Genomic DNA, 42,328 nt, shown 5'->3' with positions numbered 1-42,328 from the left:
AGATATAATCTTGTAAATAAATCGAGAACAGCCATAGCTTCACCGTCTGGTGTTACTATGGCCGTTCTTTATGGCCGTTTTTTTACAGCCCCTTTTTCATGTCAAAATTTATTAATTCCATCTCCATTTTAATAATGTATTATTTGGTCCTTTTATTCTTAAATCCTTTTGCTTTACTTTCCATAAGATTTCTTAGATTAGAAAATTTTGTTTTTTCTTCAGGGCTCATTTTTGCCGTTAGGATATCAAATATTAAGGTTGTTTCATCAGGAGTAAAACCGAGATTCTGTGATTTTAATTTCATATTTGCGCTCATTATCATGGGTAATGTTTTTTCCAGAGGTTTTCCCTCAGTTTCATTAATTAATTCAATCATTACTGCTAATTTTCTGGAATCCAGATTCTTTAACGCTGGATTATCAAGCCAAGATAAATCTTTCATATATACACTCCAATCTATTAGGTAGTTGAGTCAGGCATGGTACTAAGAATCGTATTAAGAGTTTCAAAAGTAGATTGCTGTTCTGGAGAAAGCATAGAGGAAAGGATATCCATCATACTGGAGTCATCACCAAATCCAAAAGCACTGGCAAATGGATTGCCTTCTGTATTATCACTATTATTATTAAAGCCCATGCTGGATATGGTTTTGTATGTATTATACAAATTTTTGGCATTAATAATATTAAGAATTATGTCGATCAATTCACGCTCCCGATCTGTACATAATTCTCGTATACTGTTTAACATTCCTTCCATATCCCCTTTTCCTTCATCTAAATCCAAAGTGGAAAGTTCAAAAGCTTGACTTTTTATTGTATCCATCAATTCAGTCGCTTTTACCATGATTTGCAATGTAGGCAATGATTTTACATCTGCATAGGGAAGGGCCGCCTTTAGAATGTCCATTGTATGTTTTACTATATTCATGTTTGGGGAAGGCATAGATGTACTTTCCAGTCGTATTGATTCTTCATTATAATCACAATCTATATTAGGTTCACGACAGTTTGTCTCGCTATTTTGACCTCTCATATTTACTCCATTCTCAGTTTATCTTTTACATTATATTCGTAAAAGATTAAAAAATGACATATTATACTCATTAAGGTTTGTAAAGGTACAATATATCTGAAACAAGCACATAAAGCCCATCATTACATATTATTATAATGTATCAATAATTATGATCGAAATATGAAGTGAAAGGAGTTTTATTTTTATGGGAAGTATGAGACAGGGATATGACCGTAATCGAGGAAATACGTGCGATTATTGTGCTCCTTCTGATAGAGAGAGACGTCAGGAAAAAACCAGATATCCTGTTGAACAAATGGCATTGGCGATGGCATATGTTCCATGGCAGGAGTGGAGATGTGTTTATGATGCCAATGAGGGGTTAAAGGCAGGTACTATTTTTGAAGAGCTTGATCTTGAATTCTATGGATCTACATGTGGATTGAGAAGGGGTGAAAGAGGATGAATGAACGTGAGAAATTATTACATTATATCACAGCAGTAAGTTTTGCGATTGATGATTGTGTACTTTATCTGGACACTCATCCATATGACAAGGAAGCATTAGAATATTATTCTGTTCACAAGGAGCTTCGTAAAAAAGCATTGAAACAATATACTGAGAATTTTGGACCATTGTTAAATGACAATGTTGACGTATCATGTGGTAAATGGACCTGGATTGATCAACCATGGCCATGGGAAGGAGGATGCTAGTTTATGTGGAATTATGAGAAAAGATTACAATATCCTGTAAAAATTTCGACTCCAAACGCAAAGGCAGCTAAAGTTATTATTACTCAATTTGGTGGCCCTGATGGAGAATTGGCAGCATCCATGAGATATTTATCTCAGAGATATACCATGCCTTATAACGAAGTAGTAGGAGTTCTTACAGATATTGGAACAGAAGAATTGGCACACATGGAAATCGTATGTGCAATTGTTCACCAACTTACGAAGGGTTTAAGTATTGATGAAATAAAAGCAGCAGGATTTGATACTTACTTTGTAGATCATACTCTTGCATTATGGCCACAGGCAGCAAGCGGAACACCATTCTCATCAACATTTTTCCAATCTAAAGGAGATCCTATCACAGATCTTTGTGAAGATATGGCAGCAGAGCAAAAAGCAAGAACCACATATGATAATATTTTAAGATTAGTAAATGACCCTGAAATTTGTGATCCTATAAGATGGCTCCGTAAAAGAGAAATTGTCCATTTCCAAAGATTCGGTGAAGCATTAAGAATTGTTCAGGACAAATTAGATTCTAAGAATTTCTATGCTTTCAATCCGGAATTTGACAAGTGTAAGATGAAATAGTGAATTTATAAATAATTATAAACAGAGTAAAGGACAGATTACCAGGAAAGCCAGGTAGTCTGTCCCCATGAGAGAAACATATCGTTAATTCATATCACGAATCATTTTATAGATTCCCAAAAAGGGTTCAAAGTATATGATATAATTATTGAATTTCGTACATATACCATACTTTGATTTATAACATTTTAGTGCATCTGTTAAAAATTCTTCTGTAATATTCAAGAAATCAGCCATCATATATATGGAAGTACATCCGGCTTCATAAGCATTGACAATACCATGTAAACCAATCTGCCTGTCATATGCCCATAACCTGGCTTTTAGCTCCTGCTTAAGGTTTTTAATATCCTGAAGATTAATTATATCGCCTGCTGTAGTATAATAGTGGCCAAGTTCTTCCGCAAGAACACAGGATTTTTCACTTAATGTAGGAATATCTTTTTTTATAGCGATTTTATTCCCTTTAATCCTTCCTTTATTGCCTAATAGAGGCTTTTCTTTCACAACCAATCCATTCATCAATGATTCGTCAAGTAATTCATCATATGTCATTTATAACAACCCCTTAAGTTATTCATTTGATCTGTAAAGATACTAGAAATTATCATCATTCATTATATCTTCATCGTGAGCTCTTTCTTCGTCCGTTGCATCTTCGATCTCATGTGCTGCGTTTAATTCCTGGGCGAAACTGGTCGTATAAAAATTACTTTCTACCCGATTCCCTTCATTTACTAATCTATTCAGGCTAAAATCTATAAAAGAGAATACATTATTAACAAATTCATTATAACTGGATTCTTTAATTTCAAATCGCCCGCTTTTCCCTTCAAAAAGAACAGTAGTATCTCGGTCATTATTCTTCGCAAAATTTTCTTCTATAGAATACCCAAAAGATCTTATTATGTGACGCAGGACGTCATTAAACGAGATTTTTGCATCTAAAATATCTAAATTATATCCTATTTTCTTAATATCCGCTTTTATTTCATCCCATCCCAGGAGATAAGATGGAGTAGTACCTAATTTTGCTGCGATCATTTCAATTTTATCAAATGGGATATTCATTACGATATTATTCTCGTATTTATAGATTGTCTGCTTCGTGGAATTCATGGATTTTGCCAGTTCTTCCTGTGTAATGTGCTGATTCTCTCTTAATTCTTTAATTCGATTACCAATTGTCATGGTATCACCTCCAAGTAACTTTATTATATCACTAACAAAAAAAATGTCAACAAAAAGTATCTTGACAAGTTACAATATAATGCTATAATCAAAGTAACTTATTAAGTTACTAAACGGGAAAGGAGTTTAAATGAACTTAAAATTGGGACAGGTAAGTAAAAATAATTATATCTGGGAAAAATATAATAATAGTCAATGTTAATTTAATTTGTTAAATAAGATGGTAATTGGAGGTCAAGAATGAAAAATCATGAAAATAATATACCGTCACCTGAACAGGTAAGACTGATATTTAAAGACACTTATAATTTCTATGTAAAATATAAGAAATATTTGAATAATGATGAATGGATGGAATTAGTCAGGGAAATACATGAAATATATCAAGCTCATCCATTTGAACTATGTAAAATAATCTTAGTTGAATTATTAGATATATTTGAGGAGAGCTATAAGGTTAAATACGAAGGTTCGATAGATAAATAATCTATTTATGTTAAGGAAAGTAAAGAAAATATATTTTTACAAGATTGGCTGAGGGGAGTGATAATATAATGACAGAAAAAGACAGGATTGACGGGAAGAAAGAATATTTAAATGCCTATAAAGGGATACACAAAAAGCTAATATCTCTGGAAGAGCAGTTAGAATCTTTGAGGATAACAAAAGAATCGGCCAGGACTCAGATTTTATCCGATATGCCCAAAAGTAAAACACATACTGATTTATCAGATTATATAGTTAAAATTGATGATATGATATCCAGAATTGATAAACTTAAAAAAGAATGTATGGATAAAAAGCTGGATATTGAAACACATATTTTTGAAATGCCGGATGGTGTTGAAGCAGAAATTATATATAAAAGATATTTAGAATTTAAAACCTGGGAGCAGATATGTACTGAAATAGGATATAGTTGGCGGCAGACCCATAGATTACATAATAAAGCACTGAATAATTTTCAAATATAAAAGGAGGATGGCATAGTATGGCACTTAACTTTATGATATCATTCAAAATGGAAGTTGATAAATAAAACCTGCTAAATAATTTTAAAAAGAAAAATAATAATAACCGGTTAAGAGGGACCTGAAGAACAGGTCCTTTTTAATATATATCCTAATAAGAAAGAGGTATGAATTATGTGTAAAATAAGAGCCAGAACTTAAACTTATTGAGACTTAACAAAGAAAATCTATAGAAAGGTTGGTGATATATTGTCTGATAGTGATTTCTCTTTAAATAATCTGAAAAAATTTCAGGATAACCTTCTAAAAGCAAAAAGCATGTACCCGGACATTGCACAAGAAAAGTTAGAAGAAGCAGCCCTAAAGTTTAAAAACAGGGTAGCTGCTTTGACTAAAGAAGCAGTTAAGGCAGATGCAGATAATTTAGTAAAGGGATTTAAGTTAGAGAAAGTTCAAAAAAATGGCAGTAGCTTGGATTTGCAATTTGTCAGTACTCATCCGGAATTTCAAAAGATTGAAAATGGCTATAATCAAGTATTAGCAAATGGTAAGACTGGATGGGTGCCAGGAAAGCAGATTTTAGGGCGGGCAACAGAAGAATTCCAAAAAAGTATAGGAAATGAAATGAATGGATTAGTAGATGCTTTAACCAGGAGGTGTGGTTTGGTTTAATGAATGGAGCAGATATCTATAATGCAGTAAGCACACTTTTATATAGTAAGTATCCAACATATAAGGTCTATGGTCATGAAGTTGTGGAAGGTTATGAGAAACCTTCTTTTTTTATTGATTTGCTGCCAAAGAAAAATCTAAATGAGAGTATTAATTTCAAAACGAAAGCTTATAAAATTTTGATCACATATTTTCCGGAAGATCTAAATGAAATTGATAACTTAACAAAAGCAGATGAAATAATAGAGCTGTTTGGATACAAATTAGTTGTGAGTGGCAACAAAATTCCAGTTACGGACAGTAATTATGAGTTTGTAGGAGAAAATACAAATACATTGCAAGTTGTCATAGAAATTGAGTATTTAGAATCAAATAACAGGACAAATTCCAGCGTAATCGCAAATGAATTAATATTAAAAGAAAAGGGGTAATATGTATGGGAATGCCAAGTGTTAACATTAGTTTTAGTGAAAAAGCAGCACAGATTATTAAAAGAGGAGAACGTGGAATTGTAGCGCTTATTCTTAAAGAAGCAGATGTTCCGGCGACGAATCCGGTTACAATTTTAAATGTTTCAGATATACCGGATACATTGTCTGCATTTAATCAGGAACAGATTAAATTAGCATTAATGGGATATATGAATTCACCTAAAAAAGTAATTGCATATGTGGTAACAGAGGATTATACTCCTGGGTTAAATTATTTTGAATTAAATCGTTTTGACTATTTAGCGATTCCTACAGTTCAAACGGATGAAAAGACAAGTGACATTGTAACCTGGGTAAAAGTTCAAAGAGAAGCCGGGAAAAAAGTAAAAGCAGTATTACCGGATACCACAGGTGATCATGAAGGAATTATCAACTATACGACAGCGGAAGTGATGAATGGTGCCAATACATATACAACAGAACAATATTGTTCCCGTATTGCCGGATTGATTACAGGAACACCATTAACGATCAGTTGTACCTATGCTCCATTAAGTGAGTTAACAAACTGTACAAAGCTTAAAAAGTCTGAAATGGATGGAGCAATTGATGCAGGTAAATTTATTGTATACCACGATGGTGAAAAAGTGAAAGTAGCACGTGGTGTAAACAGTTTGACAACAACAAGTGCAGATAAAGGAAATCAATTTAAAAAGATTAAGATCGTGGAAGCCATGGATATGATCTACGATGATATTACCAAAACAGCACAGGACAGTTATCTTGGTAAATATTTAAATACCTATGATAATAAAGTATTACTTATGAGTGCAATTGGAGGATACTTCGAGCAATTAATTCTGGATGGTATTTTATCAACTGCCAATATTGGAATTGATATTGAAACACAAAGAGCTTACCTTAAGTCAAAGGGCGTTGCTACAGATGATATGTCTGATGATGAAATCAGGGTATATGATACTGATGATAAAGTATTTCTTAAGGCAACTGTTAAGATATTAGATGCAATTGAAGAAATCAGTTTACCAATTAATATATAAGAAAGGGAGTATGAGATATGGGATATAAACCAGAGCAAGTAATTAACGGAACATGGGGAGAATTATGGGTAGATAGCGAATATATTTCTGAAGTAACCTCTTTAAATGCAAAAGTAACACCAAAGACGGAGACGATCAGCCAATCCCGCCAATTAGTAGATGGTACTAAAATCACAGGCTTAGAATGCAAAGGAGAAATCAAATTAAATAAGGTATCTTCAAGATTTATTGCATTACAAAGTGATAATCTGAAAAAAGGTATTCAGACAGAAGTTACTATCATCTCCAAATTAGAAGACCCTAGTGCCCTTGGATGTGAAAGAGTAAAATTAATCGGTTGTGTATTTACAGAAATGACACTAGCCGATTGGGAACTTAAGAAAAACGGGGATGAAACCATTCCATTCACCTTTAGGGATTGGGAAGCAATCGACTTAATATAGGAGGTCAATATGAATTTAGTAGATAAATTATTGGCACTGGATGCCAATGAAGTAAAACAAAAAGAAACAGCTGCTGTTGAGGTGAAAAGGCTTTCCAAATTATTAGGAGAGCCTTTTATGGTTAAGGTGCAAGCCATAAGTGGACAAAGATTTCAGGAACTATCTGCAGATATTCTTGATAAAAAGGGAAACGTTGATTTCTCAAAAGTATATAAACAAAATACATTAGTGGTTTTGGAAGGTATTGTAGAACCCAATCTAAAAGATGAAGGACTGCAAAAGCATTTTGGCGCATCTACACCGAAAGAATTAGCTGAGATTTTATTTCAGGGCGGGGTAATGGCGAACCTTGCTAATACCATCAGCGTCATAAGCGGATTCAGTGATGATACGGATGAAGAAATAAAAAACTAATGAATACCGATGGGGAAGTACAATTAATGTACTTCCTTTTTCGGTATAAGAACTGGGAGCCCCAAAAGTATAAACAACTTGGATATGGGTCAAAAAAAATCGTACGGCAGTTCATGTATCAGCAATTAGAAGACATGGCAAAAGAGTACGATGCGCTGGGAGGTGGAAATAATGGCTAATAATGTTGCAGTATCGTTTTCATTGATAGATAACTTTACCGGACCTATGAATGATGCAATCCAATCAATGATGAAGAGCTCTAAAAATATACAAAGCCTGGTAAAAGATGTTTTGAAGGGGAATAAAGTGTTTGAAGACGCAGGTAAAATTGTAGAAGATGCTTTAAATAGTCCTTTTGCTAAAACAGGAAAAGAAGTATATGATCTTGCAACAATTTACAACGATGCAGCTAATGATATTAAAAGCGGATTTATGGATAAAATCGGTAAATTTAATACAATTGCCAGTTTCATCAAAAATATTAAAGAATTATCAGGGACAATGAAAGGCACAGCAAAGGCTGCTGATGGCCTTGGTAATATTAATCAAATTAATACTATTATAATAAATGTTAGCAATACTATATTTAATGCCACAGGTAAGGTTGATAATTTTAATAAAGCAGGTAAAAATTTATCAAATACAGGAAAAGGTATAAGTAAATTAGGAGGCGTATTTACTAAATTAGGAAGTACATTCGGTAATTTTGGTAAAATAGGTAAAGTTGCCCTTATGGGATTGAAAAGTCCTGCTTTTATCGCAATTGCAATTATTGCAGTTCTTGCTACTATCGTTTTTGTCATAATTAAAAATTGGGGCACAATAAAACCGTTTTTAAACAATATTGCCAACTTTTTTAAACAGAAATTTAATAGTATAAAATTAGTCGTTTTAGTATTTGTTAATGAATTTAAAAAAGCCAAAAATAGCATAGCAGGTGTCATAAATGTATTAGGACCAATTATATATAACATTATAAAAATTTTTAACCCAGTTTTAGTATATATAATATCTATTTTTGTAAAGAGAATTAGAAATAGCTTTTTGATTATTAAAGCAGTTTTTAGTGCAGTTATTAGAGGTATAAGAGGATCTATTTCTGGTCTATTATCGTTATTCAATGGAATTATAATTTTAATATCAGGTGGATTTACTAATAACTGGTATAAAGTTTGGGATGGTGTCAGATTAATATTTAAAGGCGTATTTGAAAGCTTTTCATCTCTGGCCAAGATACCAATTAATGCGGTAATTCAATTAATAAATTTAGCAATTAGTGGAATTAATAAATTAGGTATTAAATTACCAGATTGGTTGGGGGGGAAATCATTCTCAATTAATATCCCAACAATTCCTATGCTGGCAAAAGGAACGAATTACTGGCAAGGCGGTCCTGCCATGATTCATGATCGGGGAGCTGAGATCGTGGATCTTCCAAGAGGCAGCAGAGTTTATCCACATGATAAAAGTATCCAGATGGCCAGGGCAGAGGGAACAAAAGGAAAAGGTAATGTTGCAATCACAATTGCCAAGCTTGCAGATAAGATTGAGGTTCGAAGCGATAAAGATATTGATGATATTGTGAATAAAGTTGCTAATAAATTTGAAAAGATCCTTAATAATACTGGAGAGGTGGTGTTAGCTTAATGGAGATTTGGTTACAGCAAGATAATGAAAGTTTAAGACTGCCTGTACTGCCTTCCGGTTTTGAAGTTCAGAATGTGCAGCAGAATTCAACAGTTAATGTTACATCAAAGGGAGAGATAAATATCATTGGAAAGAGAGGGTTAAAAACACTTTCTCTTTCTTCTTTTTTCCCTAATCGGGAATATGGATTTGTACAATATACAGGTTTTCCTGGTCCATATGAATGTATTGAATTAATTAAGTCCTGGATGAACAACCCTGTAAAAATTTCGATTACAGATGCAAATATTAATATGCCAATGACTATAGAATCTTTTACTCATTCAGAACAGGATAGCACAGGAGATGTATATTATACTTTAGAGTTAAAAGAATATAGAAAACCTGAAATAGTTGCGGAGCAAAAAGTAAATGCTGATAAAAAGAGTACAAAGTTAACGGTTAATGATACCAAAAGAATAACGAAAACAGTTAAAACAACCACCTACATTGTAAAGAAAGGTGATACTCTATACAGCATTGCAAAAAGGCTGACAGGAAATGGTTCAAATTGTTATGCAATTGCAAATCAAAATAATATAGCCAATCCGAATCTGATACAGGCAGGTCAAAAGTTGGTGATTAAGGCATGAAAATAAAATGGGTGAAACAATCGGATGGAAGTGTGAATGATATCACAGATTTTGTCTCAACGATAAACTGGGGAGGGTCAGCCGGACAGGCATCAAGAACATTGGATATATCAGTTCTTAATTCACCTTTCGATAAAAACATTTCAGATCCAAATATCAATCTGGGAGACAGGATCAGGCTATATTATGATGATAGCAGATTACTTATTGATATCATGGTGTATAACCGGGAGAGAAATAATGAAACCGGAACGATTACATATAGCGGATACGATGATCTTAATCATTTACTAAGGAGCAATGGTTCTTATAACTTTAAAAATGTTACACCTGAAATGATTACGAAGAAAATATGCAATGAATTAAAAATTGAAACAGGTACCATTGCAGCCACCAACGTAAATATAAAAAGTATGCTCATCGACAGTTCAAGCTATTATGACATTATTTTAAAAGCCTATACAAAAGCACATAAGATGAATGGTAAAAAGTATATGCCGATTATGTCTGGCCGGAAGTTATATGTAATTGAAAAAGGGGAGATTATTAAAGATTTTATTCTTAGTGATGAAGTTAATATTTTAAGTTCCAGTTACACAGAATCTCTTGACTCTATGGTAAATCAGATCAAAATATATGATGACAAAGGGAAACAGATCGGTGAAGTAAAAAATGATGATTGGGTGAAACAATTTGGGATCTTTCAGGATATTTATACAAAAGAGGACGGAGAGAATGGAACAAAAGCTGCTAAAAATATGCTGGTTGGTATCGACAAAACTGCAAGTTTACAAGCGATTGGAAATATCAGCTGCATCAGTGGATTTGGCATTGCAATTTATGATTCATTGACTGGACTGAAAGGTACATTTTGGATTGAACAGGATTCCCATAGTTTCGAAAATGGAAATCATACCATGAATTTAGATCTGACCTTTAAAAATATCATGGAGGTAAAGGAGTAATGAAGTATGAATGGATATGAAAAATTAATTAAGATCATGAGAAATACGGGCAGCACTTCTAATAATGTTTTCCTTGTTACTATGGAAAGTTCGAATTCATGTTATCTAAATAATCTTAAATTAGAGAAAGATGATTTATTTATTTCACAACATTTAGTAACAGGGTGGTATATAGATCCAGAAACTTTTATAAAGCCTCTGGAAAAAGGAGATATGGTTATTTTAATGAAATTAGATGAAACAAAATATGTAGTTATTGGAAGGGTGGTATAAATGAGTTTTCCTTTCGAAACAGATGGTCAGGTGTCGGCGGAAGAAGTGATAAAAGTCCCTAAAGAATATGGTATCAACTTAGATACAGGGAAATTTACAGGTAAGATTGTAGAGGGTGTTGAAGCCATAAAGATTTGGATCTATAACGCTCTTAAAACCAGTCGATACAAATATAATATATTTTCCTGGGATTATGGCAGCGAAATAGAGGATTTGATCGGACACGCCTATACACAGGAGTATTTAGAAATGGAAGCAAAACGTATGGTGGAAGATTGCTTAATGATGAATCAATATATAACTGGTATTTCAGACTTTAATGTAAAATCAGAATACGACAAATTATCCATTTCATTTACTGCAAATACACTCTTTGGGGAGGTGAGAATAGATGTTTGAAGACAGAACATATGAGAACTTGTTAGAGGAAGCATTGGGTATGATTACAGAAGACATTGATAAACAGGAAGGCAGTCTGATCATGAGAGCGATTGCTCCTTGTGTCTATAAGATTGCTGAAACTTATGTTCAATTGGATAATTTTATTGATCTGGTATCCGGGGATACTGCAGTTGGTGAATATCTTGATCGTGTTGTAGCTGATTATGGAATTACCCGTAAAGAGGCGACTCATGCAATCAGAAAAATAGTAACCAATGGAGAAATTCCAGTTGGTTCGAGATGGAGTTTCAATGATACCATTTATGTGGTCGAAGAATTATTAGATACCAATACATATAGTGCAGCTTGTGAACAGCATGGTGAAATTGGAAATACATATAGTGGTCCATTAGAAGCCATTGAAAATGTAAATGGTGTTACGGCAACTCTGACAGATATTATTGCAAGTGGTGCAGATGAAGAATCAGATCATAATCTGCGTGAACGGTTCTTTAATTATCTGAGAAGACCTAGTACAAGTGGAAATACATTTAATTACCGTGAGTGGGCATTATTAGTTCCAGGTGTTGGTGATGCAAAAGTATTTCCACTATGGAATGGGAATGGTACAGTAAAAATATTGATCGTAGATAGTAATATGGAAATTGATCAGACTTTGGAGACAGCAGTTTATGATTATATTGAGAAGGTACGTCCAATAGGAGCAAATGTTACAGTAGACAGCCCGGGCGAAAAAGTAATTGGAATTACTGCCAATATAGTTTTGGATGGAACACAGACCTATGAGGATACAGTAGCTGCATTTACATCAGCATTAGCAGATTATTTTAGAGAGTTAGTATTCGAGACTTACAGTGTAAGTTTCGCAAAGATTGGAAGTATCCTGTTATCAACTCCGGGAGTGAAAGACTATAATTCATTATTAATAGATGGAGGAACAGCTAACATTACCATAGGAGAAACAGACATGCCAATTTTAGGTGCTATTACATTAGCGGAGGTGGTATAGATGAATTTAATGGAATTACTGCCTCCGGTCTATGATGATAATAATACAATGGAAGAATTACAAGGAATCCTTAGCAATAAAATCAACCATGTTGCGGCTGACTTTAATGAAACCATTGACCAATGCTTTGTCAGTACGGCAACAGATCTGTTAAGCAGATACGAAAAAATTTATGGACTTACGGTAGATGTGACCAAGTCAAAAGAATTTCGGCGAGAACGAATCATAGCAAGGGCAAGAGGAACCGGTACAGTCACGAAGCAGATGATAAAAGAGGTTGCAACGTCCTATTCCAATGGCGAGGTTGAGATAATTGAAAACCCATCTGACTATAGTTTTCGTGTAAAGTTTGTGGGTACAAAAGGGCTGCCTCCTAATATGGCTGATTTGAAATTAACCATTGAGGAAATTAAGCCCGCTCACTTATCTTTTACATTTGAATATGTGTATAATACTTGGAAAGATGTAGCTAACATGACATGGAATGAAGCAAATGCTTATACATGGGAACAATTAAGATCGAGGTGATGAAATGGCAAAATATACAAAAAATTATAATTTAGAAAAGCAACAGAATAATGAATACATAAGTATTGACGGACTGAATAATAACTTTGATAAGATTGATAAAGTATTAGGGAATACCGGAAAGTTTGAATCAGCAGGGGGAACAGCTACAGCCATTATTTTATCGGATGTCATTTTGGAAGATGGAGCTGGCAAAACCTTTAAAGTAATATCAGGGAATGGAGGAGCATCAACTACTATAAATGGTAAGAAGTTATACAAACCAGGAACAACCGCTGCCCCTACTCTTATTGCAGGTAAAGCAGTTACAATTTGGTATGATGAAGCTGGTGACTGTTTTTTTATCAAAGCTAGTGCAGAGGGAAATGCAACCGCTGACCATGTACTAGCGGGAAAGACATTCAGCAACGATAATGATACAGGATTGATAGGTAATATACCAATACTTACAGGAATAAGAACACCATCAGGCATTGCCAAATGGGCAGATGGAGCCTTAGCTGTATATCCAGAAAAAGGATATCAAAAGGGAGGAGCTGGAGATGGAGAAATAAAAGTTACTACCGATAAGTTGCAAAGTGCAGAACCAGCCTTAATATCGTCAAATATAAAAAGTGGTGTATCCATCTATGGTGTAGCAGGTTCAATGGCTACTCCTGGGTTTTACAATTTTCCATTGTCAATACAAGAATCTCAACCTACTGCTGTTAAAAATGGTCATATTTGGGTTAAGAGTTCGGCTACATTTAGTAAGATTCAAATAGTAGATGCATTTACCGCAGGGGTAGCAGATGGGACACTTATGTTTGTAGTAGGTGATACAACACTTAGAAAAGAAAGTATTTCACACTCTATTAAAACTACGGATAATAAGTCAGTAATAGTCTCTACATCAGAAATAGATGATTCATCTGCAGACTGGTTAGTCAGTAATATATCTGGAGATATTTCAACGAGTGTAATGTTAAGAAGACCTATGGTATATTCTAAGCTTGGTGGGTTACTAGATGTTGAAACAGCACATATGTGGGATGGGAATTCATGGAAATTAATATCACAAAAAGGTTCATACTTAGCTATAGCTAAAGGTGGCAGCGGTCCTGGATATGGATTATCAATATGTAATGTTTCTAGTGATACCTATGTTAGAAATGTCACAACACTTGCCCAAGGTTCTACCTATAGTTCTAATACGACTTATTCAAGTGATGGTAGATATCTTGCACACTACAATATAGTCTTTCAAAGAATTGGAGACGTATACTCTTCTTTCTGGGATGTACCATCTTCTGTTAATTTAGGAGGTTTAACCTATAATTCTGTTAGCATAACGACTATATCAGGAGATGGTAATACTGTAGCTTCACTGTATAGGAATAATGGTAATAACGATTATGTAATTATTATTTTCAAGAACAATGGTAATACTTTTGTACAGTTAACATATTTTAGCATTGGTTATACTAATTCGATATTTAGTATTTCTATGAATTATGCGGGAACAATGATTGTATATAGCGCAGCTGCAAGTGGCTCTAGCCAAGGGAGTATATACGCATATTACAAAAATACTGATGGGAGTTATAGTCACAATGGTTCTGTTAAGTATGGTGTGGGATATCCTTTTATAGTAAAATTTAATAAAAACTATAGCAGAATAGTCTCTCTTACCGGATTACCATCGCGTTATAATTTAAGTGTATATACATTTAATGAATCAAATAGAACAGTAACTCTAGAAAGAGAAACAACTCATAACGCAGATATTACCAGTACTATATACCCTTGTGGTGTGGCAATTTCCAATACAGGTTTTATTCTTACTACAGGATATCCTAATTCACCTTATTATTTTCTTTATAATTATATACAAGGAAGACCATATTCAATTTCAGGATTACTTGGTAAGAACTCATCACATTCCGCAGTATTTGATTTTAATTCTGATGGGACAAGACTTGCTATTTCAGTTGCAACAGGAGATGTATATATTTACGCAGTATCAGTGAACGAATCAACTTTTACAATGAATTTCACACTAATTAAATCTTTAGGGTTTCCTACCAATAGTGATACATACGCAATTCAATATTTCCCTTAATGAAAGGAGGAAATTTAAATGTTTTATTACAAATATAATGATAAATATGTCATCGTTAAAAAAAGTACTCTTCCTATAGAGGGGGATAATGTAGCTATTTCCAAAGAAGATTTTGATCTTGGCTTGTATGATGTAATTGTAGGATTTCTTGATGAAAATAATGAAATACTTAGGCATACAAAAACTCTTAGGAATGTCGATGAGGTAGCTAGAAAACTGAATAATATTGAAGAAAAAATTAATCCTTCAATAAATTATGAAATGTGTACATTGGAAGAACTAAAAACTTATCAGATAGCTAAAAGCAAAGAAAATTTGGAGGTTTATCTGAAAGAGAATCCAATTGTTTCTTCCTGTCACGGAAATACTGAGAAACAGTATACTATTACAAAAGAAAAACAATCTCTGCTTACTCAGATGATTCTTATGTGTCAAATAGCTATTATATCAGAAACAGATTATCAGCCATCTTGGAATGTTCAAGGTGAACCATGTACCTACGACTGGACTTTACAGGAACTGCAACAATTGGCATTCGAAATAGAGTCTGTAGTCCGATTGGTTGTAAATAAACAACAAAGCATGGAAGCGAAAATCAACGCGGCCACATCCAAGGATGATGTAATGGCTGTAAATATTACATTTTAGGAGGAGTCTTTGAAGCAAATGCATAAGACTCTATTTTTATATATAATTTCAGGGTTTCTCCTTTCTTTACCGAGTATACTGTTGGATGATTATATCCCATACTGGCTTTTAAAAGAGGAGAAGCCACACTATAAAATTTTATAAAATGTGAGGTGACATATGGATGAAGAATTAATCAAGCATAGACTAGATGTTCATGATACGAGACTCAACGATCATTCCAAAAGATTAGACCGGCTTGAAATCACACAGGCAGAAGCCAATACTATGATCAAAAATCTATGTGAGAAAATCGAAAATCAAACCAAAGCAATCTATTGGTTAATAGGACTTGGAGCAACTAGTTTGCTGGGGTTCTTTTTTTATGCAGTTCAACAGAATATTTTTTAGAGAAATGAGGAATTATTATGGAATTAAATTTTTTACAAGACTACATTGTCTTAGTAGTTTTGGGAATCTGTTTATGTGTTGGGTATGCAATGAAACAGTTAGATTTTATTAAGAATAAATACATACCTGCAATAATGCTTTGCCTTGGCACGGTTGTTAATATTATTGTTAATATTCCAAATATGAATGCAACTGTTATTTTAGGTGGTATGGTAAGTGGGTTGGCATCTACCGGACTATATGAAGCTATGAGGAATCTTATTGATTCTAATGGTAAGAAAGATGGTAATGCAAATGTCTAAAGTAACAGATCAGTGCAGGGATATAAAAGAGTTAAATATATTGGTTCAGGTATTACTGAATCTTGCTCTGGCTGATATAAGAAAGCAAGGTGTCAACCCATTAATCGTTGAAACTTACCGATCCCAGGAAAGGCAGAATTATTTATACTGTCAGGGAAGGACCATATCAGAAGTGACTGCGAAAGGAATCAATACCACCTTTGCAACTGCTTACTGTTGTCCCAGGGCTTCAAAGAAGACATGGACTTTAAACAGTGTACATAAATCAAGGAAAGCAGTGGACATTGTACCTCAACGTATGGTTGATGGGAGAATGACGGCTATTTGGAATGCGAAAGATAAAGAAACCCAGATTATCATTCAGACAATGGAGAAGTACGGATTTGAAGCAGGGGCCAATTGGAGTTGTAATCCGGATAGTCCCCATTTTCAAATTAAGGGGGATTTTACAACTTCCTTTATGCAAAATCGTAATAATAAATATATTACAAAAGCAATACAGAAAGCTCTTAACAAGAAATTAAATATAAAATTAAACGTTGATGGAATATGGGGGATAAAGACCAGGGAGGCTGTTAATAAATTTAGAGCCAAACAGGACTATCCTTTTCAAAACAACGGGAAATTAGCTAAAAAAGCTTTAAAAGATTTATTTGTATAAAAAGAAAACCCTGATCAGAATTCATTGGTCAGGGTTTTCTTTGATATTAATAAATAATTTTTACTCCGGATAAATCAGTCTTTCTTCAGCAATATCATATAACACTTCACTTAAATATCTATTTGCCAGATATTTTGCCATCCCAAGGTTCATGTCAAGGTAATTACCACAGTTAATCGCAGCAGCACCAGGGATTTCTCCTTCATAATCTCTAATAAATTCATACAATTCTATCATCAAAGGAACGATGTCCTTTGATTCGTAATCTCCGTTCAAAAGAAGATAAAATCCTGTTCTGCATCCCATTGGCCCAAAGTAAACAATATTAGAACCATAAGTTTCATGATTTCTTAAAAATGTTGCTGCCAAATGTTCAATTGCATGCATTTCTGCGGTATTCATTACAGGTTCAAAATTAGGTCTGGTCATTCTTAAATCAAAGGTGGTTATAACAGAATTGCCTGCGCTGTCTTTTCTGGAGACATATACCCCAGGAAGTAATTTCATATGATCAATTGTAAAACTGGCGATTGGTTTCATAATATCCTCCATATTGTCTAATGATAGTAAATCAATAAAGTAATACACCTTATATTTTGGTCCGAATTATTTAGATATAAATAATATTTCTTAAAAAGTATATCATATTTAGAGGTTTCTGATAAGTGCTATTTTTCTTCCTTGCCAATTATACCATATAAACAAAGTCTTAAAATTCCCATTTTGTATTTGGGATCTGTGGATAGGTAATTGGACTGTTCCATAAATGATACACTGGAGAGGAGGAAATGAAGTATAACTTCATCAGGGATATCCCTGTCAATGGCTCCTTCTTTTTTTCCTTGCTCGATAAATTTTGTATATATGGAGACTGCTTTGTTATTCAGAGCTTCCTTATAGATTTGCTGGAAGGTCTTATCTTCCCATGCAAATTTACTGAAGAGGGATTTTCCATAAGCATTTACAGCCTCTTCTTTTTTCTCCATGATTATCTTTAATTTTTCTGAAAAAGGAATTCCCCTTTGTAATATTTCATCATATCCTTCAATGATGGTATCAAGATATTTAATTAAAACTTCTTTGGCAAGCGCATTTTTATCACCAAAATAATTATAAATGGATACTTGTGATACATTAGCTTTTGCTGCTATTTCACTTATTCCTACATCAGTGATTCCACGATTTGCGAATAATTCACCGGCTGCATTAATAATAGACTCTTTTTTTGCATTGGTTCTTTTTTCATATCCGTTCATTGTTATAACTCCTTCAATCCATTGTATTCTGTAAGATAATCTCTTGTTGGATATAGTATATCATAGTTTTGAAATATTTCAAATAAAATTTCAAAACATATTGACAAAATTCATTTGAATATATATTATGAAATATATAAAAACAAATTTCAAAACTTTTGTGGAGGGATCATATGAATTCTTATGTATTGAGTTTTAAAGATATGAAAAGCAATAATCTTTCAGAGGTGGGAGGGAAAGGTTTAAATCTGGGAGAATTATCAAAGATAGAAGGAATCAAAGTACCGGATGGTTTTTGCGTCACTACCAATGCTTATAAAAAAGCGATTGAAGGAAATTCAGAAATAAATGTTTTATTAGATAAATTATCTACAGTAAAGGCGGAAGAAAGAGAAGCCATAATAAAATTAAGTGAAAGTATCCGTAATATTATTGAGCATATCACAATAGATAAAGGAATTGAGGAGGAAATAAACAGAGAGTTATTAAAACATGATGACAACCAGGGGTATGCAATTCGTTCCAGTGCTACCGCAGAAGATCTTCCCCATGCGTCTTTTGCCGGTCAGCAGGATACGTATCTAAATATCATAGGTAAGAAAGAAATTCTTAACTACATCATCCGGTGCTGGGCTTCTCTTTTTACGGACCGTGCTGTTACCTATCGTATACAGAATGGTTTTGATCACAGAAAAGTATTACTTTCTGTGGTGGTGCAAAAAATGATTTTATCTGAGGCTTCCGGAATTCTGTTCACGGCTGATCCAATGACATCGGATCGTACAACGTTATCTATTGATGCAGGATTGGGACTGGGAGAAGCAATGGTATCGGGAATCGTAAATCCTGATATTTATAAAGTGAGAGCTGGGAAAATTATAGAAAAGACTTTAGGGAATCAGGACTTTCAAATAAAACCGGACCTAAACGGTGGGATTAAAGAAATCAAAATAAGTGAAAGAAATCAAAAGGGAGTACTATCCGATATTCAGATTCTGGAACTGGCTTCCATAGGTAAAAAGATTGAAGATCATTTTGGAGCACCACAAGATATTGAATGGTGCCAGATCAATAACGAGTTTTATATTGTACAAAGCCGTTCCATCACTACCCTGTTTCCATTGCCGGACGTTACTGCCGGGAAAAACCCACGGGTTTACATGTCAATTGGACATACCCAGATGATGACAGATGCCATAAGACCGTTAGGAATGTCATTTTTTGAAATGCTTTCTGATTCTTCTATGGAGAAGATCGGAGGGCGCATTTATACGGATATTACTCATGATTTATCTTCCACCGTGGGAAAAAAACGTTTAGTGATGGCAACTGGTAAACAGGACCCATTGATTCAAAATGCTTTAAAAAATTTAACAGCAGATAAAGAATTTATGGCATCCTTACCTAAAGGAAAGAGAAATATTAAAGGGGGTATTTTTACTGCTGCTTCTATCAAAGAAACCTTTAAAATATACAAGAAAAACAATCCTAAAATCATTGAGGATTTAATCAAAGAATTTGAAAAGGAAATAAAAGATACCAGGGACCAGTTAGAAAAACAATCTGAAGCAGAGATTCTTGAGTTTATCAAAAATGACCGGAAAAAACTATACGATATGGCTTACCATCCTAAGATGTTAGGAGCAATTATAGCCGCTATCCTTGTCAATGATTCTATTAATAAAAAGGTAGAAAAGTGGCTGGGAATAAAAAATGCAGCAGATATTTTAACAAAATCCTTAGACAATAATATAACGACCCAGATGGGATTGAGCTTATGTGATGTTGCAGATTCCATACGTGAATATCCGGAAGTTTACCAATATATTTCAGGGAATCCAAAGGATGATACTTTTCTTGAGGATATAGTCAAGCTTTCAGGTGGTGTGGATGTAAAGAGAGAATTAATGAAATTTTTTGATAAATTTGGCATGAGATGTCCTGGTGAAATCGATATTACAAAAGAGAGATTTTTGGAAAAACCTACTCAATTAGTTCCTATCCTGCTAAATAATATCCGGGTTTTAAAAAGAGAAGAACATTATGAGAATTTTACAAAAGGAAAGGAAGAAGCCCTTTCCAAAAGAAATGAAATTATTTTAGCTATCAAGAAGCTTCCTGGAGGAAGGAAAAAGGCTAAAAAAATGGCAGAAAACATAAGTTTACTCCGTAATTTCATCGGCTGCCGTGAATATCCCAAATATTATATTGTGTGCCGCTACCAATTATATAAAAATGCATTGCTCCGGGTAGCAGACCAATTAATACACAGCCAGGTCATAAAAGAGAGGGAAGATATTTTCTATTTATATTTTGAAGAGCTATATGAAGCAGTAAAGACACATAAAGTAAATTATGAAATAATCAGGAAGAGAAAAGAAGAGTATATCCGATTTGATAAATTGACACCACCCCGTATCATGACAAATGATGGCTATGTGCCACAAATTGGTTTTAAAGATCGCCAGATACCAGCCGGGGCATTATGTGGAATCCCTGTTTCTACTGGTATCATTGAAGGTCGTGCCAGAGTGATCCTGTCGGTAGAGGATGCAAATATTGAAGAAGGGGATATTCTGGTTACCCAGTTTACAGATCCAAGCTGGACACCTCTCTTTGTCACTATAAAGGGTCTGGTTACAGAAGTAGGTGGATTTACGACTCATGGGGCTGTCATTACAAGAGAATATGGGCTGCCGGGAGTTGTAGGTGTTGAAAATGCAACCAGATTAATTAAGGATGGACAAAAGATCCGGGTAAATGGGACGGAAGGATATGTAGAAATCATAGGATAATATATGAATAAAATGACAAAATCAAATACAAATTTATTATTGTATCTTTTAGGAAGATTTGTTTCTGATGTAGGTACGAGCATACAGTTAATGATAATACCACTATATATTTTAGATATGGGCGGTTCCACTACCACAGTAGGGATTTCTTCATTTTTGTCCATTCTGCCGGCACTGATCGTATACCCATTTGCAGGAGTACTTGGTGATCGCCTGAATAGAAAAGCAATTATGGTGGTAACGGATCTGATCAGCGGAGGAGTAATCCTATTTGCATCATTTCTGACCTATACGGGTAATATGAATCTAATCCTATTGCTGACCGTTCAAATAATTATTTCATTATTAAATGGTTTATTTGAACCTGCCACAAGAGGGATGCTGACACAATTGGTAAAAGAAGAGGAGTTAACTGGAATTAATTCTAAGATTGCAGCGCTAAAAAGCCTTTCCTACCTGATTGGTCCGGTTCTTGGTTCTGCACTTTATGTAAATTTCGGAATTACTATATTATTTTTAATCAATGGGATTTCCTTTTTAATCTCCGGTATGAGTGAGATGTTTATAAAATACTCTCATGGAAAATATAATATAACATCAGGAGTTTCAGGAATCTATAAGGATCTGGTGGAAGGGATAAAGTTTATCCATGGAAATAAATTAATCCAGAAATTATGCTATTTTCTTTTGATTACTTACTTTGTAATACAGCCTGTTTTCGGAGTAATATTACCGTTACTGTTTCAAAAGAAATTAGATTATCCCAGGGAAAGCTATGGTATCCTCCAGACAATCATAGTGGCAGGTATGTTAATGGGTAGTATATCCATTAATCTATTGTTTAAAAAAGAAAAAAACGTGATGAAACCAATGAAATTAGGAAATAGTATTCTTATTATTGCCATGATATTTTTTGAGATGTTGACTTTACCAGGTGTCTTAGTCTCGTTAGGGAATAGTTCCATTTTATATTTTGTAGTTTTATCCGGTACTTTGTGTATATTTAGTGGTGCACATACCTATATAACAATACCGTTACAAACTATCATCCAAAAGGAAACTCCGGATGAATATATGGCACGTGTATTCTCTCTTGTAGCAATGATTTCAAGAGGAGGAGCGCCATTTGGAGCGTTGGTTTATGGGATCTTCCTTGATTTTACTGAAATTTATGTTGCAGTAGGAGTAAGTATTTTACTTATGCTGGGGGCATCTGTACTGCTAATATCAAAAAAAGGTAAGTAAGACAAAGATTTTCTGATTAGTACATTCCTTTACAAATATATTTCTCTGTGATAAACTACCTTATAATATGTTACAGCTTAAGGCTGAACTATAATATTAATATATGACAAGTAAAGATAAGACTATGATAGATAAGGAAGTGCAACAATGTTAGATGGAAAGAAAATATTATTCAGCGGAATGCAGGCAACGGGGAATCTTACACTGGGAAATTACCTGGGAGCTTTAAAAAACTGGGTCACATTAAATGATGAGTATGAATGTTTTTTTAGTGTTGTGGATCTGCATTCACTTACAGTAAGGCAAGATCCGGCAGAGTTAAGAAAAAGAGCAAGAGCATTACTTACTTTATATATTGCGGCAGGACTTGATCCTGAGAAGAACTGTATCTATTATCAATCCCATGTATCAGGTCATGCAGAACTTAGTTGGATTTTAAATTGTTTCACCTATATGGGCGAATTAAACAGAATGACACAATTTAAAGATAAGTCACAGAAACATGCTGATAATATCAATGCAGGATTATATACGTATCCGGTTTTAATGGCTTCAGATATTCTTTTATATCAGACAGATGTGGTGCCGGTAGGAGTGGATCAGATGCAGCATCTTGAACTTACAAGAGATATTGCAGAGAGATTTAATAATATTTACGGCGATGTATTTACAATCCCGGAAGCTTATATTGGCAAGGTTGGTGCCAAGATCATGAGTTTGCAGGAGCCAGCGAAGAAGATGTCAAAATCTGATGAAAACCCCAATGGAAGTATTTATCTAATGGATGACACAGATACGATCATACGTAAATTCAAGAGAGCAGTAACAGACTCTGGCAGTGAAATCATATACTCTGACGAGAAACCAGGTATTAAGAATCTTATTGATATTTATAGTGTATGTACTGGTAAATCAAAAGAAGAAATAGAGAAAGAATTTGCGGGCTCAGGATATGGAGACTTTAAACTTGCGGTTGGGGAATCTGTGGTAAGTGTATTAAAACCGGTTCAGGACAGAGTTGCTGAATTATCCAAAGATAAATCATATATTGATACTATTATAAAAACAAATGCAGAAAAAGCAAATTATTTTGCAGGTAAGACTCTTAGAAAAGTACAAAAGAAGGTTGGCCTTCCAGAAAAGATAAGATAGTTAGTTCAATAAGGGCGGCCATTTATGGCTTGCCCTTATTCTATGGTTCTCAATTGCCTAATGTATCATTAAATTATAGAAAGGATTAAATTATGTCCGTAGGTTTAGTTTTAGAAGGCGGTGGTATGAGAGGTATTTACACTGCCGGAGTATTAGAATATTTCCTGGAAAAAGAAATTGATATTCCATATGTAATAGCTGTGTCAGCCGGTGCATGTAATGGGACAGGATATGTAGCAAAACAGAAGAAGAGAAATTTTGCGATCCTTACGAAATATATAAATGATCCCAGATATATAAGTCTTAGAAATTTTATTAAGAAAGGCTGTATCTTTGATTTTGACTTTATTATTGATGAATTGGGAAATAAATTAGAACCTCTTAATATAGAAGACTTTTTTTCATCCAGTACAAGATTTATAACAGGAGCCACGGATATCGTAACGGCAAAGCCTGTGTATTGTGAAAAAGAAGAATATAGTGAAAATTTTAATTTTCTAAGAGCTTCCTGTTCTCAACCTTTCTTATCTAAAATTGTGGATTATAAAGGGAAAAAACTATTGGATGGTGGAATTGTAGATCCGATTCCAATCAGAAGATCCATAGAAGATGGGAATGAAAAGAATATTATCGTTCTGACCAGACATAAAGGATATCAAAAGAAAAGAGAATACAGCCACAGGCTATGTAAATATCTTTATGGAGAATATCCTGAGTTAGTGGAATTATTAATGACCAGAGATAAAAAATATAATGAGACGCTGGAATTCTGCTATCAGCTCCAGGCAGAAGGAAAGGCAGTCATAATCCAGCCGGAGGAAAAACTTTTAGTGAACCGTTTGGAAAGAAACCGGGAGAAATTAGTTGACACATACCGGTTAGGAATTCATGATGCTAAGAAAAATGTAAGAAGAATGAGAGAGTTTCTATCTGATGACTAGAAACTCTCTCATTCTTCTTACATTAAAAGCTTGGTGGTGTGGATACCCATAATAGGCTGGCTCCGGTCTTACTTGAGGCAGTAATATAGTGTTTTTTATTTGGGGTGAAATAAAAAGCTTCCCCTTTTTTTGCTTTGTAAACTTTAGATCCAATATGAATATTAATATTTCCACTGAGTACAAATCCAAATTCTTCCCCTTCGTGTGGATTATCAGGGTATGTAGAACCACCTGGATCAAGTGTCAGCAGTATAGGCTCCATCATATTTTTTTGGGCATTTGGAATGATCCATTGTACTTTATTATTTAATTCATTGTCATATTTCTCAAAGAAATCTGTTTTTTTAAATACGACTTGCTCTGAGGTGGTATTTGTAAAGAATTCTTCAAGATTCGTTCCTAAACATTGTAATATATCAACAAGAGTAGCAATAGAAGGCGAAGTTAAATCTCTTTCTAATTGAGATATAAAACCTTTCGAAAGTTCTGCTCTGTCTGCTAATTCTTCCTGAGTTAAATTCTTTTGTATTCTTAACTCTTTAATTTTGCTTCCAATCATCACTTAAAATATGCACCCCGTTATCCTAATCATTATTAGTAAACATTTAGTTTAGCTACACTAAACGAGAACTATTTTTATTATACACGTTAATAAATTAATGTCAATAGGACAAAGGTTTTCCTAATCATAAGGATATCTGTTTCGTTTGTTTTATAAGCATAGAATCAATTGGTTTCGATATCTGGTATCCAAGAATAAGTGAGAAAAATATAGTCACAGCATCTTTTATAAAGAAGAAAGGAGCAGTAGGCAGTAATGTTTTTGTAATTAATCCATATACGGCTAAACCCAGTAAATGGCACACCAAAAGTCCTGATAGGCTGAAAAGGATACGTAAAGGGAACTTTTTTCCTTTCCCCAGGCCGGTGATAAAAGCCATAAAAATGAAACCGATAAGATATCCTCCCGTTGGACCGGCTAAAGCACTCAGGCCACCTTTGAAATTTGCGAATACAGGGAAACCCACAGCTCCTATTAACAGGTATATTAATACAGAATAAGTTCCCAGTTTAGCGCCCAGAACAATTGCAAGTAAAGCAACTGCAAATGTTTGAAGAGTTATTGGTATTCCCCCGGGTAATTGGAAGGATATCTGAGATAAGATAGAGAGTATGGCTGTGAACATTCCAATCAGGACCATATCTTGAACGGTAAGTATTTTCTTTTGCTTCATTTAATTATCTCCTTTATGTATTTTATATGTAGTTCCATTTTGATTATAAATGAAGTATATATTAGTCCAGGGGTATTGTCAACCTAAAAATATAAAAGGTTAACAATAAGAGTTAAACGAACCTTTACTTTCCTAAAACATAAAATTTACATTGATTCTGTAATATGTAATATAAGTAAAAGGGTATTGTTAAGGAGAAGGAATATGATGAAGAGAAAAGAAAAATTTATGAATTTATCAATTCGAAAAAGATTAGGGCTTACATTTGGTTTTATTGGAATGATCACATTACTCATTGTGATCATTGGATTATTTGGTTTTATTAATCTTAATTCGAAAGTGGCTCTATTTTATTCCGGCCCATATAAATTAGAAGAAAGTGTTTTAAATGCTCAGATTTCAATACAAAAAATTGAGAATAACATTAATAAGGCATATATGACCAAGCAAGATAATTTAATCAAAAAATATATAGATCTGGCAGAGGAGCAGCATGGAAAGTTAGAAAATTCAATAAAAATAATAGATCAAAATATTGAGGTGCTGACAAACACACCGGAGACAGAAGGAATATCAAGTCTGAAAAATGAGATAGATAAAGGAGCCAGATACCGGAAAAATATTGTAGAAAGTGCAGGTAAGGGGGACAGAGAGGCTATTAATAGTATTTACAAAAATGATTATTCTCCTATACTCAATCATATATCAGAAGAATTAGATGCGATTGCTTTAACTTCCCTGGATTATGCCAAGATATATATTAAAGATGCCAATTTCAGAACAATAGTAAGCTTAAGTATTTTTGCAGTTCTATTATTGATAGGAATAGTAGGAGCTTTGTATATATTTAAAGTTGTAATAAGTAGTATCATTATGCCGGTAGAGGCCATTAAAGATACGATGGAGGAAGTTTCAAAGGGAAATCTAAATGTGGATTTAATGTATGATTCAAAGGATGAATTTGGTGTCTTGTGTGATTCCATCCGTACTACAATATTTGGATTAAAAGAGTACATAAACAATATTACAATGGTTTTAAATACACTGGCAAGCAAAGACATGACGGCAAAAGTCGAGATTGAATATAAGGGTGACTTTCAGCCGATCCAAGAAGCTTTAGCGCAGATTACGGTATATCTGGGTGATTTCTTATATAAAGTGAAAGCTGCTGGAATCGAGGTTCATGAAGGTGCAGAACATATAGCAATTTCTGCCGGGGAAATATCTAATGGTGCAGTGCGCCAGACAGATTCCATAACCTTATTAAGAAAGCATATTCAGGAAATAGTGGAACAGGTAAATGAGAATTCCAGTCATACAAGTTATGTCACGGAATTATCATCAACGACAGAAAACAGGGCGATAGAGGGCAGTGAGTATATGAGATCATTAGTGAATGCAATGGAAGCAATCACCTCACATACAAGTAAAATATCTGATGTAATACGTGTTATTGATGAAATAGCAGAGCAGACCAACCTATTATCCTTAAATGCATCAATTGAAGCTGCCAGAGCAGGGGAAGCGGGAAAAGGCTTCGCAGTAGTGGCATCGGAGATTGGAAAACTGGCAAACCAGTGTACGAAAGCAACGAAATCTACTTCTGATTTGATAAAAAGCAGTATTAATGCAATCAGAGAAGGCGGTATCGTAGCGAAAGAGACAGAAGAAAAATTCCAATCTATCCTGGAGTCCACTATGAATACGAAAGAATATATGGAATCTATTTATAGTTCTGCTTTAGCGGAGAAAGATAAACTGGAGCGAATTATGGAATATAGTGATCATCTAATAGAAACAGTGGAAGAAAATTCAGCAGCTGCCGAAGAAAGTCTTGCAACCAGTGAGGAATTTTTATCACAAGCAGAAATATTACAAGAATTATTAGAAGGATTCATATTACCGGAAGATGAAAATATAAATTCAAGTAATGAATTGTCATTTGACGAAGAAGAGAAAGATGCCGATTTATTTTCTTGTATAGATCAGATAGCTTAGAAGGCTTTGGCAAATGATATCTGTTTGCCAAAGCCTTTTTCTTATTTATAAAATTCAATAATTTTATCCATTCTGGAAGTCATATTGGCAAATAGCATATCTACTAATGTAATAGCCACCATGCTCTCAACCACAACAACTGCTCTCGGAACGATAATCGGATCATGACGTCCTTTTACGTTTATCTGTATATTCTCTTTTTGATTATTTACTGTTTCCTGGGTTTTACCTATGGAAGGGGTAGGTTTAATTGCAGCCCTGAGTATGATCTCAGAGCCATCGCTTATACCCCCTAAGATACCACCTGCATGATTGGAGCGTTTGGACAGATTCCTATTATTGTCATACTGCCAGGTATCATTATTCATTGATCCCAGTAAATTAGCTGCTCCGAATCCTTCTCCAATTTCTACACCTTTTACGGCACCAATTGATGTGATTGCTTTCGCCAGATTAGCATCCAGTTTTTCAAAGGTTGGATCGCCCACACCAGCAGGCATTCCAGTAACGATACATTCTATAACACCGCCTACAGAATCCTGCTCTTTCATAATATTTAACAGATAATCTTCTGCCAGGCTGGAAGCATCCAGATCAGGCATATAAAGAGGACTTATCATCACATTATCTTTACTGCACTTATTATAATTAATCGTAATATCTCCAATAGATTTTGTATATGCCATTACATGAATTCCCAGGGCATTCAATATACCGGAAGCAATTGCTCCGGCGGCTACTCTCCCTATGGTTTCACGGCCAGAAGAACGGCCGCCTCCCCGATAGTCCCGGAAACCATATTTCTCGCTAAAAGTATAATCTGCATGTCCCGGTCTATAATAACTTGCGATATCGGAATAATCTCCAGAATGTTGGTTCTGATTATGTACCATCATGGAGATTGGAGCACCAGTTGTCTTATTTTCAAATGTACCCGATAGAATTTCTACCATATCAGATTCTTTTCTTGGAGTGGAATATTTCGTCCTTCCAGGTTTTCTTCTGTCTAAATAACGTTGGATAATAGATTCTTCCAGATTAAGTCCGGAAGGACAACCATCGACAACAACACCAATTCCTTTGCCATGAGATTCTCCCCAGGTAGAGATACGAAATTGATTTCCATATATTGATCCAGACATAGATTTCTCCCTTCTGTAAATGTTCATATTGATACGTTGATACATATTGTAATACATTATATAGGAAATAATAGTGGGATTCAACAACAATATATTATAAGAAAAAAGAATAATAATGGGACATTTTAAAGGAATTTATCATAACATATAGTAAGGTGGCGAAGGCTATCTATTATAATACCACTAAGAGGAGGACATCAGAACTATGAAATATTATAATGATAAGATGAATAATAAGGAATCACATGTTAATACCGGTGATTATAAAAGACCATATCAAATGAATCGAAACTTTGTAGCCGATCAATATAAAACACAAGAAATTATTAAGAAAACTGGTGAGACTTCAGAATTAATTATAGAAGACAATACTGTATATGAGATTGACAAAGAATGTATTGCTTGTCTAAAAAATAAAAAAATATAAAACGAAAAGGCTGCTTTAGCAGCCTTTTTGTTTAAGATAGAACTAGAAGCCATTACCGCAGCAGCAAAGAAGGATAATAAGTAAGAGACAACCATTATCATCGCCACAACCATTACCACCAAATCCGCCAAAACCATTGCCATTTCCACAGCAGCAGAGTAAGAGAATGAGAATAAGACAAAGACTGTTATTACCTCCTGTAGAACATCCTCCACCACAATTTGTAGCTGTTAAATCACTCATTTTTAGTTCCTCCTAAATTATAATTACAATGTATAATATGTAGTGACGCTTGGTCAGTTTCCTATTTTAGGAAGAAATTTTTTAATTAATTTATAAAAATATTAGATATCTCTGGAAGTTATATAATATTTTGATATAATAAAAGGAATCATTATTTTAATATTAATATTTTCTCATGAAAACTTATCCATTTTGTAAGCGAACATAAATGAATCTGGTGAATATTATGAATTACAAGATTTATTTGCTACTAAGTGGAGGTCACAATATGAGTGAAAATGAGAATAAATTAATTAGAAATAATAATTTTGATTTTAATACTTTAGAATCAAAATTTAGAAATAGAGAATATAAATATATTGCTGAAGGATCAGGAAGAAGAGTATATGATTTAGGTAATGGATATGTTGTAAAAGTTGCAAAAAACCCCCGTGGATTTGCTCAAAACAAAGTAGAATATGATATAGCAAAAAATAGTAATTTACAAATATTTGCCACAGTTTTAACTGTTTCCGATGACTTTAGGTATCTTATTATGGAAAGAGCTGAAAGGATTAAAAATATATATTATGTAATGAATTATTTTAAAGTAAAAAATGCCAGGGAATTATATCATTTAAAGGAATTACAGGATATTGCCCGTGATTACGAGTTGATATTAAGAGATCTTGGACGGGCATCCAATTGGGGACAGATCAAAGATAGGCCGGTTATCGTAGATTATGGTTTTACGAAAGAGGTTCGCAGAAAATATTATTAGTAATATAGAAATCTTAAGGGCTGCCACAAGATATTAATCTTTTTAAGGCAGCCTATTAGAAGATTCAAATGGTTTTAATTAGAAAGATAGATGAGAAAGGAAACATTATGAATTACAATAAGAAAAAAAGACTGGTTATAGGTATGAGTGGAGCAAGCGGAGCAATCCTTGGTATCACACTATTAGAATTAATGAAGGAACATACAGATTGGGAGACACATCTTGTAATATCAAAGGGAGCACAACTGACCATCAGAGATGAGACAGAATATACGCTGGATCAAGTGAAGGAATTGGCAGATTATGTATATGATAATAACAATGTTGGAGATGCATTAGCCAGTGGAACTTTTCGGACAGAGGGGATGGTCGTTATCCCATGTAGTATGAAAACTGCTGCAGGTATTGCCAATGGTTTTTCAGACAACCTTTTGCTGCGGACGGCTGACGTTACAATAAAAGAGGGAAGAAAACTGATTGTTGTGCCAAGAGAAACTCCATTAAGTACTATCCATCTAAGAAATATGTTATTACTGGCAGAGGCTGGTGCAATGGTAATACCTCCAATGGTCACTTATTATAATCAACCGGCTGATATTGAAGATATGAACAGGCAAATTGTAGGAAAAATCCTTGACAAATTTGATATAGAAGTGATAGGTTTTAAGAGATGGAAAGATAAGGAGGATAACAGATGAGACTTAACAGGGAACAGGCATGGAATCTATTAACAGAATATAATAAAACCGATTCCTTATTAAAACATGCATTAACTGTAGAAGGGGTCATGAGGCATTTTGCCAATCTTTTTGGGGAAGAAGATATAGATAAATGGGCTATTATAGGATTGCTTCATGATTTGGACTACGAAAAATATCCGGAACAGCATTGTATTAAAGTTCAGGAAATACTAAGAGAGAGAAATATTGATGAAGACTATATTCATGGAATAGCAAGTCATGGCTTTGAGATATGTTGCGATATTGAGCCAATAGAGCGTATGGAATTAGTATTATATACAATTGATGAGCTGACAGGTCTGATAACTGCAGCGGCTCTTATGAGACCTAGTAAAAGTGTTATGGATATTGAATTGAAATCAGTGAAGAAGAAATACAAGGACAAGCGTTTTGCTGCAGGAGTAGATCGCAGTATTATTGAAAAAGGTGCCAGTAAATTAGGAATGGACCTGGACACAGTTATTAATGAAACAATTCTTGGCATGCGTGAAGTTGCTGAAGCCATTGGCTTAGGAAATCATGAGGAATAATTATAACAGACATATGAAATAATTTAGAAAGACTACTAAAATATTAATACATGCCAATAATATAAGTGTAATATATATTTAAAATAAATAATTTTTAGGAGGTATCAGAAATGGCAGTAAAAAATGCTATGACAAGTGACTTTTTGCATTCAGCGTACGGTGGTGAAAGTTTAGCACATATGAGATATTTATATTGGGCAGATGTGGCTAAAAAAGAAGGATTCCCTAATATCGCTAAACTTTTTGATGCAATTTCTTTCGCAGAAAGAGTTCATGCGAACAACCACTTTAAGGAAATCGATGGTGATATCGCGGATGCTACCGTTACAGCAGGCGGAGTATTTGGAATTGGTAAAACAGTAGATAATTTACAAGGTGCGATCAATGGAGAACTTCATGAAGTGGAGCAGATGTATCCAGTGTATTTAAATGCAGCAGTATATCAGGAAGAAAAAGGAGCAGAAAGATCATTCCACTTTGCATTAGAAGCAGAAAAGATACATGTAGATTTATTTACACAGGCTCAGAATGCGGCAAAAGAAGGAAAAGATATTGAATTAAATGCTGTTTATATCTGCCCGATCTGTGGACATACAATTTTAGATGGTGCTCCGGATAATTGTCCTGTCTGTGGTGCAAAAAAAGAAGTTTATAAAGAATTTTAAGTTACAGTTCAGCCATGCAGAAAGTAGTATGCAAATTGCACGTGGGTGCTTGCACACTAAGGGCAGTTTGTACACGGCTTTCTATATGGCGTTCTGCCAAAGCGAGATGCAGGGTCGCGAAATCGAGCTTATGGCTGAATTGTAACTTCAATATTATGATGCCTTGTCATTAGTTTAAACTAGTGATGAGGCTTTTTTTTGCGCGAAGGCACAAGTCAAGCGCCGCTACAGACTAAGATGAATCATGCTTGCATGAAAACTCATCTTAGTCTGTAGTGGCATTATACTAAAAGAAAAATAATTCGAATATCTCATATTTTTTTGTAACATTCTATCTTTATATTCGTTTTTATAAGTGTAAGGAGTAATTGATAGAGAAAGGAGGAACAAATGCAATGTTTAATAAGGGAAAAAAGAAAGAATCAATAAAAAATAATGATGAGCTGATTGAAGAAATATGCTCTGCCACTTGGAAAGATATATATCGTTTCATATATTATAAAGTTCAAAATAAAGAAGAGGCAGAAGATATCACCCAGGAGACTTATGCCAAGGCACTTCCTTATTTGCAAGATGAAAAAATCTCAATGGATAAATGCAGAAGTTTCTTAAAAACCATAGCATTAAATATCATCCGGGATAATTGGAGAAAAAGCAAAAGACAAGGAATTATGATGAACATAGATGATGTTGAGCCGGGAAAATTAGGAGAAGACGATTTTGCAGATGCTTATGCAATTCGTGAATGGACTGAAAATGCATTAAAGACATTAAATGATGAACAAAGGACAATCATAGAGCTTCGTATCTTAAGAGGATATTCCGTTGAAGAAACAGCTAAATATATGAATAAATCGGAAGGTAATATTCGGGTAATACAGTACCGGGCATTGCAAAGTCTTGGAACAGTATTAAAGAAAAGTATATAGAAAAGGAGGATAACTATGGACAATATGGAAAAGAAAATATCTGATTATATAGATCAGCTTAATAAGGAAGTAAAACCAATAGAACATAATCAATTCAATGAATCAGCTGATTATGAAGAACTTATGGATACGGTTCGTACTATTCGAAATCTAAAAGAACCAGAGTATCCGGATGAGAATTTTTCACGCAGGTTAGCTGCATCAGTAAAAGGAGCTGCAAATATGAATAATAAAAGAAATAAATATGTATGGATAACCAGAACAGTTGCAGCAGCAGCTGTGGTAGCATTGGTGTTCCTTGTTAATATGTTTATGCCAACGAATAATGGTAATATTGTAAATGCAATGGAGAAAGCATTAAAAGAATTAAAAGCGTATCATGGAATCATTGAAGTAGTTGAACTTAATGGACAAGGAGATAAAGTTCTTCAAGGAAGAAGAGAAGTCTGGGCAGATCGGAACGGAAATTATTATCTGAAAGAATTGGAAGGTTCAATGAAAGGCCTGGTAACAGTAAATAATGGAGATAAAAAATGGCAAATCAGAGAAGATACTAAGCAAGTTCATATATTTTCAGCATTTCCAGATGCATATCGCTTTACTTTTGAATTAGGGAAAGAAATTGAGAATATTAAAAATGCTGTGAATGTAAAAGTGATTGGAGAAGAGAACATATTAGGAAGAGAAACTTCAAAAATAGAAGTGACCCCTGATGGAGGAGCAGTATATTACCTATGGGTGGATAAAGAGACAAACCTTCCATTACAAAGAGAAACAGCAATGGAGAATGCAGTCCAGTATCAAATTACTTATACGGAGATAGAATATTTAGATGAGATTCCATCAGAACTCCTTGAATATAATATTCCGGAAGGATTTGGAGAAATAGATAAGAATGGAGAGCAGGTGTTTGAAAACATACAAGAAGCAAAAGAAATCATTGGATTTGAACCAAAGCTTATTTCACAGATACCAGAAGGATATAGTCTAAAGACGATTGCTGTTGAGATAAAGAATAACCGTTTAAACTTATACTACAAGAATGAAAGTAATACTGTAATCATTACACAAATGAAAGCAGATGGAGAATTAAGACCGGATACTTCTGCTGTGCTTGGTAAAGTGAATGGCAATGTTGCTGAAATATTTGTATCATTGGACAATAGTGAAGGAATTCTTATCGGTGGCGGATCATATGCTGGAATGACAGATATCAGCAGGGTGCGCTGGATTGAAAATGGAAAGGAATATTCCGTTCTTGGAGATATTTCTTTAGATGAAATGAAGATTTTTGTAGAAGAGATATCAGAAGGTGAAATGATCATTCCAGAAGAAGAGGTAGATACGAATGAACCGGAAGTCACTGTTGAAGTTAATATGGAAATAGAAGAAAGTGAGCAAAAAAGTGCAGATGCAGGTCATTCCCCTTGGAGACTGGACCCTGCATATGTTACACAAGTATTTGTAAGTCTGTTAATTATGCCAGATGGAATTCAGGGAGACTATCCGATTGCTTATGATAGCATAACAATTGAAGAAAATTCAGGTGTTTATGCAGTTGCAAAGATTAACGATGACAATTCCCCAGCAAGTTACGTATACTTAAAGAGACTGGTAAGAGAAGATTCTACAGGAATATGGACTGTAGTCGGATACGATAAAACAAAGTAAAGCAGTCATTAATAACTGGAAGAAGGGGCTTTTGCACAATATACTTTTCTGAAATTTAGAAGAACTTTATATTTTTGCAAAAGTCCCTTCTTTTTATATAATCAGCAAGAACTTGTATTATATAAAACTCCTTTTTCATTTCAAGTATGATAGAATATAATTATATTTGGATGGGTATTTTACTATGAAGGAAGTTGTGCTATAGTTAATCTGATTACTTATTATATATATCATAAACAATACTATGTTAAGTTTCCAATGATAGAGCAATGGCTTGAAAGGAGATTAGCTTTATGAATAAACAAATTAATAAACAGATGAAACAGATAAAAAAAGAAGAACATAAATTATTAAATCAGAAAGAGAATGTTTTTGTAAAATCCACAATTAATCCAGTTGTAGATAAAATTCAAGGTTATATTCCAGGTAAATTAAAATCCACTTTAGAGACAGCGTTTTATAAAGGATTCTGGCTGGTTTTCAAAAAAGGTAATATCTATATAGAGAAAACTTATAATAGAGATAAAATACAATTAGAGTACGATTTAAACAATTATGCCATTGATAAAAGTTCAAGCAGAAAGTATATAAACCGCCTGGACCGGTATGCAAATCAGTCCCAAATGATGAACTCCTCCATTTCTGTAATAGAAGGTGGTGTTCTTGGTCTATTTGGTATTGGGTTACCTGATATTCCTCTCTTCTTGTCACTGATCATGAAAGGAATTTATGAGATAGCATTAAGCTATGGTTATTCTTATGATACGGATGAGGAGAAAGAATATATTCTACTAGTGATTGGCGGTGCCATGACAAAAGGGGAAAGACAGAAAGAATGGAATCGCAGGATAGATGAATCAGGTGATAATATTGACAATAATATTATTACAGACATTGATTTGGAAGAACAGATGAAAGCTACGGCAAGTATCTTATCTGATGCACTTTTGACCGCAAAATTTATTCAGGGAATTCCTTTTGTTGGAGCAGTAGGTGGTATTGTAAACTATAATATAATCCGTAGGATCAGCAGGTTCGCTGCTATAAAATATAAAAAGAGATATTATATAAAGAAACAAAAGGAATCTTCCGGTAAATTAACCTGATTTTTCTGATACTTAATCATACAATAGAAGGAGCTGCCCTCAATTCATATTTTCAGGACAGCTCCTTCTATTGTGTTATTTTAAAATTACTCTTAAACTACACTACTATCCTATGCACAAATCCGTTCAATATCTTCTCCGCTTAAGGATTCTTTCTCTAATAATTCTTCGGTTATCTGTTCCAGCCGATCTAGGTTTGATTCCAAAAGGCTTCTCGTTTCCTCATACAATTTATTCATTAGTTCTCTGCATTTGCTGATTAATTCATTATCATGGCTGGATTCTAAAACGTCCATACTAAATAGCCCCATGTCAGAATCCATACCAAATTTATTAATATAATCAACAATGGAAGAAGAAGCTTTTTGAATGTCATTGCTTGCTCCCGTAGTAATTTCATCAATACCAAAGATAATTTCCTCTGCAGCTCTGCCGGCTAATAAGACTTGAATATTGGAAAGTATTTGTCTCTGGGTTTGAAACATAGTATCTTTAGGTATGCTCAAATTAAAACCTCCAGCACCTCGAACACTTGGAATGATTGTTACTTTTGAGATATAATGTTCTGGTAATAATAATGAGGTAACCAGAGCATGGCCTGCTTCATGATATGCAGTTACCTTTCTATCCTGGACTGTAATATAACTACGATCTGCTTTTGGCGCGCCTGCAATCACTGTATAAAATGCTTTATCAATATGTTCTTGGCGGATTACATTTTTGTCATCATTTGCAGCAAAGATTGCAGCCTCATTTAAGAGGTTTTCAAGCATTGCCCCACTAAAATATACGGTAGATTTTGAAAGTGCATCTAAATCCACATCCTCTGAAAGTGGCTTTTTCTTTGCGTGTAAAGATAATATTTTCTTTCTGGAGTTTACATCTGGAAGTCCAATTTCTATCTGTCTGTCAAACCGGCCTGGACGCAGCAGTGCTTCATCTAAGGTGTCCAGTCTGTTGGTAGCACCGATTACAACGATTCCTGTATTTTCATGAAAACCTGACATTTCAGTAAGCAATGCATTTAATGTCTGATCACGTTCATCATTGCTTGCCGAAGCATTTCTCGCTCTTTTTTTACCTATGGCATCAATTTCATCGATAAATATGACTGCCTTCTCACTTTTCTTAGCTTTGCTAAATAGATTTCTGATTCTGCTGGCTCCAACACCTACATACATTTGTACAAAATCAGAACCGCTCATGGCATAAAACGGCACATTTGCTTCTCCGGCAATTGCTTTAGCCATAAGAGTTTTTCCAGTACCGGGAGGTCCATACAGTAGTAATCCTTTCGGCATTCTTGCACCTATGGAAGCATATTTTTCTGGCTCTTTAATAAAGTTGATAATATCTTCAACCATATATTTGGCTTCTACATTTCCGGCTACCTGATCCAACGTTATAAGAGATTTACCGTTTGGTTTCTTATTGGCATTATTTATTAGCTGGGTATTTCCTCCACTGCGGATATAATAGAATCCTCCTCCAATTATGGCAACTATAAATAGGAGTTTTAATATATCTGCAAATACGTTGTTTTGACCATAATTAACTTTAATATCATGAATTAATAAAAATTCTATAAAATCTTCTGTTTTTGGATTTGGAACCCTATAAGAAGTGTCAGAGTCAGATTTTAACTCTGCTTTAAAAGTATCACTGTTATTTCCAAATGTCACCGTATCTACCTTATTTTCTTCTACCGCATTTATAAAAGAGGGGTAGGACATTTCCGGATCTGGTTTATTTAAATAATAATTACCCACTAGTCCTACTATAAGCAGAATTAGAAAAGACAGGATAATCAGATGAATTCGCTTCATGAAATACCTCCATTGTTTGATTAAGCCCTAAGTTTATGTATCAATTGTAACTCTTTTCGAAAAAAATTTCTATGTATAATTTCTGGCAAGGATATCATGAAATATATTTTGTTATTTAATCGTACATAGGATAGATATTTAAAACATAAAATTAGGAGAGAAGTTATAATCTTGGATAGAATAATATAAAGGAGGATATTTATGGAGACAAAGGACATACCCGTAGATAATAAATCAGACGACAATAAAAAGGAAGATATTACTGTGGATACCGGAGATAGCAAAGAAGTGGAACAAAACCAAGGGGATGAAACAGAAGTAAAAATTGAAGTGCTGGTAACAAAGGAGTTAGAGAAAGAAAACCTTGAGAAAAAAGAAGTGGAACAGGAAGTAAAAGAAGAGCAGAAAGTAAAAGAAGAACAAGAAGTAAGAGAAGAACAGAAAGTAGAAGAAGAACGGGAAGAGAAGGAAATAAAAGAAGAGCAGGAAGTAAAGGAAGAGCCCAAGAAAGAGAATCAGAAGATACATAATAATCAGAATAAAAAAGAACTCAATGATGCATCAACCGGAGAAGAGATGCAGAATCATAAAGCTGTTTTCATACTTTCCTATTTAGGAATCTTATTTTTCTTACCACTTATTGTTTGTCCTAATTCGAAACCAGGACGGTTTCATGCCAATCAGGGGCTCGTTCTCTTCTTAGCTGCCATTGGGGGAGAAATTGTTCAAATTATACTGGAAATGATACTACCTCTTAGTTTTTTAGGATTTCTTTCTTTTATCTTTAGCATCTATGGCCTTGCGATATTTGTATTGATGGTTATAGGTATGATAAATGCCAGTAAAGGGGAACAAAACCCATTGCCTGTCATTGGTGAAATACAGATCATTAAATAATTTTATATGTTTTATTGATTAAAATTAAGAAAAGTGACTAAAACCGGGGCTATAAGGTGAGAATCTTGTAGTCCTAATTATATGTAATAAATCACAGGATTTTCCAGAGAAAAATATTTTTCATATTACGGATACGAGTTTATAATATAAATGTTCATTATATGGTATGATAGAGAAAAGCTTGTAATTTTAAAAAGTTTGTTCTTTTATTAAAATTTGCAACGATATGAAAGTTTAGAGGAGATAATATGTGTGGGAGATATTATATTGCTGAAGAAACATCCTCAGAGATCCAAAAAATAATACAAAGAATCCAAAGTCAGCTGGATGCTCCCTCGATGAAGACAGGAGAAATATATCCATCTGAAAATGTTCCAATACTGGTTGCTAAGAAGGGCGGGATTGTTCCTAAAATAATGTCATGGGGAATGCCCGGCTTTCATAAAGGAAATAGAATAATAAATGCCAGAAGTGAAACTGTTTATGAAAAGAATATGTTTAAAGACAGTATAATTCATAGAAGGTGTGTCATACCTGCCAACGGGTTTTATGAATGGAACCAGCTGGGAGGTAAGAAAAAATATTATTTCACTGACTCTGCACAGGATACTATTTATATGGCTGGGATTTATAACAAGTATCAGGATAAAGAGTGTTTTGTGATCCTTACTACCAATGCCAATTCCTGCATGAGTGATATTCATAATCGAATGCCTTTAATTCTGAAGAAGGAACAGATTGGAGACTGGATCATGAAAGAAGAATTAACAAAAGATTTTTTGAACCTGATTCCTGATGATCTGAAAAGAGAAGAAGTAAGAGATGAAGGGAAGGAAGAATTTGAACAGATGACTTTTGATTTTTTATAAATGTGATTTGAATCATAGTGGTTTCAGAATTTATAGATATACTAATCTTTATAAATCTTGAAAGGAGATAAGAATATGTCAGAATTTACTTCACAGGTAGATGCACGTAAATATGCACCAAAAGATAAGCATCCTACTATTTTAGGTACATTTGATGCCTTGAAACCTGGTGAGAAAATGGAATTGATCAATGACCATGATCCCAAACCACTCCAATATCAATTTATGATAGAGAAAGAGGGAGAATTTGAATGGGAATACCTGGAAGAAGGTCCGGAAGTCTGGAGAGTCGCTATATCTAAAGTTAAATAAAATCATGAAATATGGAATATAAAGTAATGATATAAAAATCCACAAGTCAGATTTATTGGTTTGTGGATTTTTCTTGTGGGTATTTTAATGAGTCATATTAGCAGTATATCAATTAAAATCTGTATAATTTAAATAATAGGTAAGAAATAATTCCAATTCAATGTTGAAATTTGCTAAAATATGGTATAAAATGAATTTAATACAAATTAGGAGGTTATTTATGCAAAAAACGAAATTAGGAATATCAGTAGGATTGGTAGGTGCAGCATTATATTTTTTGGGAGCTCTTAGTATCATACCGGCATTTTTACTGGCAGGTTATGTATTACTTATGGAGGATAATGAATGGCTTAAAAAAACAGCAGTTAAAATGGTAATAATGATCATTGTCTTTAACATATTATATTTGGCTGTGGGAATGGTTCAGAATGTATTTGATTCATTAGATATAATATTTGGATGGATTACTCCATTTAGGATTGAAGTTCCGCTGAATTTAGATCAACTTGCCAGAATCGTTTTAGTTATTTTACGAGATCTAATATTGATTATATCAGGTTTTAATGCATTAACTATGGGAACTATAAAATCTAAATTTATGGATAACATTATTAATAAGCACATGTAAAGATATGAGGAGGATTTATCAGTATGGCATTTTTTAATAAAATGGGTGAAGCATTATCTAATAAAAGTAAAGATGTTGTGAAAAAAGCAAAAGAAATGGCAGAAATCGTAAGCTTAAATGGACAGATTAACAGCCAGGAAGAAATTATAAATAAAACATATATTGAAATAGGAAAATCCTATTACGAATTACATAAGGAGGAGGCGGATAATATTTATGCACCTCAATTTGAAATAATTAGTAATGCATTTTCTAAAATCGAAGAATTAAAAGTGGACATAAGTAATATTAAAGGGGTTCAAAAATGTCCAAATTGTAGTTGCGAGATTAGCGAAGGAGTTACATATTGTCCAAGCTGTGGTGCTAAATTAGAATTCCCTGAAGCAACGACTGAAGTAGCTGAAGTGATTGAAGACGAAGTGATTGAGACTGAAGTTATAGAGAATTAAAGAAAAGGACTGTCACCAGATTTTGACGATATGGGGACAGTCTATTTTCTATATGGGTAATTGTTATAAAGTTTGACTTCTATATTCAATCTATGGTAAACTACTAATACTTAAATTAAATATTTTGGTAAATTGGTGCCTGATACATGATTATTCATGGGATCAGGATAATAGGGAAATAAGTGAAAATCTTATACGGTCCCGCCGCTGTAATGGAAGAGCTGTGTTTGACAATTATATTGTAAAGCCACTGCATAGAAATATGTGGGAAGGAAAACATAGCATGGATGCCTAAGTCAGAAGACCTGCCATTTACTTTGATTATACACTGATTACGGATGATAATTAGTGATTTTAAAAGAACATTTTCTGTCTATAATTGCGTCTTTTGATAGTGTGTAATCAATTTCTACACACTATTCAAAGGACGTTTTTTTAGTTTACGAAAAACGGTTCCTCTTTGTGAAGGATGGTATAAACATGAGAAAGCACCCCAGAGGATACTCCATTGATTATTATGCATATTTGTCACCTCTTCGTATGTGGAACGCTTCTTTTAAAGTGCTGTTATCAGTAAGTATATTACTCATATGTATTATTGCGGATAATATATATGTTTCAGCTGCCATTATCCTGGGGATGGGCTATTTGACGGTAAGGAAGGGAAATGTCCATTTTCAGGATTATCTTGCCCTTTTGCGAGTCCCTCTTGCATTTATCATATTAGGAAGCCTTCCTATTGGTGTTAGTATAAGTAAACATGCCACTGGAGATTATTTCATGAATTTTCACTATTTCTATTTTTATGTTACTTCAGAAAGTATACTTACTGCTGTAAGAGTCATAGTGAAAGCTTTTGGTGCAATCAGCGGGATGTATATGCTGACATTGTCCACCCCGGTAAACGATATCATTATGGTACTTTGTAAAAGTCACGTGCCAAAGCTTATTACAGAATTAATGAGTATGATATACCGGTACATATTTATTCTAATGGATGTCCAGTACAGGATCAGAAATTCGGCAGAATCAAGGCTGGGATACCGGGATTTTAAAACAGCTTGTTTCACCTTTGGTAACTCCATGAGCAGTCTGTTGATCATTTCACTAAAGAAAGCAGGAATGTATTACGATGCAATGGAAGCAAGATGCTATGAAGGAGAGATGCATTTTCTGAAAGAAGACAAACCTGTTGAAACAAGGCAGATCCTAATGGGGGCATTATTTATAATAATTATTATTTTAATCAAACTATTTACGGAAATGGAAGAAGGGATTGTAGTGTGAAACAACCTATTTTAAAGATAACAGACTTATCTTATTCCTATGATAATCATGAGAAAATTTTAAAAGATGTGAACCTGGACATATTTGAAAGAGAAAAGATTGCGGTACTGGGAGCTAACGGTTCCGGAAAATCAACTT

The 42,328-nt window shown here is 34.0% G+C and carries 54 protein-coding genes and 1 riboswitch (1 of these 55 cut by a window edge); of the genes, 43 read left to right on the top strand and 11 right to left on the bottom strand.

Annotated features, from left to right (window positions below; translation table 11 throughout):
• Positions 1-139 precede the first annotated feature (139 nt).
• The gene (locus EDD66_RS10610) at positions 140-442 is read right to left on the bottom strand and encodes a hypothetical protein (RefSeq protein ID WP_123609547.1); all 303 of its coding nucleotides are present in this window, start codon (positions 440-442) and stop codon (positions 140-142) included.
• A 17-nt stretch (positions 443-459) separates the two neighbouring features.
• Positions 460-1,035: a hypothetical protein gene (locus tag EDD66_RS10605; protein ID WP_123609546.1), complete on the bottom strand. Its 576-nt coding sequence runs from the start codon at positions 1,033-1,035 to the stop codon at positions 460-462.
• Between the two features lie 187 nt (positions 1,036-1,222).
• On the opposite strand from EDD66_RS10605, the gene EDD66_RS10600 reads away from it, so the two are divergent.
• The 3 genes from EDD66_RS10600 to EDD66_RS10590 are packed head-to-tail and all read left to right on the top strand — an operon-like array spanning position 1,223 to position 2,346.
• Positions 1,223-1,483 carry a spore coat associated protein CotJA gene (locus EDD66_RS10600; RefSeq protein ID WP_123609545.1) on the top strand — a complete coding sequence of 87 codons (261 nt, stop codon included), beginning with the start codon at positions 1,223-1,225 and terminating at the stop codon, positions 1,481-1,483.
• Entirely contained in the window at positions 1,480-1,734 is a 255-nt protein-coding gene (locus tag EDD66_RS10595; protein WP_123609544.1) for a spore coat protein CotJB, read from the top strand. The genes EDD66_RS10600 and EDD66_RS10595 overlap by 4 nt, the downstream gene beginning before the upstream one ends.
• A gap of 3 nt (positions 1,735-1,737) precedes the next feature.
• Complete coding sequence (locus EDD66_RS10590) at positions 1,738-2,346, top strand: manganese catalase family protein (RefSeq protein WP_123609543.1); 609 nt, start codon at positions 1,738-1,740, stop codon at positions 2,344-2,346.
• 84 nt (positions 2,347-2,430) lie between these two features.
• Here the strand turns inward: EDD66_RS10590 and EDD66_RS10585 are convergent, their stop codons facing one another.
• Together EDD66_RS10585 and EDD66_RS10580 are read right to left on the bottom strand one after the other, a co-directional pair.
• Entirely contained in the window at positions 2,431-2,901 is a 471-nt protein-coding gene (locus EDD66_RS10585; protein WP_123609542.1) for a hypothetical protein, read from the bottom strand.
• Positions 2,902-2,943: 42 nt separating this feature from the next.
• Entirely contained in the window at positions 2,944-3,537 is a 594-nt protein-coding gene (locus tag EDD66_RS10580; protein ID WP_123609541.1) for a helix-turn-helix domain-containing protein, read from the bottom strand.
• Positions 3,538-3,777: 240 nt separating this feature from the next.
• Here EDD66_RS10580 and EDD66_RS10575 point away from each other — a divergent pair, with 240 nt between their 5' ends.
• The 20 genes from EDD66_RS10575 to EDD66_RS10485 all read left to right on the top strand — a co-directional run bounded on the left by EDD66_RS10575 (position 3,778) and on the right by EDD66_RS10485 (position 17,087).
• Positions 3,778-4,023 (top strand): hypothetical protein, encoded by a 246-nt coding sequence (locus EDD66_RS10575; RefSeq protein WP_123609540.1) that lies wholly within the window; start codon positions 3,778-3,780, stop codon positions 4,021-4,023.
• A gap of 68 nt (positions 4,024-4,091) precedes the next feature.
• Complete coding sequence (locus EDD66_RS10570) at positions 4,092-4,511, top strand: hypothetical protein (RefSeq protein WP_123609539.1); 420 nt, start codon at positions 4,092-4,094, stop codon at positions 4,509-4,511.
• A 246-nt stretch (positions 4,512-4,757) separates the two neighbouring features.
• Positions 4,758-5,180, top strand: coding sequence for a hypothetical protein (locus EDD66_RS10565; RefSeq protein WP_123609538.1), 423 nt, complete (start codon positions 4,758-4,760; stop codon positions 5,178-5,180).
• Positions 5,180-5,611, top strand: a complete 432-nt coding sequence (locus tag EDD66_RS10560; RefSeq protein WP_123609537.1) for a phage tail terminator family protein — start codon at positions 5,180-5,182, stop codon at positions 5,609-5,611. The genes EDD66_RS10565 and EDD66_RS10560 overlap by 1 nt, the downstream gene beginning before the upstream one ends.
• 5 nt (positions 5,612-5,616) lie before the next feature.
• Positions 5,617-6,672, top strand: coding sequence for a phage tail sheath subtilisin-like domain-containing protein (locus tag EDD66_RS10555; protein ID WP_123609536.1), 1,056 nt, complete (start codon positions 5,617-5,619; stop codon positions 6,670-6,672).
• A 17-nt stretch (positions 6,673-6,689) separates the two neighbouring features.
• Complete coding sequence (locus EDD66_RS10550) at positions 6,690-7,115, top strand: phage tail tube protein (RefSeq protein ID WP_123609535.1); 426 nt, start codon at positions 6,690-6,692, stop codon at positions 7,113-7,115.
• A gap of 9 nt (positions 7,116-7,124) precedes the next feature.
• A complete protein-coding gene (locus tag EDD66_RS10545; protein WP_123609534.1) occupies positions 7,125-7,529 on the top strand; it encodes a phage tail assembly chaperone in 405 nt (134 codons plus the stop codon).
• A complete protein-coding gene (locus EDD66_RS18300; RefSeq protein ID WP_148053943.1) occupies positions 7,529-7,708 on the top strand; it encodes a hypothetical protein in 180 nt (59 codons plus the stop codon). Before EDD66_RS10545 ends, EDD66_RS18300 begins: the two co-directional genes overlap by 1 nt.
• A complete protein-coding gene (locus EDD66_RS10540; protein ID WP_123609533.1) occupies positions 7,701-9,176 on the top strand; it encodes a phage tail protein in 1,476 nt (491 codons plus the stop codon). Before EDD66_RS18300 ends, EDD66_RS10540 begins: the two co-directional genes overlap by 8 nt.
• Positions 9,176-9,808 (top strand): LysM peptidoglycan-binding domain-containing protein, encoded by a 633-nt coding sequence (locus tag EDD66_RS10535; RefSeq protein WP_123609532.1) that lies wholly within the window; start codon positions 9,176-9,178, stop codon positions 9,806-9,808. The genes EDD66_RS10540 and EDD66_RS10535 overlap by 1 nt, the downstream gene beginning before the upstream one ends.
• Positions 9,805-10,773, top strand: coding sequence for an XkdQ/YqbQ family protein (locus EDD66_RS10530; protein WP_123609531.1), 969 nt, complete (start codon positions 9,805-9,807; stop codon positions 10,771-10,773). The genes EDD66_RS10535 and EDD66_RS10530 overlap by 4 nt, the downstream gene beginning before the upstream one ends.
• A 6-nt stretch (positions 10,774-10,779) precedes the next feature.
• On the top strand, positions 10,780-11,046 hold the full coding sequence (locus EDD66_RS10525; protein WP_123609530.1) for a hypothetical protein: 267 nt from the start codon (positions 10,780-10,782) through the stop codon (positions 11,044-11,046).
• Positions 11,047-11,445, top strand: a complete 399-nt coding sequence (locus EDD66_RS10520; RefSeq protein WP_123609529.1) for a DUF2634 domain-containing protein — start codon at positions 11,047-11,049, stop codon at positions 11,443-11,445.
• The gene (locus tag EDD66_RS10515) at positions 11,438-12,457 is read left to right on the top strand and encodes a baseplate J/gp47 family protein (protein ID WP_123609528.1); all 1,020 of its coding nucleotides are present in this window, start codon (positions 11,438-11,440) and stop codon (positions 12,455-12,457) included. The genes EDD66_RS10520 and EDD66_RS10515 overlap by 8 nt, the downstream gene beginning before the upstream one ends.
• Positions 12,458-12,985, top strand: coding sequence for a putative phage tail protein (locus tag EDD66_RS10510; protein ID WP_123609527.1), 528 nt, complete (start codon positions 12,458-12,460; stop codon positions 12,983-12,985).
• 4 nt (positions 12,986-12,989) lie between these two features.
• Positions 12,990-15,086 (top strand): WD40 repeat domain-containing protein, encoded by a 2,097-nt coding sequence (locus EDD66_RS10505; RefSeq protein WP_123609526.1) that lies wholly within the window; start codon positions 12,990-12,992, stop codon positions 15,084-15,086.
• An 18-nt stretch (positions 15,087-15,104) separates the two neighbouring features.
• Positions 15,105-15,734 carry a hypothetical protein gene (locus tag EDD66_RS10500; protein WP_123609525.1) on the top strand — a complete coding sequence of 210 codons (630 nt, stop codon included), beginning with the start codon at positions 15,105-15,107 and terminating at the stop codon, positions 15,732-15,734.
• Positions 15,735-15,893: 159 nt separating this feature from the next.
• Positions 15,894-16,124, top strand: a complete 231-nt coding sequence (locus EDD66_RS10495; protein WP_123609524.1) for a hemolysin XhlA family protein — start codon at positions 15,894-15,896, stop codon at positions 16,122-16,124.
• A gap of 17 nt (positions 16,125-16,141) precedes the next feature.
• Positions 16,142-16,426: a phage holin family protein gene (locus tag EDD66_RS10490; RefSeq protein ID WP_123609523.1), complete on the top strand. Its 285-nt coding sequence runs from the start codon at positions 16,142-16,144 to the stop codon at positions 16,424-16,426.
• On the top strand, positions 16,419-17,087 hold the full coding sequence (locus EDD66_RS10485; protein WP_170164320.1) for a M15 family metallopeptidase: 669 nt from the start codon (positions 16,419-16,421) through the stop codon (positions 17,085-17,087). The genes EDD66_RS10490 and EDD66_RS10485 overlap by 8 nt, the downstream gene beginning before the upstream one ends.
• A gap of 60 nt (positions 17,088-17,147) precedes the next feature.
• Here EDD66_RS10485 and EDD66_RS10480 read toward each other — a convergent pair whose 3' ends face one another.
• Positions 17,148-17,627 carry an S-ribosylhomocysteine lyase gene (locus EDD66_RS10480; protein WP_123609521.1) on the bottom strand — a complete coding sequence of 160 codons (480 nt, stop codon included), beginning with the start codon at positions 17,625-17,627 and terminating at the stop codon, positions 17,148-17,150.
• Positions 17,628-17,755: 128 nt separating this feature from the next.
• A complete protein-coding gene (locus tag EDD66_RS10475) occupies positions 17,756-18,343 on the bottom strand; it encodes a TetR/AcrR family transcriptional regulator (protein ID WP_123609520.1) in 588 nt (195 codons plus the stop codon).
• Between the two features lie 173 nt (positions 18,344-18,516).
• Here EDD66_RS10475 and ppsA point away from each other — a divergent pair, with 173 nt between their 5' ends.
• The 4 genes from ppsA to EDD66_RS10455 all read left to right on the top strand — a co-directional run bounded on the left by ppsA (position 18,517) and on the right by EDD66_RS10455 (position 24,476).
• Positions 18,517-21,138, top strand: coding sequence for a phosphoenolpyruvate synthase (gene ppsA, locus EDD66_RS10470; protein WP_123609519.1), 2,622 nt, complete (start codon positions 18,517-18,519; stop codon positions 21,136-21,138).
• Between the two features lie 3 nt (positions 21,139-21,141).
• On the top strand, positions 21,142-22,383 hold the full coding sequence (locus EDD66_RS10465; RefSeq protein ID WP_123609518.1) for an MFS transporter: 1,242 nt from the start codon (positions 21,142-21,144) through the stop codon (positions 22,381-22,383).
• Between the two features lie 147 nt (positions 22,384-22,530).
• Entirely contained in the window at positions 22,531-23,535 is a 1,005-nt protein-coding gene (gene trpS / locus EDD66_RS10460) for a tryptophan--tRNA ligase (RefSeq protein WP_123609517.1), read from the top strand.
• A gap of 92 nt (positions 23,536-23,627) precedes the next feature.
• Positions 23,628-24,476: a patatin-like phospholipase family protein gene (locus tag EDD66_RS10455; RefSeq protein ID WP_123609516.1), complete on the top strand. Its 849-nt coding sequence runs from the start codon at positions 23,628-23,630 to the stop codon at positions 24,474-24,476.
• A 22-nt stretch (positions 24,477-24,498) separates the two neighbouring features.
• Here the strand turns inward: EDD66_RS10455 and EDD66_RS10450 are convergent, their stop codons facing one another.
• Both EDD66_RS10450 and EDD66_RS10445 read right to left on the bottom strand, forming a co-directional pair.
• A complete protein-coding gene (locus EDD66_RS10450) occupies positions 24,499-25,038 on the bottom strand; it encodes a helix-turn-helix domain-containing protein (protein ID WP_123609515.1) in 540 nt (179 codons plus the stop codon).
• 124 nt (positions 25,039-25,162) lie between these two features.
• Positions 25,163-25,711 carry a biotin transporter BioY gene (locus tag EDD66_RS10445; RefSeq protein ID WP_123609514.1) on the bottom strand — a complete coding sequence of 183 codons (549 nt, stop codon included), beginning with the start codon at positions 25,709-25,711 and terminating at the stop codon, positions 25,163-25,165.
• A gap of 204 nt (positions 25,712-25,915) precedes the next feature.
• Between EDD66_RS10445 and EDD66_RS10440 the strand changes: the two genes are divergently transcribed.
• Positions 25,916-27,709, top strand: a complete 1,794-nt coding sequence (locus EDD66_RS10440; RefSeq protein WP_123609513.1) for a methyl-accepting chemotaxis protein — start codon at positions 25,916-25,918, stop codon at positions 27,707-27,709.
• 41 nt (positions 27,710-27,750) lie between these two features.
• Here the strand turns inward: EDD66_RS10440 and aroC are convergent, their stop codons facing one another.
• Positions 27,751-28,851 (bottom strand): chorismate synthase, encoded by a 1,101-nt coding sequence (gene aroC, locus EDD66_RS10435; RefSeq protein WP_123609512.1) that lies wholly within the window; start codon positions 28,849-28,851, stop codon positions 27,751-27,753.
• 205 nt (positions 28,852-29,056) lie between these two features.
• Here aroC and EDD66_RS10430 point away from each other — a divergent pair, with 205 nt between their 5' ends.
• Positions 29,057-29,278, top strand: coding sequence for a hypothetical protein (locus EDD66_RS10430; protein WP_123609511.1), 222 nt, complete (start codon positions 29,057-29,059; stop codon positions 29,276-29,278).
• Between the two features lie 42 nt (positions 29,279-29,320).
• Here the strand turns inward: EDD66_RS10430 and EDD66_RS10425 are convergent, their stop codons facing one another.
• Entirely contained in the window at positions 29,321-29,521 is a 201-nt protein-coding gene (locus tag EDD66_RS10425) for a chorion class high-cysteine HCB protein 13 (RefSeq protein ID WP_123609510.1), read from the bottom strand.
• Positions 29,522-29,789: 268 nt separating this feature from the next.
• On the opposite strand from EDD66_RS10425, the gene EDD66_RS10420 reads away from it, so the two are divergent.
• The 7 genes from EDD66_RS10420 (at position 29,790) to EDD66_RS10390 (ending at position 35,922) form a co-directional block, all read left to right on the top strand.
• Entirely contained in the window at positions 29,790-30,281 is a 492-nt protein-coding gene (locus EDD66_RS10420; protein WP_243115341.1) for a hypothetical protein, read from the top strand.
• A 68-nt stretch (positions 30,282-30,349) separates the two neighbouring features.
• Positions 30,350-30,979, top strand: coding sequence for a UbiX family flavin prenyltransferase (locus tag EDD66_RS10415; protein WP_243115340.1), 630 nt, complete (start codon positions 30,350-30,352; stop codon positions 30,977-30,979).
• Positions 30,976-31,551 (top strand): HD domain-containing protein, encoded by a 576-nt coding sequence (locus EDD66_RS10410; RefSeq protein WP_123609509.1) that lies wholly within the window; start codon positions 30,976-30,978, stop codon positions 31,549-31,551. Before EDD66_RS10415 ends, EDD66_RS10410 begins: the two co-directional genes overlap by 4 nt.
• A 110-nt stretch (positions 31,552-31,661) precedes the next feature.
• The gene (locus tag EDD66_RS10405; RefSeq protein ID WP_123609508.1) at positions 31,662-32,216 is read left to right on the top strand and encodes a rubrerythrin family protein; all 555 of its coding nucleotides are present in this window, start codon (positions 31,662-31,664) and stop codon (positions 32,214-32,216) included.
• Positions 32,217-32,611: 395 nt separating this feature from the next.
• Positions 32,612-33,145: an RNA polymerase sigma factor gene (locus EDD66_RS10400; RefSeq protein WP_123609507.1), complete on the top strand. Its 534-nt coding sequence runs from the start codon at positions 32,612-32,614 to the stop codon at positions 33,143-33,145.
• Between the two features lie 15 nt (positions 33,146-33,160).
• Entirely contained in the window at positions 33,161-34,816 is a 1,656-nt protein-coding gene (locus EDD66_RS10395; RefSeq protein WP_123609506.1) for a LolA family protein, read from the top strand.
• Positions 34,817-35,109: 293 nt separating this feature from the next.
• On the top strand, positions 35,110-35,922 hold the full coding sequence (locus EDD66_RS10390; RefSeq protein ID WP_123609505.1) for an EcsC family protein: 813 nt from the start codon (positions 35,110-35,112) through the stop codon (positions 35,920-35,922).
• Positions 35,923-36,032: 110 nt separating this feature from the next.
• On the opposite strand, the gene EDD66_RS10385 is transcribed toward EDD66_RS10390, so the two are convergent.
• A complete protein-coding gene (locus EDD66_RS10385) occupies positions 36,033-37,748 on the bottom strand; it encodes an ATP-dependent metallopeptidase FtsH/Yme1/Tma family protein (protein WP_123609504.1) in 1,716 nt (571 codons plus the stop codon).
• Between the two features lie 201 nt (positions 37,749-37,949).
• Between EDD66_RS10385 and EDD66_RS18450 the strand changes: the two genes are divergently transcribed.
• The 7 genes from EDD66_RS18450 to EDD66_RS10345 form a co-directional block, all read left to right on the top strand.
• Positions 37,950-38,645 carry a DUF4870 domain-containing protein gene (locus tag EDD66_RS18450; protein ID WP_170164319.1) on the top strand — a complete coding sequence of 232 codons (696 nt, stop codon included), beginning with the start codon at positions 37,950-37,952 and terminating at the stop codon, positions 38,643-38,645.
• A 248-nt stretch (positions 38,646-38,893) separates the two neighbouring features.
• Positions 38,894-39,514, top strand: a complete 621-nt coding sequence (locus EDD66_RS10370) for an SOS response-associated peptidase (RefSeq protein WP_123609501.1) — start codon at positions 38,894-38,896, stop codon at positions 39,512-39,514.
• A gap of 75 nt (positions 39,515-39,589) precedes the next feature.
• On the top strand, positions 39,590-39,826 hold the full coding sequence (locus EDD66_RS10365; protein WP_123609500.1) for a DUF2249 domain-containing protein: 237 nt from the start codon (positions 39,590-39,592) through the stop codon (positions 39,824-39,826).
• Between the two features lie 220 nt (positions 39,827-40,046).
• A complete protein-coding gene (locus EDD66_RS10360; RefSeq protein WP_123609499.1) occupies positions 40,047-40,454 on the top strand; it encodes a hypothetical protein in 408 nt (135 codons plus the stop codon).
• Between the two features lie 23 nt (positions 40,455-40,477).
• Positions 40,478-40,903 (top strand): zinc ribbon domain-containing protein, encoded by a 426-nt coding sequence (locus EDD66_RS10355; protein WP_123609498.1) that lies wholly within the window; start codon positions 40,478-40,480, stop codon positions 40,901-40,903.
• A gap of 116 nt (positions 40,904-41,019) precedes the next feature.
• Positions 41,020-41,230: riboswitch (cobalamin riboswitch) on the top strand.
• A gap of 153 nt (positions 41,231-41,383) precedes the next feature.
• Entirely contained in the window at positions 41,384-42,190 is an 807-nt protein-coding gene (gene cbiQ / locus EDD66_RS10350) for a cobalt ECF transporter T component CbiQ (protein WP_123609497.1), read from the top strand.
• Positions 42,187-42,328, top strand: the beginning of a protein-coding gene (locus tag EDD66_RS10345) for an energy-coupling factor ABC transporter ATP-binding protein (protein WP_123609496.1). It continues 692 nt past the right edge of the window; 142 of the gene's 834 nt are visible here — the first part of the coding sequence; the start codon lies at positions 42,187-42,189; its stop codon lies off the right edge, out of view. The genes cbiQ and EDD66_RS10345 overlap by 4 nt, the downstream gene beginning before the upstream one ends.

The sequence above is a fragment of the Mobilisporobacter senegalensis genome (genome assembly GCF_003752155.1).
Lineage (GTDB): Bacteria > Bacillota > Clostridia > Lachnospirales > Lachnospiraceae > Mobilisporobacter > Mobilisporobacter senegalensis.
Note: the sequence above shows the minus strand (reverse complement) of the source record. Positions and strands in the feature narration are given on the sequence as shown.

What these genes read in the sequence shown, in the direction of transcription:
- EDD66_RS10610 (WP_123609547.1), bottom strand. Translation starts at nt 442, where the DNA reads ATGAAAGATTTATCTTGGCTTGATAATCCAGCGTTAAAGAATCTGGAT.
- EDD66_RS10605 (WP_123609546.1), bottom strand. Translation starts at nt 1,035, where the DNA reads ATGAGAGGTCAAAATAGCGAGACAAACTGTCGTGAACCTAATATAGAT.
- EDD66_RS10600 (WP_123609545.1), top strand. Translation starts at nt 1,223, where the DNA reads ATGGGAAGTATGAGACAGGGATATGACCGTAATCGAGGAAATACGTGC.
- EDD66_RS10595 (WP_123609544.1), top strand. Translation starts at nt 1,480, where the DNA reads ATGAATGAACGTGAGAAATTATTACATTATATCACAGCAGTAAGTTTT.
- EDD66_RS10590 (WP_123609543.1), top strand. Translation starts at nt 1,738, where the DNA reads ATGTGGAATTATGAGAAAAGATTACAATATCCTGTAAAAATTTCGACT.
- EDD66_RS10585 (WP_123609542.1), bottom strand. Translation starts at nt 2,901, where the DNA reads ATGACATATGATGAATTACTTGACGAATCATTGATGAATGGATTGGTT.
- EDD66_RS10580 (WP_123609541.1), bottom strand. Translation starts at nt 3,537, where the DNA reads ATGACAATTGGTAATCGAATTAAAGAATTAAGAGAGAATCAGCACATT.
- EDD66_RS10575 (WP_123609540.1), top strand. Translation starts at nt 3,778, where the DNA reads ATGAAAAATCATGAAAATAATATACCGTCACCTGAACAGGTAAGACTG.
- EDD66_RS10570 (WP_123609539.1), top strand. Translation starts at nt 4,092, where the DNA reads ATGACAGAAAAAGACAGGATTGACGGGAAGAAAGAATATTTAAATGCC.
- EDD66_RS10560 (WP_123609537.1), top strand. Translation starts at nt 5,180, where the DNA reads ATGAATGGAGCAGATATCTATAATGCAGTAAGCACACTTTTATATAGT.
- EDD66_RS10555 (WP_123609536.1), top strand. Translation starts at nt 5,617, where the DNA reads ATGGGAATGCCAAGTGTTAACATTAGTTTTAGTGAAAAAGCAGCACAG.
- EDD66_RS10550 (WP_123609535.1), top strand. Translation starts at nt 6,690, where the DNA reads ATGGGATATAAACCAGAGCAAGTAATTAACGGAACATGGGGAGAATTA.
- EDD66_RS10545 (WP_123609534.1), top strand. Translation starts at nt 7,125, where the DNA reads ATGAATTTAGTAGATAAATTATTGGCACTGGATGCCAATGAAGTAAAA.
- EDD66_RS18300 (WP_148053943.1), top strand. Translation starts at nt 7,529, where the DNA reads ATGAATACCGATGGGGAAGTACAATTAATGTACTTCCTTTTTCGGTAT.
- EDD66_RS10540 (WP_123609533.1), top strand. Translation starts at nt 7,701, where the DNA reads ATGGCTAATAATGTTGCAGTATCGTTTTCATTGATAGATAACTTTACC.
- EDD66_RS10535 (WP_123609532.1), top strand. Translation starts at nt 9,176, where the DNA reads ATGGAGATTTGGTTACAGCAAGATAATGAAAGTTTAAGACTGCCTGTA.
- EDD66_RS10530 (WP_123609531.1), top strand. Translation starts at nt 9,805, where the DNA reads ATGAAAATAAAATGGGTGAAACAATCGGATGGAAGTGTGAATGATATC.
- EDD66_RS10525 (WP_123609530.1), top strand. Translation starts at nt 10,780, where the DNA reads ATGAATGGATATGAAAAATTAATTAAGATCATGAGAAATACGGGCAGC.
- EDD66_RS10520 (WP_123609529.1), top strand. Translation starts at nt 11,047, where the DNA reads ATGAGTTTTCCTTTCGAAACAGATGGTCAGGTGTCGGCGGAAGAAGTG.
- EDD66_RS10515 (WP_123609528.1), top strand. Translation starts at nt 11,438, where the DNA reads ATGTTTGAAGACAGAACATATGAGAACTTGTTAGAGGAAGCATTGGGT.
- EDD66_RS10510 (WP_123609527.1), top strand. Translation starts at nt 12,458, where the DNA reads ATGAATTTAATGGAATTACTGCCTCCGGTCTATGATGATAATAATACA.
- EDD66_RS10505 (WP_123609526.1), top strand. Translation starts at nt 12,990, where the DNA reads ATGGCAAAATATACAAAAAATTATAATTTAGAAAAGCAACAGAATAAT.
- EDD66_RS10500 (WP_123609525.1), top strand. Translation starts at nt 15,105, where the DNA reads ATGTTTTATTACAAATATAATGATAAATATGTCATCGTTAAAAAAAGT.
- EDD66_RS10495 (WP_123609524.1), top strand. Translation starts at nt 15,894, where the DNA reads ATGGATGAAGAATTAATCAAGCATAGACTAGATGTTCATGATACGAGA.
- EDD66_RS10490 (WP_123609523.1), top strand. Translation starts at nt 16,142, where the DNA reads ATGGAATTAAATTTTTTACAAGACTACATTGTCTTAGTAGTTTTGGGA.
- EDD66_RS10485 (WP_170164320.1), top strand. Translation starts at nt 16,419, where the DNA reads ATGTCTAAAGTAACAGATCAGTGCAGGGATATAAAAGAGTTAAATATA.
- EDD66_RS10480 (WP_123609521.1), bottom strand. Translation starts at nt 17,627, where the DNA reads ATGAAACCAATCGCCAGTTTTACAATTGATCATATGAAATTACTTCCT.
- EDD66_RS10475 (WP_123609520.1), bottom strand. Translation starts at nt 18,343, where the DNA reads ATGAACGGATATGAAAAAAGAACCAATGCAAAAAAAGAGTCTATTATT.
- ppsA (WP_123609519.1), top strand. Translation starts at nt 18,517, where the DNA reads ATGAATTCTTATGTATTGAGTTTTAAAGATATGAAAAGCAATAATCTT.
- EDD66_RS10465 (WP_123609518.1), top strand. Translation starts at nt 21,142, where the DNA reads ATGAATAAAATGACAAAATCAAATACAAATTTATTATTGTATCTTTTA.
- trpS (WP_123609517.1), top strand. Translation starts at nt 22,531, where the DNA reads ATGTTAGATGGAAAGAAAATATTATTCAGCGGAATGCAGGCAACGGGG.
- EDD66_RS10455 (WP_123609516.1), top strand. Translation starts at nt 23,628, where the DNA reads ATGTCCGTAGGTTTAGTTTTAGAAGGCGGTGGTATGAGAGGTATTTAC.
- EDD66_RS10445 (WP_123609514.1), bottom strand. Translation starts at nt 25,711, where the DNA reads ATGAAGCAAAAGAAAATACTTACCGTTCAAGATATGGTCCTGATTGGA.
- EDD66_RS10440 (WP_123609513.1), top strand. Translation starts at nt 25,916, where the DNA reads ATGATGAAGAGAAAAGAAAAATTTATGAATTTATCAATTCGAAAAAGA.
- aroC (WP_123609512.1), bottom strand. Translation starts at nt 28,851, where the DNA reads ATGTCTGGATCAATATATGGAAATCAATTTCGTATCTCTACCTGGGGA.
- EDD66_RS10430 (WP_123609511.1), top strand. Translation starts at nt 29,057, where the DNA reads ATGAAATATTATAATGATAAGATGAATAATAAGGAATCACATGTTAAT.
- EDD66_RS10425 (WP_123609510.1), bottom strand. Translation starts at nt 29,521, where the DNA reads ATGAGTGATTTAACAGCTACAAATTGTGGTGGAGGATGTTCTACAGGA.
- EDD66_RS10420 (WP_243115341.1), top strand. Translation starts at nt 29,790, where the DNA reads ATGAGTGAAAATGAGAATAAATTAATTAGAAATAATAATTTTGATTTT.
- EDD66_RS10415 (WP_243115340.1), top strand. Translation starts at nt 30,350, where the DNA reads ATGGTTTTAATTAGAAAGATAGATGAGAAAGGAAACATTATGAATTAC.
- EDD66_RS10410 (WP_123609509.1), top strand. Translation starts at nt 30,976, where the DNA reads ATGAGACTTAACAGGGAACAGGCATGGAATCTATTAACAGAATATAAT.
- EDD66_RS10405 (WP_123609508.1), top strand. Translation starts at nt 31,662, where the DNA reads ATGGCAGTAAAAAATGCTATGACAAGTGACTTTTTGCATTCAGCGTAC.
- EDD66_RS10400 (WP_123609507.1), top strand. Translation starts at nt 32,612, where the DNA reads ATGTTTAATAAGGGAAAAAAGAAAGAATCAATAAAAAATAATGATGAG.
- EDD66_RS10395 (WP_123609506.1), top strand. Translation starts at nt 33,161, where the DNA reads ATGGACAATATGGAAAAGAAAATATCTGATTATATAGATCAGCTTAAT.
- EDD66_RS10390 (WP_123609505.1), top strand. Translation starts at nt 35,110, where the DNA reads ATGAATAAACAAATTAATAAACAGATGAAACAGATAAAAAAAGAAGAA.
- EDD66_RS10385 (WP_123609504.1), bottom strand. Translation starts at nt 37,748, where the DNA reads ATGAAGCGAATTCATCTGATTATCCTGTCTTTTCTAATTCTGCTTATA.
- EDD66_RS18450 (WP_170164319.1), top strand. Translation starts at nt 37,950, where the DNA reads ATGGAGACAAAGGACATACCCGTAGATAATAAATCAGACGACAATAAA.
- EDD66_RS10370 (WP_123609501.1), top strand. Translation starts at nt 38,894, where the DNA reads ATGTGTGGGAGATATTATATTGCTGAAGAAACATCCTCAGAGATCCAA.
- EDD66_RS10365 (WP_123609500.1), top strand. Translation starts at nt 39,590, where the DNA reads ATGTCAGAATTTACTTCACAGGTAGATGCACGTAAATATGCACCAAAA.
- EDD66_RS10360 (WP_123609499.1), top strand. Translation starts at nt 40,047, where the DNA reads ATGCAAAAAACGAAATTAGGAATATCAGTAGGATTGGTAGGTGCAGCA.
- EDD66_RS10355 (WP_123609498.1), top strand. Translation starts at nt 40,478, where the DNA reads ATGGCATTTTTTAATAAAATGGGTGAAGCATTATCTAATAAAAGTAAA.
- cbiQ (WP_123609497.1), top strand. Translation starts at nt 41,384, where the DNA reads ATGAGAAAGCACCCCAGAGGATACTCCATTGATTATTATGCATATTTG.